This window comes from Agromyces seonyuensis (assembly GCF_009789225.1).
Lineage (GTDB): Bacteria > Actinomycetota > Actinomycetes > Actinomycetales > Microbacteriaceae > Agromyces > Agromyces seonyuensis.
This window is the reverse complement of record NZ_WSTA01000016.1, coordinates 1-55,882: the sequence shown is the minus strand read 5'-3', so window position 1 is coordinate 55,882 and position 55,882 is coordinate 1. Positions and strand designations below refer to the sequence as shown.

Annotated in this window: 48 protein-coding genes and 1 pseudogene; 24 read left to right on the top strand and 25 right to left on the bottom strand. The window is 72.6% G+C overall.

All coding sequences use genetic code 11. From position 1 onward, the window contains the following. The 7 genes from glgX to GB864_RS05385 form a co-directional block, all read right to left on the bottom strand. The coding region (glgX, locus tag GB864_RS05415) for a glycogen debranching protein GlgX (RefSeq protein ID WP_160423327.1) at positions 1 to 2,264 on the bottom strand (2,264 nt) is incomplete at its 3' end. A 185-nt stretch (positions 2,265 to 2,449) separates the two neighbouring features. After that, the gene (gene pgm, locus GB864_RS05410) at positions 2,450 to 4,093 is read right to left on the bottom strand and encodes a phosphoglucomutase (alpha-D-glucose-1,6-bisphosphate-dependent) (protein WP_160423326.1); all 1,644 of its coding nucleotides are present in this window, start codon (positions 4,091 to 4,093) and stop codon (positions 2,450 to 2,452) included. 117 nt (positions 4,094 to 4,210) lie between these two features. Next, positions 4,211 to 5,056, bottom strand: a complete 846-nt coding sequence (locus GB864_RS05405) for an alpha/beta hydrolase (RefSeq protein ID WP_160423325.1) — start codon at positions 5,054 to 5,056, stop codon at positions 4,211 to 4,213. Positions 5,057 to 5,098: 42 nt separating this feature from the next. Then, positions 5,099 to 5,944, bottom strand: coding sequence for a transglutaminase family protein (locus tag GB864_RS05400; protein ID WP_160423324.1), 846 nt, complete (start codon positions 5,942 to 5,944; stop codon positions 5,099 to 5,101). After that, positions 5,944 to 6,873 carry an alpha-E domain-containing protein gene (locus GB864_RS05395; protein ID WP_160423323.1) on the bottom strand — a complete coding sequence of 310 codons (930 nt, stop codon included), beginning with the start codon at positions 6,871 to 6,873 and terminating at the stop codon, positions 5,944 to 5,946. The genes GB864_RS05400 and GB864_RS05395 overlap by 1 nt, the downstream gene beginning before the upstream one ends. Next, a complete protein-coding gene (locus GB864_RS05390) occupies positions 6,867 to 8,606 on the bottom strand; it encodes a circularly permuted type 2 ATP-grasp protein (RefSeq protein WP_160423322.1) in 1,740 nt (579 codons plus the stop codon). The genes GB864_RS05395 and GB864_RS05390 overlap by 7 nt, the downstream gene beginning before the upstream one ends. 179 nt (positions 8,607 to 8,785) lie before the next feature. Further along, complete coding sequence (locus tag GB864_RS05385; RefSeq protein ID WP_160423321.1) at positions 8,786 to 9,289, bottom strand: hypothetical protein; 504 nt, start codon at positions 9,287 to 9,289, stop codon at positions 8,786 to 8,788. 206 nt (positions 9,290 to 9,495) lie between these two features. Here GB864_RS05385 and GB864_RS05380 point away from each other — a divergent pair, with 206 nt between their 5' ends. The 4 genes from GB864_RS05380 to GB864_RS05365 all read left to right on the top strand — a co-directional run bounded on the left by GB864_RS05380 (position 9,496) and on the right by GB864_RS05365 (position 13,745). Then, positions 9,496 to 9,921 (top strand): MarR family winged helix-turn-helix transcriptional regulator, encoded by a 426-nt coding sequence (locus GB864_RS05380; RefSeq protein ID WP_160423320.1) that lies wholly within the window; start codon positions 9,496 to 9,498, stop codon positions 9,919 to 9,921. Positions 9,922 to 9,926: 5 nt separating this feature from the next. Then, positions 9,927 to 11,432 carry an MFS transporter gene (locus GB864_RS05375; protein ID WP_160423319.1) on the top strand — a complete coding sequence of 502 codons (1,506 nt, stop codon included), beginning with the start codon at positions 9,927 to 9,929 and terminating at the stop codon, positions 11,430 to 11,432. Between the two features lie 106 nt (positions 11,433 to 11,538). Beyond that, positions 11,539 to 12,027, top strand: a complete 489-nt coding sequence (locus tag GB864_RS05370; protein ID WP_160423318.1) for a MarR family winged helix-turn-helix transcriptional regulator — start codon at positions 11,539 to 11,541, stop codon at positions 12,025 to 12,027. Positions 12,028 to 12,227: 200 nt separating this feature from the next. After that, positions 12,228 to 13,745, top strand: coding sequence for an MATE family efflux transporter (locus tag GB864_RS05365; protein ID WP_160423317.1), 1,518 nt, complete (start codon positions 12,228 to 12,230; stop codon positions 13,743 to 13,745). A gap of 41 nt (positions 13,746 to 13,786) precedes the next feature. Here GB864_RS05365 and GB864_RS05360 read toward each other — a convergent pair whose 3' ends face one another. Beyond that, positions 13,787 to 14,350, bottom strand: coding sequence for a hypothetical protein (locus GB864_RS05360; protein ID WP_160423316.1), 564 nt, complete (start codon positions 14,348 to 14,350; stop codon positions 13,787 to 13,789). Between the two features lie 75 nt (positions 14,351 to 14,425). Beyond that, complete coding sequence (locus GB864_RS05355) at positions 14,426 to 15,400, bottom strand: aldo/keto reductase (RefSeq protein WP_160423315.1); 975 nt, start codon at positions 15,398 to 15,400, stop codon at positions 14,426 to 14,428. Positions 15,401 to 15,559: 159 nt separating this feature from the next. On the opposite strand from GB864_RS05355, the gene GB864_RS05350 reads away from it, so the two are divergent. Further along, positions 15,560 to 16,765: an NYN domain-containing protein gene (locus GB864_RS05350; protein ID WP_160423314.1), complete on the top strand. Its 1,206-nt coding sequence runs from the start codon at positions 15,560 to 15,562 to the stop codon at positions 16,763 to 16,765. A 46-nt stretch (positions 16,766 to 16,811) separates the two neighbouring features. On the opposite strand, the gene GB864_RS05345 is transcribed toward GB864_RS05350, so the two are convergent. Next, positions 16,812 to 17,243 carry a DUF1707 SHOCT-like domain-containing protein gene (locus tag GB864_RS05345; RefSeq protein WP_160423313.1) on the bottom strand — a complete coding sequence of 144 codons (432 nt, stop codon included), beginning with the start codon at positions 17,241 to 17,243 and terminating at the stop codon, positions 16,812 to 16,814. A gap of 131 nt (positions 17,244 to 17,374) precedes the next feature. On the opposite strand from GB864_RS05345, the gene GB864_RS05340 reads away from it, so the two are divergent. Together GB864_RS05340 and GB864_RS05335 are read left to right on the top strand one after the other, a co-directional pair. Then, on the top strand, positions 17,375 to 18,130 hold the full coding sequence (locus GB864_RS05340) for a FadR/GntR family transcriptional regulator (RefSeq protein ID WP_336603883.1): 756 nt from the start codon (positions 17,375 to 17,377) through the stop codon (positions 18,128 to 18,130). 36 nt (positions 18,131 to 18,166) lie between these two features. Next, positions 18,167 to 19,381, top strand: a pseudogene (locus tag GB864_RS05335) (alpha-hydroxy acid oxidase); the annotation flags it as partial. A gap of 351 nt (positions 19,382 to 19,732) precedes the next feature. Here GB864_RS05335 and GB864_RS05330 read toward each other — a convergent pair. Next, positions 19,733 to 20,308 carry a dihydrofolate reductase family protein gene (locus GB864_RS05330; RefSeq protein ID WP_160423310.1) on the bottom strand — a complete coding sequence of 192 codons (576 nt, stop codon included), beginning with the start codon at positions 20,306 to 20,308 and terminating at the stop codon, positions 19,733 to 19,735. 105 nt (positions 20,309 to 20,413) lie between these two features. Between GB864_RS05330 and GB864_RS05325 the strand changes: the two genes are divergently transcribed. The 3 genes from GB864_RS05325 to GB864_RS05315 all read left to right on the top strand — a co-directional run bounded on the left by GB864_RS05325 (position 20,414) and on the right by GB864_RS05315 (position 23,587). Next, positions 20,414 to 20,995: a TetR/AcrR family transcriptional regulator gene (locus tag GB864_RS05325; protein ID WP_160423309.1), complete on the top strand. Its 582-nt coding sequence runs from the start codon at positions 20,414 to 20,416 to the stop codon at positions 20,993 to 20,995. A gap of 93 nt (positions 20,996 to 21,088) precedes the next feature. After that, a complete protein-coding gene (locus tag GB864_RS05320; protein WP_160423308.1) occupies positions 21,089 to 22,684 on the top strand; it encodes a carboxylesterase/lipase family protein in 1,596 nt (531 codons plus the stop codon). A 102-nt stretch (positions 22,685 to 22,786) separates the two neighbouring features. After that, complete coding sequence (locus tag GB864_RS05315) at positions 22,787 to 23,587, top strand: GDSL-type esterase/lipase family protein (RefSeq protein ID WP_160423307.1); 801 nt, start codon at positions 22,787 to 22,789, stop codon at positions 23,585 to 23,587. Here the strand turns inward: GB864_RS05315 and GB864_RS05310 are convergent. Then, on the bottom strand, positions 23,544 to 24,674 hold the full coding sequence (locus GB864_RS05310) for an acyltransferase family protein (RefSeq protein WP_160423306.1): 1,131 nt from the start codon (positions 24,672 to 24,674) through the stop codon (positions 23,544 to 23,546). The genes GB864_RS05315 and GB864_RS05310 overlap by 44 nt on opposite strands. 126 nt (positions 24,675 to 24,800) lie before the next feature. Here GB864_RS05310 and GB864_RS05305 point away from each other — a divergent pair, with 126 nt between their 5' ends. After that, on the top strand, positions 24,801 to 26,024 hold the full coding sequence (locus GB864_RS05305) for an ROK family transcriptional regulator (RefSeq protein WP_160423305.1): 1,224 nt from the start codon (positions 24,801 to 24,803) through the stop codon (positions 26,022 to 26,024). An 80-nt stretch (positions 26,025 to 26,104) separates the two neighbouring features. Here the strand turns inward: GB864_RS05305 and GB864_RS05300 are convergent, their stop codons facing one another. Then, positions 26,105 to 27,646, bottom strand: a complete 1,542-nt coding sequence (locus GB864_RS05300; protein ID WP_160423304.1) for a peptide MFS transporter — start codon at positions 27,644 to 27,646, stop codon at positions 26,105 to 26,107. Positions 27,647 to 27,715: 69 nt separating this feature from the next. On the opposite strand from GB864_RS05300, the gene GB864_RS05295 reads away from it, so the two are divergent. Next, positions 27,716 to 28,540 (top strand): alpha/beta hydrolase, encoded by an 825-nt coding sequence (locus GB864_RS05295; RefSeq protein ID WP_336603882.1) that lies wholly within the window; start codon positions 27,716 to 27,718, stop codon positions 28,538 to 28,540. A 215-nt stretch (positions 28,541 to 28,755) separates the two neighbouring features. On the opposite strand, the gene rocD is transcribed toward GB864_RS05295, so the two are convergent. Both rocD and ddaH read right to left on the bottom strand, forming a co-directional pair. Further along, complete coding sequence (gene rocD / locus GB864_RS05290) at positions 28,756 to 29,997, bottom strand: ornithine--oxo-acid transaminase (RefSeq protein WP_160423303.1); 1,242 nt, start codon at positions 29,995 to 29,997, stop codon at positions 28,756 to 28,758. Then, entirely contained in the window at positions 29,994 to 30,842 is an 849-nt protein-coding gene (ddaH, locus tag GB864_RS05285) for a dimethylargininase (RefSeq protein WP_160423302.1), read from the bottom strand. Before ddaH ends, rocD begins: the two co-directional genes overlap by 4 nt. Before the next feature lie 370 nt (positions 30,843 to 31,212). On the opposite strand from ddaH, the gene GB864_RS05280 reads away from it, so the two are divergent. Beyond that, positions 31,213 to 32,007, top strand: a complete 795-nt coding sequence (locus tag GB864_RS05280; RefSeq protein ID WP_160423301.1) for a hypothetical protein — start codon at positions 31,213 to 31,215, stop codon at positions 32,005 to 32,007. A gap of 97 nt (positions 32,008 to 32,104) precedes the next feature. Beyond that, positions 32,105 to 32,944 carry a hypothetical protein gene (locus tag GB864_RS05275; RefSeq protein ID WP_160423300.1) on the top strand — a complete coding sequence of 280 codons (840 nt, stop codon included), beginning with the start codon at positions 32,105 to 32,107 and terminating at the stop codon, positions 32,942 to 32,944. Between the two features lie 39 nt (positions 32,945 to 32,983). Here the strand turns inward: GB864_RS05275 and GB864_RS05270 are convergent, their stop codons facing one another. Continuing rightward, a complete protein-coding gene (locus tag GB864_RS05270) occupies positions 32,984 to 33,772 on the bottom strand; it encodes an LLM class F420-dependent oxidoreductase (protein WP_160423299.1) in 789 nt (262 codons plus the stop codon). Between the two features lie 189 nt (positions 33,773 to 33,961). Between GB864_RS05270 and GB864_RS05265 the strand changes: the two genes are divergently transcribed. The 4 genes from GB864_RS05265 to GB864_RS05250 all read left to right on the top strand — a co-directional run bounded on the left by GB864_RS05265 (position 33,962) and on the right by GB864_RS05250 (position 36,567). Next, positions 33,962 to 34,399 carry an Lrp/AsnC family transcriptional regulator gene (locus tag GB864_RS05265; RefSeq protein WP_160423298.1) on the top strand — a complete coding sequence of 146 codons (438 nt, stop codon included), beginning with the start codon at positions 33,962 to 33,964 and terminating at the stop codon, positions 34,397 to 34,399. A gap of 70 nt (positions 34,400 to 34,469) precedes the next feature. Further along, a complete protein-coding gene (locus GB864_RS05260) occupies positions 34,470 to 35,339 on the top strand; it encodes a hypothetical protein (protein WP_160423297.1) in 870 nt (289 codons plus the stop codon). Then, entirely contained in the window at positions 35,336 to 36,211 is an 876-nt protein-coding gene (locus GB864_RS05255; RefSeq protein ID WP_160423296.1) for a hypothetical protein, read from the top strand. Before GB864_RS05260 ends, GB864_RS05255 begins: the two co-directional genes overlap by 4 nt. Beyond that, complete coding sequence (locus GB864_RS05250; RefSeq protein ID WP_160423295.1) at positions 36,208 to 36,567, top strand: GntR family transcriptional regulator; 360 nt, start codon at positions 36,208 to 36,210, stop codon at positions 36,565 to 36,567. Before GB864_RS05255 ends, GB864_RS05250 begins: the two co-directional genes overlap by 4 nt. A 36-nt stretch (positions 36,568 to 36,603) precedes the next feature. Here GB864_RS05250 and GB864_RS05245 read toward each other — a convergent pair whose 3' ends face one another. Then, on the bottom strand, positions 36,604 to 37,947 hold the full coding sequence (locus GB864_RS05245; protein WP_160423294.1) for a hypothetical protein: 1,344 nt from the start codon (positions 37,945 to 37,947) through the stop codon (positions 36,604 to 36,606). Between the two features lie 116 nt (positions 37,948 to 38,063). After that, a complete protein-coding gene (locus GB864_RS05240; RefSeq protein WP_160423293.1) occupies positions 38,064 to 39,254 on the bottom strand; it encodes a RimK family alpha-L-glutamate ligase in 1,191 nt (396 codons plus the stop codon). Positions 39,255 to 39,280: 26 nt separating this feature from the next. Between GB864_RS05240 and GB864_RS05235 the strand changes: the two genes are divergently transcribed. Next, positions 39,281 to 39,796, top strand: a complete 516-nt coding sequence (locus tag GB864_RS05235) for an ATP-dependent zinc protease family protein (protein WP_473808262.1) — start codon at positions 39,281 to 39,283, stop codon at positions 39,794 to 39,796. A gap of 139 nt (positions 39,797 to 39,935) precedes the next feature. Continuing rightward, positions 39,936 to 40,202 carry a hypothetical protein gene (locus GB864_RS05230; protein WP_160423292.1) on the top strand — a complete coding sequence of 89 codons (267 nt, stop codon included), beginning with the start codon at positions 39,936 to 39,938 and terminating at the stop codon, positions 40,200 to 40,202. A gap of 96 nt (positions 40,203 to 40,298) precedes the next feature. Here GB864_RS05230 and GB864_RS05225 read toward each other — a convergent pair whose 3' ends face one another. The 3 genes from GB864_RS05225 to GB864_RS05215 form a co-directional block, all read right to left on the bottom strand. Further along, positions 40,299 to 41,975: a thiamine pyrophosphate-binding protein gene (locus GB864_RS05225; RefSeq protein WP_160423328.1), complete on the bottom strand. Its 1,677-nt coding sequence runs from the start codon at positions 41,973 to 41,975 to the stop codon at positions 40,299 to 40,301. A 35-nt stretch (positions 41,976 to 42,010) separates the two neighbouring features. Further along, positions 42,011 to 42,790 carry a cyclase family protein gene (locus GB864_RS05220; RefSeq protein WP_202106995.1) on the bottom strand — a complete coding sequence of 260 codons (780 nt, stop codon included), beginning with the start codon at positions 42,788 to 42,790 and terminating at the stop codon, positions 42,011 to 42,013. Between the two features lie 208 nt (positions 42,791 to 42,998). Next, positions 42,999 to 46,604 carry a proline dehydrogenase family protein gene (locus tag GB864_RS05215; protein ID WP_160423290.1) on the bottom strand — a complete coding sequence of 1,202 codons (3,606 nt, stop codon included), beginning with the start codon at positions 46,602 to 46,604 and terminating at the stop codon, positions 42,999 to 43,001. Positions 46,605 to 46,739: 135 nt separating this feature from the next. Between GB864_RS05215 and GB864_RS05210 the strand changes: the two genes are divergently transcribed. Beyond that, positions 46,740 to 47,651, top strand: coding sequence for a LysR substrate-binding domain-containing protein (locus tag GB864_RS05210; RefSeq protein WP_160423289.1), 912 nt, complete (start codon positions 46,740 to 46,742; stop codon positions 47,649 to 47,651). A gap of 17 nt (positions 47,652 to 47,668) precedes the next feature. Here GB864_RS05210 and GB864_RS05205 read toward each other — a convergent pair whose 3' ends face one another. The 3 genes from GB864_RS05205 to GB864_RS05195 form a co-directional block, all read right to left on the bottom strand. After that, the gene (locus tag GB864_RS05205; RefSeq protein ID WP_160423288.1) at positions 47,669 to 48,733 is read right to left on the bottom strand and encodes a WxL protein peptidoglycan domain-containing protein; all 1,065 of its coding nucleotides are present in this window, start codon (positions 48,731 to 48,733) and stop codon (positions 47,669 to 47,671) included. Positions 48,734 to 48,915: 182 nt separating this feature from the next. Next, positions 48,916 to 51,342 carry a purple acid phosphatase family protein gene (locus GB864_RS05200; protein WP_160423287.1) on the bottom strand — a complete coding sequence of 809 codons (2,427 nt, stop codon included), beginning with the start codon at positions 51,340 to 51,342 and terminating at the stop codon, positions 48,916 to 48,918. 173 nt (positions 51,343 to 51,515) lie between these two features. Further along, a complete protein-coding gene (locus tag GB864_RS05195; protein ID WP_160423286.1) occupies positions 51,516 to 52,772 on the bottom strand; it encodes a HupE/UreJ family protein in 1,257 nt (418 codons plus the stop codon). 216 nt (positions 52,773 to 52,988) lie between these two features. Between GB864_RS05195 and GB864_RS05190 the strand changes: the two genes are divergently transcribed. From GB864_RS05190 to GB864_RS05180, 3 genes are all read left to right on the top strand, one after another. Continuing rightward, positions 52,989 to 53,603 (top strand): type 1 periplasmic-binding domain-containing protein, encoded by a 615-nt coding sequence (locus tag GB864_RS05190; protein WP_160423285.1) that lies wholly within the window; start codon positions 52,989 to 52,991, stop codon positions 53,601 to 53,603. A gap of 160 nt (positions 53,604 to 53,763) precedes the next feature. After that, a complete protein-coding gene (locus GB864_RS05185; protein WP_160423284.1) occupies positions 53,764 to 54,402 on the top strand; it encodes a hypothetical protein in 639 nt (212 codons plus the stop codon). Positions 54,403 to 54,489: 87 nt separating this feature from the next. Next, a complete protein-coding gene (locus GB864_RS05180; protein WP_160423283.1) occupies positions 54,490 to 55,248 on the top strand; it encodes an META domain-containing protein in 759 nt (252 codons plus the stop codon). Between the two features lie 3 nt (positions 55,249 to 55,251). Here the strand turns inward: GB864_RS05180 and GB864_RS05175 are convergent, their stop codons facing one another. Beyond that, positions 55,252 to 55,698 (bottom strand): VOC family protein, encoded by a 447-nt coding sequence (locus GB864_RS05175; RefSeq protein WP_160423282.1) that lies wholly within the window; start codon positions 55,696 to 55,698, stop codon positions 55,252 to 55,254. Between the last annotated feature and the right edge of the window lie 184 nt (positions 55,699 to 55,882).

Below are 55,882 nucleotides of genomic sequence, written 5' to 3'. Positions count from 1 at the left end.
GCACCCGAGGCATCCTTCGCCCGCCGCGGTTTCGACGCGCGCGGCGCCGGAGCCGAGCCCGCCGCGGTGCCGGCCGAGGCGGACGGCGGCACGGGGGCGGTCGGCTGCGCCATCGCGGCGAGCGACGCGGCCACCGAGTGGTCCGGCTCGACCTCGGACTGCTCGAAGGCGCGCAGCACCGCGAGCGAGCGGGTCGGCAGATTCAGCACGTCGCCCGCGCGGTAGCGCGCCTGCCCCTCGGCGATGCCGGCCGTGTCGACGACGAGCTCCCACTCGCGGTCGGGCCGCGCGCCCGTCGGGATCGTGAAGTCGAGGGCGTCCCCCCCGTTGAAGAACAGCAGGAAGTCGACGTCCGAAAGCGGCTGTCCGCGCGAATCGCGCTGGCGGATGCCCTCGCCGTTCAGGAAGACCGAGAGCGCCTTGCCGAAGCCGGCGTCCCAGTCCTTCGGCCGCATGAGCGTGCCGTCGGGCTTGCCCCAGGCGATGTCGGGCAGCGGGCCGCCGTCTTCGCGATCGACCGGATGCCCGTCGAAGAACCGGCTGCGCCGGAACGTCGGATGCGCCTTCCGCAGCCGCGCGAGGGCCGCCGTGAACTCGATGAGCGGCTCGTCCGCGGCATCCCAGTGCACCCAGGTGAGCTCGCTGTCCTGCGCGTAGCCGTTGTTGTTGCCGAGCTGCGTGCGGCCGAGCTCGTCGCCGTGCGCGAGCATCGGCACGCCCTGGCTGAGCAGCAACGTCGCGAGGAAGTTGCGCTGCTGGCGGGCGCGCAGCCCGAGGATGCCCGGGTCGTCGGTCGGCCCCTCGGCGCCGGAGTTCCAGGACCGGTTGAACGATTCCCCGTCCCGGTTCTCCTCGCCGTTGGCGTCGTTGTGCTTCTCGTTGTACGAGACGAGGTCGCGCAGCGTGAAGCCGTCGTGGGCGGTGACGAAGTTGATCGAGGCGACGGGCTTGCGGCCGGAGTTCTCGTAGAGGTCGGCCGACCCCGTCAATCGGGCCGCGAACTCCCCGAGCGTCGACGGCTCGCCGCGCCAGAAGTCGCGCACGGTGTCGCGGTACTGCCCGTTCCACTCCGTCCAGAGCGGCGGGAAGTTGCCCACCTGATAGCCGCCGGGACCGACGTCCCACGGCTCGGCGATGAGCTTGACCTGGCTGACGATCGGGTCCTGCTGCACGAGGTCGAAGAACGTCGACAGCCGGTCGACGTCGTAGAACTCGCGGGCGAGCGTCGCCGCGAGGTCGAAGCGGAACCCGTCGACGTGCATCTCCGTGACCCAGTACCGGAGGCTGTCCATGATGAGCTGGAGCGAGTGCGGGTGGCGCACGTTGAACGAGTTCCCCGTGCCCGTGTAGTCGGTGTAGTACCGGGCATCCTTCGCCTCGAGCCGGTAGTAGGCGGCGTTGTCGATGCCGCGGAACCCGATCGTCGGGCCGAGGTGGTTGCCCTCCGCCGTGTGGTTGTAGACGACGTCGAGGATGACCTCGATGCCGGCCGCGTGGAGGGCCCGCACCATCGACTTGAACTCCTGCACCTGCTGGCCGAGCCCGCCGGTGGACGAGTACTCGTTGTGCGGCGCGAAGAACGCGATCGTGTTGTAGCCCCAGTAGTTGCGCAGGCCCTGCTCGAGCAGGGTCGAGTCCTGCACGAACTGGTGCACGGGCATGAGCTCGATGGCCGTGACGCCGAGCCGCTGGAGATGCTCGATGACGGCCGGGTGCGCGATGCCGGCGTACGTGCCGCGCTGCGCCTCCGGCACCTCGGGGTGCAGCTTCGTCAGGCCTTTCACGTGGGCCTCGTAGATGAGGCTCGACGAGTAGGGCGTGTTCGGGCGGCGGTCGCCCGCCCAGTCGAAGAACGGGTTGATGACGACCGAGAGCATCACATGGCCGGCCGAGTCGTCGTCGTTGCGCGAGTCCGGGTCGCCGAAGTCGTAGCCGAAGAGCGAGGGGTCCCAGTCGAACGAGCCCTCGGTCGCCTTCGCGTACGGGTCGAGGAGCACCTTGTTCGGATTCGCCCGCTCGCCCTTCGCCGGGTCGTTCGGCCCGTGGACGCGGTAGCCGTAGCGCTGCCCCGGCTGCACCTGCGGCAGGTACGCGTGCCACACGAACGCATCGACGTCCTGGAGTTCGACCTGGGTCTCGGTGCCGTCCTCGGCGAAGAGGCACAGCACGACGCGGTCGGCGGCTTCGCTGAAGAGCGCGAAGTTCGTGCCGCTGCCGTCGAAGGTCGCACCGAGCGGGTAGGGCGATCCGGGCCACGATTCCATTCGTCCCCCTCGAACGTTCGGGTTCGCATCCCGGCCGCCGTCGGCGACCCGCGGGACGCGTGGGCCCACTCTATTGCCCGACCGCCTCCGGTGCGCCCCCTTGCGCGGAAGCGCAACGCCGGTCGAGTAGCGGCGAAGCCGTGTATCGAGACCGTCGCACCGGGTCTCGATACGGCGCTGCGCGCCTACTCGACCGACGCGGGGCCGCCGAGCGCGGCGTCCACGATCGCCTTCGCCTCGGCCTGCACCTCGGCGAGGTGCTCCGGCCCGCGGAACGACTCGGCGTAGATCTTGTAGACGTTCTCGGTGCCCGAGGGACGCGCGGCGAACCAGGCATCCTCGGACTCGACCTTCACGCCGCCGATGGCCGCGCCGTTGCCGGGGGCCTTCGAGAGCTTCGCCGTGATGGGCTGCCCGGCGAGCTCGGTCGCGGCGATCGCGTCGCCGTCGAGTTTGGACAGGGCCGCCTTCTGCTCGGGGGTCGCCGGGGCGTCGACGCGCGCGTAGGCCGGCTCGCCGTGCTCAGCGACGAGCTCCGCGTAGAGCTCGGACGGGGACTTGCCGGTGACCGCGCGGATCTCGGCGGCGAGCAGGGCGAGCAGGATGCCGTCCTTGTCGGTCGTCCACACGGTGCCGTCCTTCCGAAGGAACGAGGCGCCGGCGCTCTCCTCCCCGCCGAAGGCGACGGACCCGTCGACGAGTCCGGGCACGAACCACTTGAAGCCGACCGGCACCTCCCAGAGGCGACGGCCGAGGGCGGCGGCGACGCGGTCGATCATGCGGCTCGAGACGAGCGTCTTGCCGATCGCCGCGTCGTCGCGCCACTCGGGACGGTGGCTGTAGAGGTACTGGATCGCCACCGCGAGGTAGTGGTTCGGGTTCATCAGGCCGCCGTCGGGCGTGATGATGCCGTGGCGGTCGGCGTCGGCGTCGTTGCCGGTGAGGATGTCGTAGTCGCCCTGGTTCGCGAGCGCGCCGGCCATGGCCGACGGGCTCGACGGGTCCATGCGGATCTTGCCGTCCCAGTCGAGCGTCATGAACGACCACTGCGGGTCGACGAGTTCGTTCACGACGCTCAGGTCGAGCTCGTAGTGGTCGCGGATGAGCGCCCAGTACGACACCGACGCGCCGCCGAGCGGGTCGGCGCCGATGCGGATGCCCGAGTCCTTGATGGCCTGGATGTCGATGATGTGCTCGAGGTCGCGCACGTACATGCCGCGGAAGTCATACGTCTCGACGGCCGAGGGCTCGGCCTGGTTCACGTCGACGAGGCCGCCCGCGATGAGCTCGTTCGCGCGGTTCGCGATCCACGAGGTGGCGTCGGAGTCCGCCGGGCCGCCGTGCGGCGGGTTGTACTTGAAGCCGCCGTCGGCCGGCGGGTTGTGGCTCGGGGTGACGACGATGCCGTCGGCCTCGCCTTCGGCGCGGAGCGCCGGGTCGTTGTTCCAGCGCAGGATCGCGTGGGAGACGGCCGGCGTCGGCACGTAGTCGTCGTACTCGTCCACGAGCACCCGCACGCCGCCCGCGACGAGCACGTCGACCGCGGTCGTCAGCGCGGGGGCGGACAGGGCGTGGGTGTCGGCGCCGATGAAGAGCGGCCCCGTCGTGCCCTGGGCCGCCCGGTACTCGACGATCGCCTGCGTGATCGCGAGGATGTGGTCCTCGTTGAAGGCCGTGTCGAACGCCGACCCGCGGTGGCCGGACGTGCCGAAGGCGACCCGCTGCGTCGACACCGACGGGTCGGGCTTGAGGTCGTAGTACGCGCGCACTAGGGCGTCGACGTCGATGAGATCGGATGACTGTGCCGGAGTTCCCGCTCGCTCGTGCATTGTCCCAGTCTCGCACCGGGCGCTTCGGTTGGTCGAGTGGCGACGGAGGAGCGCAACGAGACCGCGCCGGCGACCTGCCGGGTCTCGAGACGCTTCGCTCCTCGACCGACGGAGGGTCTAGTCCGTCGCGAAGCGCTCGTCGAGCCAGCGGACCGTGTCGGCGAGGACCTCGTCGCGGTTGGTCTCGTTCAGGACCTCGTGCCGGGCGCCGTCGTAGACGATGAGCGAGGCGTCGAGGATGCCCGCACGGGAGTACGCCGCGAGCAGCCGTTTCGCGGATTCCTCGCCGCCGAGCGTGTCGTCGGAGCCGACCTGGATGAGGATCGGCAGTTCGGGCGGCAGCCCGGGCTTCGGGCGGCCGAGGAGGCGCAACGAGTCGAAGAACCCGAAGAGCTTCGGCAGCGGGGTCGCGGTCGTGTACGGATCGGCGACGAAGGCGGCAGCGACGGCCGGGTCGCGGCTGAGCCATTCCATGCCGGTCGTGCCGAGGCGGCGATGCTTGCGGTTGAGGTCGTAGCCGGGATCCATCCAGCGGAGCGTCCGGTACGCGGTGCCCGTCAGCACGACGCCGTCCCACGTCGCCGGGGCGCGGTTCACGATGATCTGCGCCATGAGCGAGCCCCACGAGTGGGCGATCGTCACGAGCGGCAGGTCGGGCTCGGCCTCGCGGATGACGCCGGCGAAGCGCTCGACCGCGGCGATCGCGGCGCGCATCCCGCCGGGGCCGGGGTTCCCGAGGCGGTCGAGGTCGCCGCCGTGCTGCTCGAACCCCGTCCGCCCGTGCCCGCGGTGGTCATCGGCGTAGACGGTGTAGCCGGCGGCGTTGAGCTCGCCGATGACCCACGCGTAGCGGCCGGTGTGCTCGCCGATGCCGTGGGTGAGCTGCACGATCGCGACGGGGTCGGCGGCGCGCCAGACGTCGTAGTGGATCCGAACCCCGTGAGCATCCGTGAAGTGCGCCATGCGCACACTCTGCCAGGCCCACGGGCGGGTTCGTGCCCGGGCTCACGCCTCCCGGGTGATCTCGACCTCCACGAAGAGGCGGCTCGCAGCGGTGCCCGCATAGACACCGCGCAAGGGGGTGACGTCGGTGTAGTCGCGGCCGCGCGCGACGAGCACGTGCATCTCCCCGATCGGGGAACGGTTCGTCGGGTCGTAGCCCTGCCACGTGCCGTCGTAGAACTCGACCCACGCGTGCGATTCGCCGACGACGGCCTCGCCGATCGCCGCGTCCGGCTTCGGGTGCAGGTACCCCGACACGTAGCGGGCCGGGATGCCGACCGAGCGCAGCGCGCCGAGGGTGAGGTGCGTGATGTCCTGGCAGACGCCGCGGCGCAGCTTCCAGGCATCCTTCGCGGTCGTCGAGACGCCCGTGGAACCGGGGACGTACTCGATGGCCGCGCCGACCGCCTCGGCGATGGCGAAGGCCGATGCCGCGACCGAGTCGCCCTCGGCGACGATCGAGGCCGCGAGCTGCCGGAGCTCCTTCGGGGGCGCCGTCGCCTCGGTCTGGCCCGCTTGCTCGACGAGCCCCACCGTCGCCGTGCGGGCGATCGCGAGTTCGTCCCAGGAGAGGCCGCCCGTCGGCTCGGGAGCGGGACGCACCTCGACGACGCTCGTGGCCGTGACCGAGAGCTCGTGGTGCGGGGTGAGCACCTCGAAGGTCGACACGCGAGTGCCCCAGTAGTCGAGGTAGGTGTGCTGCGACGCCGCCGGGCGGATGTCGAGCCCGGCCTGCAGCACGAACTGCCCGGCACTCGAATGCGGCAGCATCCGAGCCTCGTTGTAGGAGGCGGTCGCGGGCGCCGCGTAGGCGAAGCCGGTGCGGTGCACGATCCGGAGTCGGCTCATCAGGACACCTCCCCCGTCCACACGGGCATCGCGTCGGTCGGGAAGTACCTCGCGCGGATCGCCTCGCTCACTTGCGAGGTCAGCGCTTGCACGGACTCCATCTCCCCGGGCAGGTCGTCGAGGAGCTCCCCGATCGGACGGTACTCGAGGTTCGAACGGATCTGGCCGAGGAGGCGCCGGGCCGGGGCCGGCACGCCGACGCGGCCCTGGTTCGGGTCGAGCTCGCGCAGGCACTCCTCGGCGCGGGTGATCGACGCGATCACCGTGCGGGGGAAGAGCCGGTCGAGCAGCAGGAACTCCGCCGCGCTGCGCGAGGACGGCACGCCGCGGTAGCTGCGCAGGTACGCCTCGTACCCGCCGCACGAGCGCAGGATCGTCGTCCACGACGGGCTCGCGCCTTCGGGCACGGAGCGGGTGGCGAGGAGCCGGGCGGTCATGTCGGTGCGCTCGATCGCGCGGCCGAGAGAGAAGAACTGCCACACGTCGTCGCGGCTGAGGGAGGACTCGACGACGCCGATCGCGAGGGCGGCGCGGTCGCGCACCCAGCGGAAGAACTCGTGGTCGCGGTCGTGCGCGATGCGGCGCGGCATCCGCGCATACGTCTCGTTGAGCACCTCCCAGAGCTCGGTCGAGACGATCTCGCGCGCGCGGCGGGCGTTCTCGCGAGCGGCGCCGATCGAGAAGGCGATGGATGCCGGATGCTCGCGGTCGACGGCGAGCAGGTCGATGACCTGGTCTCGGCCGAGCACCGCGTCCGGCGGCGGCTCGGTGCCCATGACGCCGAGGATGTTGCGGCAGGCCGCGTCCTCGTCGACCCATGGGTCCTCGAGCAGCAACTGGAGGTGCACGTCGAGGATGCGGGCCGTGCCGTCGCTGCGCTCGACGTAGCGGCCGATCCAGAACAGCGCCTCGGCGATGCGGCTCAGCATCCCGCCACCTCCGTCCGGTTCGACTGCTGCTGTTGCTGCTGTTGCTGCTGGTGGCGGGCGGGGGCGTCCTCGTCCTGCGGGGACGCGTCGAGCCCGAGGGAGGCGGCGCGCGGCGCCTCGTGGCGCACCTCGCCGCCGGGGGCCATGACGTTGCCGTTGCCGGGGCTCTGCGGGCCGCCGTGCGGGCCGGCCCCGGGCCCGGTCGCCTGGTCGGCGACGAGCTCTCCGACACCGCGGGTCGGCACGGGTCCGGTCGGCGCGGCCGAGGTCTCGCCGAGCACCCAGGTGTCCTTCGAGCCGCCGCCCTGCGACGAGTTGACGACGAGCTGCCCCTCGGCGAGCGCAACGCGCGTCAGGCCGCCGGGCAGCACGAACACCTCCTCGCCGTCGTTGACCGCGAAGGGCCGGAGGTCGGCGTGGCGCGGGCGCATCCCGTCGTCGACGAGGGTCGGGATCGTCGAGAGCTGCACGACCGGCTGGGCGATCCAGCCCCGGGGGTCGCGGATGAGGCGCTTGCGCAGCTTGTTCAGCTCGGCGCGCGAGGCATCCGGACCGATCACGATGCCCTTGCCGCCCGAACCGTCGACCGGCTTGACGACGAGTTCGTCGAGCCGGTCGACGACCTCGGCGAGCGCCTCGGGCTCCTCGAGCCGCCACGTGTCGACGTTGGGGATGATCGGGTCCTGGCCGAGGTAGTAGCGGGTGAGGTCGGGCAGGTAGGTGTAGATCAGCTTGTCGTCGACGACGCCGTTGCCGACGGCGTTCGCGATGGTGACGTTGCCGAGGCGGGCCGCGAGCATGAGTCCCGGGGCGCCGAGCACGGAGTCGGGCCGGAACTGCTGGGGGTCGAGGAACTCGTCGTCGACCCGCTTGTAGATGACGTCGACGCGGGTGGGCCCGGCGGTCGTGTGCATCCACACGCGCCCGCCGGAGCAGAAGAGGTCGCGCCCTTCGACGAGTTCGACGCCCATGAGGCGCGCGAGGAGGGTGTGCTCGAAGTAGGCCGAGTTGTAGACGCCGGGCGTGAGCACGACGACCGTCGGGTCGTCGACGCCGTCGGGCGCCGCGGCGCGCAGGGCGCTGAGCAGCCGGTTCGGGTAGTCGCCGACCGGCCGCACGGGCATCGAGCTGAAGAGCTCGGGCAGCGTCTGCGCCATGACGCGGCGGTTCGAGATGACGTAGGAGACGCCCGAGGGCACCCGCACGTTGTCTTCGAGCACCCGCCAGGCGCCGTGCTCGTCGCGCACGAGGTCGATGCCGGCGACCATGATGCGCACGCCGTTGCCCGACCGGATGCCCGCCGCCTGCCGGTGGAAGTGGGCCGAAGAGGTCACGAGCTTCGCCGGGATGACGCCGTCGGCGACGGCGTTCTGGGGGCCGTAGACGTCGTCGAGGAACGCCTCGAGCGCCCGGACCCGCTGCGCGATGCCCGCCTCGAGCGTCGACCACTCGGACGCCTCGATGACGCGCGGCACGGCGTCGAGCGGGAAGGGCCGCTCCTCCCCGGCGAAGTCGAAGGTGACGCCCTGCGCGAGATAGGAGCTCGCGAGGGCGTCGGCTCGGCCGCGAAGCTCGGACTGCGTCATCCGGGCGAGCACTCGATGGATCTCGCGGTAGGACTCGCGCGCGTCGGCGCCGTCCTCGCCCGCGAACATCTCGTCCCAGGGCGAGGCCGACTTGCGGCGCCGCCTGGTCGGCTTCACGGCGGTGTAGCCGTCGAAGAGCGTTCCCATGACGTGAGCCAACCAGCGGTTCGTTTCCCGCCGGTTTCCGACACGCGACATGCGGGGGTCGGTGCCTCCGGTCGTCGCCGCCGCACCGGTCGGGAACGGGGCTCCCGCCCCGAGACCGGAACGGAACGGCCTCGGGAGCGGACGCCGGCGCTACTCGGCCGGCCGGCCGGCCCGTCGGGTCAGGCGCAGAGGGCGTCGAGCGCGTCGAGCACGACCGGCGAGACCGCGTCCGCGCTGAGGTCGGGCAGGCTCGCGTCGTCGCCCTTGCTCGTGTTGAAGGACGAGACGAAGGACGGCGTGAACCCGGTCTCGAACGCGGCGGGGTCGCTGCAGCCCGCTTCGAGCCCGGTGACGACCGTGTCGACGATCGACGTGACGACCTCCTCGAACGCGGGGTCCGAGTACCCCCAGGCGGTGAAACCGTCGATGAGGATCTGCCGAGCCGCGGCCTCGCCGCCCGACGCCGTCTCCCCGCCGGTCTCCTCGACCGGGGCGGCGTCCTCCTCGACCGGCGCGGCGCTCGCGACATCGTCGTTCGCGCTCTGGGCGGCCTCGACGACCTCGTCGACGACGGCGGAGCAGCCGGTCAGCGCGAACGCGAGCACGCCCGCTGCGGCGACCGCCGCGAGACGGCGCACGCTCGAGCGGGCGGGTGCGGAACGGAGAGTGGAGATGCCGAGCATGGGACGTCGCCTTTCGGGGTCGCACGACGACGTGCGATCGCACGCGGCCTGCGGGTGGGGTCGGTGGCCGGGGCGGCCACCGGAGCCGGTTCGGGTCCGGCACAGACGAAGCATAGCCAGCGCCGAGGCGTTGCCCGACGCCGGTCCCGGGCAGCCGGGAGGCGCACGGAAATAGTTAGCGAGGCTAATGAGCTACGCTAAGGATCATGTCGAAATCCATCGCCGAGCAGGGTGCCGAGACGCGCATCGCGGTCTTCCGCCTCGCGCGGCGCCTGCGCGCCCAGAAGTCCGTCGACGACATGAGCGACGGGCAGTTCGCGGTGCTCGCGGTGCTGAACCTGCACGGCACGCAGACCCTCACGAGCCTCGCCGAGCACGAGAAGGTGTCGGCGCCCTCGATGAATCGCACGGTCGACTGCCTCGAGGAGTCCGGCTGGCTGGCCCGCACGGCCGACGAGCGCGACCGGCGGAAGATGAACATCGACCTGACCGACGCCGGCCGCGCCGTCGTGAAGGCGACCGTGTCGCGGCGCGACGCCTGGCTCACGGAGCGGCTCCGCGCACTGCCGAAGGAGGATCGCGAGATCCTCGCCCGCGCCACCGAGATCATGCGGGGGATCACCGCCGAATGAGTTCCATGTTCCGCTCCCTCGCGGTCCGCGACTACCGCATCTGGTTCGTCGGGGCGCTCGTCTCGAACATCGGCGCATGGATGCAGTCGACCGCGCAGAACTGGGTCGTGCTGACCGAGCTCAGCGACACGGATGCCCTCGCCGTCGGCATCACGATGGCCCTCCAGTTCGCCCCGCCGCTGCTGCTCGTGCCGATCACCGGGCTCATCGCCGACCGCTTCGACCGCCGCAAGATCCTCATCGCCACGCAGTCGGCGCTCGCGCTGCTCGGCCTCGGCCTCGGTCTCCTGCTGCTGCTCGGCCACGCCGAGCTCTGGCACCTCTACCTGTTCGCGCTCGCGCTCGGCATCGTGAACGCCGTCGACACCCCGGCCCGGCAGACGTTCGTCGCCGACCTCGTCTCCTCCACCGACATGTCGAACGCCGTCGCCCTGAACTCGGCGTCCTTCAACGCCGCCCGCATGATCGGACCGGCGCTCGCGGGCTTCCTCATCGTGCTCGTGGGCTCGGGGTGGGTGTTCGTCGTCAACGCGTTCACGTTCCTCGCGGTGCTCGGCGCGCTCTGGGCGCTGCGCCACCTCACCGTCCCGCGCGTCGCCGAACGCAAGGCCCCCGGCGGCCAGTTCATCGCCGGCTTCACCTACGCCATGCGACGGCCCGACCTCGTCGTCGTCTTCGTGATCGTGTTCCTCGTCGGCGCGTTCGGCATGAACTTCCCGATCTTCTCCTCGACGATGGCGGTCGCCTTCGGCCGAGGCGCGGGCGAGTACGGCGTGCTCAACTCGATCCTCGCGATCGGCTCCCTCACCGGCGCCCTGCTCGCCGCCCGCCGCGAGCGCGCCCGCCTTCGGGTCGTCATCATCGCCGCCGGCGGCTTCGGCCTCGCGGCCGCGTTCAGCGCGCTCATGCCGACCTACTGGACGTTCGCCGCCTCCCTCGTGCTCATCGGCCTCTCCGCGGTGACGATGCTCACAACGGCGAACGGCTACGTGCAGACGACGACCGAGCCGGCGCTCCGCGGCCGCGTCATGGCGATCTACATGGCGATCCTCATGGGCGGCACGCCGCTCGGCGCACCGCTCGTCGGCGCCGTGGCCGACGCCTGGGGCCCGCGCTGGGCGCTCGGGGTCGGCGCCGCATCGGGCATCCTCGCCGGCATCGTCGGCCTCGTCTGGCTCGTCGCCGCCCGCGGGATGCGTTTGGAGCGCGAGCGCGTCGAGGGCCGCCGGCTTTCCCGCGTGCGCCTCGCCTTCGACGACGCCCCCACCGCATCGCTCGCGGCGATCACCGCCGAGCAGCCCGTCGTCGTGGCCGCGCCGAAGCGGGAGCGGATGCCGGCGGCGGCGCCCGACCGCGTCGAGCCCGCCCACGAGCGCGTCCCGGAGGGCGAGGCGCCCGCCCGGCGCAGCCTGCCGGTGCCGGCCGACGAGCTCGTGCCCGAGGATTTCTCCGAGGAGCTCGCCCTCACGACGCCGATCTCCCTCCCGAAGCGGGCCGAGCGCACCGACTGACGACGCGCGGCGGGCGGCGCCGATCCAGGGCTCGGTGCCCGGACCCCCGGCGCCCCGGAACCGAACGTGCTTGACAGTTAGAATTCTAACTATTAGAGTTCTAACTATGAGTTCGAACACGGAGCGCCTCGTCTCCTTGATCCGGCTCATCTCGTTCTCGCAGCGGGATGCGGCGGACCAGTGGGTCAAAGGCACGGGCCTGACGCCCCAGCAGTCGTTCGCGCTCAACTTCATCCAGATGAACCAGGAGCACGGCGTGATCGCCCGCGAGATCGCCGACATCACCGGCACGACGCCGGCGAGCGTGACGAGCCTGCTCAAGGGGCTCGAGGAGCGCGGGCTCATCGAGCGCACGCCCTCCCCCACGGACTCCCGCGCGAAGGTCATCCGGGCGAGCGCGAAGGGCCTCGGCCTCACCGACGGCTTCGCCGAAGCGCTCATCGAATCGCAACGACGGCTCTTCGCCGTGCTCGACGACGATGAGCAGGCCCAGCTCGTGGCGCTGCTCGAACGGGTCGCCGTCCAGATCGACGTCCCCGAGGACGAACGACGACGAGGCGGCGCTCCTGAACGCGAAGGCCACCGCCCGAGCTGATACCCGGCTCACCGAGCCTCGCATCGCCCCCAGCCTCCGACCGCCGAAGCGGTCGGCCACGCCCTTCCCGATACCGCACGACGTCAGCACGTCCGCGGCGCCCGCACGACGCTCCCGCGCGCTCCAGCACGGGGACCGCGTTGCGATCACACCTGCCTTCGGACGCCTCAGCGCGCCCCCGCACCACCCCGGAGGTCACCATGACCGACACCGCACCCGCACCCGCACCCGCTCCTGAAGCGGGCGGCGCCACCGCACCAGATCCCACGAGCGCGGCGGCCGCCAAGGACCGCGCCTACCTCGCGACGACGCCGATCTGGCGTTCGCTCGTCCACCTCTGCATCCCGATGATCGCCGGGCTCTCCGTCGGGAGCGTCTACAACATCATCAACGGGGCGTTCATCGGCTCGCTCGGCTCGACGCCGATGCTCGCCGCGATCACCCTGTCGCTGCCCGTCTTCGCGCTCGTCATGGCGATCGGCAACATGTTCGGCGTGGGCGGCGGGACCTACGCGACCCGGCTGCTCGGCTCCCTCGAGGAGCCGGACGCCGACCACGCCGCCGTGCACGCCCGCATCCGCCAGGTCTCGGCCTTCACCCTCTGGGGCGGCGTCGCGGCGGGCATCCTCGTCGCCGTGCTCGGTCTCGTCTTCGCGACGCCGCTCGCCCTCGCGGTCGGCGCGAGCGGCGCGGCGCTCGCCCCGACGTCCGCCTACATCGGCGCACTCGCGGTCTTCGCGCCCGCCGTCATCGCCGCGCTCGCCCTCGAGCAGCTCGTCCGGGCCCAGGGGGCGGCCCTCTCGTCGATGACGGGCATCATCATCTCGACCGTCGCGAACCTGGTCTTCGACGTGGTCTTCATCCTGCTGCTCGGCCTGGGCGTGCTCGGCGCCGGCATCGCGGTCGGCCTCGCGAACCTCGTGATGGTCGGGTACTACGCCTGGTGGCTCGGCCGTCGGAGCACGACCGTCTCGCTCGCGCCCGCCGACGTCTCGCTCGACCGCGACCTCGTGAGGACCGTCTTCGGCGTCGGAGTCTCGGAGCTGCTCATGGCCGCGTTCCTCGTCGTGACGACGCTCGTCATGAACTGGGTCGCCGTGGCCTACGGCGACGCGCTCCTCGCGGCGATGGGGGTCGCGCTCCGCGTCTCGCAGCTCTCCGAGATGATCTGCATGGGCGTGTTCATGGGGGTCATCCCGTTGCTGGCCTTCGCCTTCGGCGCCCGCGATCGCGCCCGGCTCGGCGCCGCGATCCGCGGGGCGGCACTGGCCATCGCCGGGGCGGTCGCGATCTTCTCCACGATCGTGTTCCTCTTTCGCGACGAGGTCTTCGCGCTGTTCTCCTCCGACCCGGCGGTGGTCGAGGACGGCACCCGCATCCTCACGGCGATGCTCGTGGCGACGCTCTTCAACGGGTTCACCGGACTCGTCATCGCGGTCTTCCAGGCCACCGAACAGATGCGCAACGCCACGATCATGTCGATCGCGCAGGGCGTGCTGTTCATCCCGATCGTGCTCGGCGGCAGCGCCCTGTTCGGCCTCACGGGGGTGATCTGGGCGATGACCGCGACCGAGCTGCTCGTCTTCCTGCTCGCTCTCGCGCTCGTCATCGCCTCCCGTCGCGCGCTCGAGGCGGCACCGCCGACGACGGCCGACGAACCCGCCGAGGGGATCGGCACCCTCGATGCCGGCGACGACGTGCCGGCTCGGGCGTCCTGATCCCGTCGACGCCCGGGGGCGCTTCGGCTCCCGGCGCCGGCTCAGTGCCCGTGCGCGAGCTGCTGGAGCGCGATGACGGCGAAGCCGATGGCGACCAGGATGCCCATCGCGAGCAGCTGCTTCCACCACGCGAGCCGCGTGCGGCGCACGGCGAACCACGCGATGACCGCGAGGGTCGCGACGTAGACGATCGCGGCGATGCGCAGTGCCGGCTCGAGCCCCAGCACCCCGACCCAGGCGAGCAGCAGCAGGATGAGCGGGATCGACGCCGACGCGAGGGCCGAGCCCGAGACCCGGAGCATCCCGACGAACTCGGCGCCGTCCGGGAAGCCCGCGTGCACCGCGAGGTGGGCGATGACGTCGGCGGCGAAGCCGGCGAGGGTGATCGCGAGGATGCCGACGGCGAGCGTCCCGAACGCGCCCTCCGGGCTCAGATGCTCGACGCTCGCGCGCAGCACGAGCACGATCGCGAGTCCGGTGAACGTCGCGTAGACGCGCTCCTTGAGGGCGTCGACGACGTGGGTCGGGTCGTCCTCGTGCCGATCGCGACGGCGGGTCGCACGTCCCCGGAGGCGTCCCGCCTCCTGCTCGCTCGAGGCATCCATGCCCGCAACGCTACGCCCGGGTCCCCGGGCGACGGGCGGGCGACGTCGAGCACGACGGCGCCCGCCCGTGCCGGATCAGGCCGTGCGAGACGCCGCGTCGAGGGCCGCGAGCTCGCCGGCGGTGAGGTCGACGCGCAGCGACGCGAGGAGTGCGGGAAGCTGCTCGATCGTGCGGGCGCTCGCGATGGGCGCGGCGATCGTCGGCTGGCGGCGCAGCCAGGCGAGCGAGACGGCCGCGACCGGCACGCGCTGGGCGGCCGCGATCTCGTCGAGGGCCGCGAGCACGCGGTCGCCGCCGCGCTCCAGGTAGCCGACCGCGGCGGCGGCCCGGGGGCTCGCGCCCTCGACCGCGGCGTCCTCGGCCGAGCGGTACTTGCCGGCGAGGAAGCCCTTCGCGAGCCCGAAGTACGGGAACACGGCGAGGCCGTGGCGCTCGGCGCGCTCGCGCAGCGGACCTTCGAAGCCGCGCTCGAGCAGGTTGTAGTGCGGCTGCAGCGCCACCGGGCGGTGCAGGCCGAGCGCGTCCACGACCGAGAACCAGTCGTCGATGCGCTCGGGCGAGTAGTTCGAGATGCCGATCTCGGCGATCTTGCCCGCGTCGACGAGTTCGGAGAACGCGCCGGCCGTGTCGGCGAGCGGCACGGACTCGTCGTCGAAGTGGGCGTAGTAGAGATCGATGCGCTCGACGCCGAGGCGCGCGAGCGACTCGTCGACGGCGGCGCGGATGTTCTCGGGCGAGAGCCCGGCGCGGTCGGGCTTGGTGCTCACCTTCGTCGCGACGACGACGTCCTCGCGGTTGCCGCGGGCCGCGATCCACTCGCCGATGATCGCCTCCGACTCGCCACCGGTGTGGCCCGGCACCCAGTGCGAGTAGCCGTCGGCGGTGTCGATGAAGTTCCCGCCGCCCGCGGTGAAGGCGTCGAGCACGGCGAACGAGGCGTCGCGGTCGGCGGTCCAGCCGAAGACGTTGCCGCCGAGGGCGAGCGGGGCGATCTCGAGGGCGGATGCGCCGAAGCGGACGCGATCGGTCGATGCGGCGAGGTCGGTCATGCGGACTCCTTCGTGCGGGGGACGCCGCCGGGTACGGGCGACGCTCTCTATCAAACCGCCTCCCGCTGCGAGCATTCCCGGAGCCCGGCTCGCTGCGGCCATGATCCGCGGCGAACCGGCGGTCGGCGCCCGCACGCCGTAGGCTCGGAGCATTCATCGATGGGAGGCTCAGTGCCCCAGCCCGCCGAACCGCGCGTCGCGCTCTACTTCGACTTCGACAACATCGTCATCTCGCGATACGACCAGCTCCATGGCGACCTGGCGTACCGGAAGGACACCGGTCGACGCGCGACGCCGACCCCCCGCACCGCCGAGCGGCTCGCGGAGGCGACCGTCGACCTCGACGCCGTGCTCGACTTCGCGACCACCTTCGGCACGATCGCGACGGCCCGCGCCTACGCGGACTGGTCGACGCCCGTGAACGCGAGCTACCGCGGCCAGCTCATCTCCCGCGCGGTCGACCTCGTGCAGCTCTTCCCGTTGTCGGCGACGAAGAACGGCGCCGACATCCGACTCGCCGTCGACGCCGTCGAAGACCTGTTCCGACTGCCCGACCTCACCCACGTCGTCATCGTCGCGGGCGACTCGGACTACGTCGCCCTCGCGCAGAAGTGCAAGCGCCTCGGCCGGTACGTCGTCGGGATCGGCGTCGCCGGCGGCACGAGCCGCGCCCTCGCCGCCGCGTGCGACGAGTTCGCCGACTACGACGCGCTGCTCACGAGCGACGCCGACGACGAACTCGGCGAGGGCGAGCAGAGCGCTCCCGCCACGCCCCCGCCCGCGCCGCGCGGGCGACGTCGACGGGGCGCCGCACCGGCCGAGGATGCCGCCGCCGAGCAGCCTTCCGCCGACGCGCCCACTGCGGAGTCGTCCGCCGCGGAGTCGTCCGCCGAACCGGCTGCGCCGTCGGTCGCGTCCACGGCGACGAAGGATGCACCGGCCCGGGCCAAGTCCACGCCGAGGCGGGCCAGGGGCGGCGGGAAGTCCGAACCGGCCTCGACCCCCGAGACGCCCGCGGCCGAGCCCGAGGCAGCCGCCGCGGCGCCGAGCGTCCCCGCGGGCACGCTGTTCCTCGCGCCGGTCGCGCCGGGCGCCGCCAAGTCCGCCGCCGCGGAACCCCCGACCGCGACCCGCAACCCGGGCCGCCTGCTCCGACGGGCCCTCGAGCTGCTGCGGGCGAAGAACGACCAGGAGTGGCAGTCCTCCGGCGCGGTCAAGGCGCAGATGCAGCGCATGGACCCAGGCTTCCAGGAGCGTGCGCTCGGCTTCGCGAGCTTCACCGACTTCCTGGAGTCGCGCGGCGCCGTCGTCGAACTGGACGGCACCGAGCAGAACCGCGTGCGCATCCGGCCGCCGAAGCACTGACCCGACCCCCGCTCGTGCCCGGGGCGGCCGGCTCCGGCCGCACCGGTCAGCTGCGACCGCGCTCGTCGGCTCCCGGGCCGTAGATGATGATGCCCGCGATCGGCACGAGCAGGAAGAAGACCCAGGACCAGCCCCAGCCGCCGGCCCAGCCGACGAGGAAGAACAGCGCGAGCGCGACGAACGGGACGAGCGCCATGATCGTCGCGCCGACGGCGCCGCCGAGGGCACGGGAGTTCCGCGCCGGTGGCTTCCACGGCTCGTGGCGCGACGACTCGGACGGCTCCGACGGCAGATCGGTGAAGAGGGGTGCGAGGTCGCCGCGGACGACGGCGTTGCGGGCCTGCGCGGCGCGCTTGGCGTACTCGGCCCCGTCGAGCCGCCCGGCCAACCGCGCGTCGTCGAGGCGCTTGACGGCCTGCGCGCGCTCGGCGTCGCTGAGCCGGAGGCTGCTCGTGGCGGGATCGGCGTAGTCGCTCATCCCCCCAGAGTGCCCGAGCACCGACGGTGTGGGAACCCCTTCCCGCCGCGCGGTGTGGTCTGACCACATCTGGTACGGTGTGGTCCGACCACATGCCGGGCGACCGGCCGACGACGACGACGGGAGCGCGCGTGAGCGAGCGGGCCTGGGAGCTCGTGCTCCAGCACGTCGAGTCCGCGATGCTCGCGGGCGACCTCGCCGTCGGCGACCGCCTCCCCGGCGAGCGCGCCCTCTCCGCCGACCTCGGCGTCGGGCGCTCGAGTGTGCGCGAGGCGCTCCGCGCCCTCGAAGTGCTCGGGCTGGTGCGCACCGCGACCGGGTCCGGGCCGAGCGCGGGCGCCTTCATCACCGCCACGCCGCAGGGCGGGATGAGCGCGCTCATGCGGCTCCAGGTCGCCGCGCGCGGCTTCCCCGTCGCCGACGTCGTCGCGACTCGGCTCCTGCTCGAGCGCACCGTCGCCGAACGCCTCGCCGAACGGAACGCCGCGGCGTCGCCCGAGGCATCCGGGCCGGTCGGGACCGGCGACGACCCCCTCGCCGACGCCCGTCGGCTCCTCGACGCGATGGACGCCCCCGGGCTCCCCGCGGCCGATTTCATCGGGCTCGACGCCGCGTTCCACCTCGCCCTCGCGGTCGCCGCAGGCAACGAGGTGGTCGCCGCGACGATGGCCGGGCTGCGCAGCGGCATCGAGCGCTACACGATCGCCGGCGCCGAGGCCGTCGCGGACTGGCCGCGCATGGCCGCGCGCCTGCGCGCCGAGCACCGAGCGGTTCTCGACGCGATCGACGCGGGCGACCCCGCTCTCGCCGGCGCGCGCATCCACGAGCACATCTCCCGCTACCACGCCGACACCGCCGTCCCCGCGACGCGCGGCACCCGGCCCTGAACGATCGACCGACCGACCGACACGAAAGGCCCCCGAATGGTCCAGCGACAGTTCCCGAACCCGAAAGAGCTCGCCCAGCTCATGCGGTTCAAGGCGCCCACCATGAACCCGACCGACCGCCGCCTCGAGCACGCGCTGACGATCGCGGACCTGCGCAGGATCGCCCACCGCCGCACCCCGAAGGCCGCGTTCGAGTACACCGAGGGCGCCGCCGAGGGCGAGATCTCGCTCGCCCGCGCCCGCCAGGCGTTCCAGGACATCGAGTTCCACCCCGGCATCCTGCGCAATGTCGCCGACGTCGACACGTCGCGCGAGGCGCTCGGCGGACCGAGCGCGTTCCCGTTCGCGATCGCCCCGACCGGCTTCACCCGCCTGATGCAGACCGAGGGCGAGATCGCCGGCGCCGGCGCGGCCGGCGCCGCAGGCATCCCCTTCACGCTCTCGACGCTCGGCACGACGTCGATCGAGAACGTGCGGGCCGCGAACCCCGACGGCCGGCTGTGGTTCCAGCTCTACGTCATGCGCGAGCGCGAGCGCTCGTACGAGCTCGTGCGCCGCGCCGCCGCCGCGGGCTTCGACACCCTGCACTTCACCGTCGACACCCCCGTCGCCGGTGCGCGCTTGCGCGACAAGCGCAACGGCTTCTCGATCCCGCCGCAGCTCACGCCGAAGACGGTCCTCAACGCCATCCCGCGGCCCGCCTGGTGGATCAACTTCCTCACCACCGAGCCGTTGACGTTCGCCTCGCTCTCCTCCACCGGCGGCACCGTCGGCGAGCTGCTCGATTCGGCGATGGACCCGACGATCTCCTTCGACGACCTCGAGATCATCCGCGGGATGTGGCCCGGCAAGCTCGTCGTGAAGGGCGTGCAGACCCTCGCCGACGCGAAGATCCTCGCCGGCCTCGGCGTCGACGGCATCGTGCTCTCCAACCACGGCGGACGCCAGCTCGATCGCGCGCCCGTCCCGTTCGAGCTGCTGCCCGAGGTCGCCCGCGAGGTCGGCGGCGACACCGAGGTGCTCGTCGACACCGGCATCATGTCGGGCGCCGACATCGTCGCCGCCGTCGCGCTCGGCGCGAAGTCGACCATGGTGGGCCGCGCCTACCTCTACGGCCTCATGGCCGGCGGCCGCCGCGGCGTCGACAAGACGATCGAGATCCTCTCGAACGAGATCGTCCGCACGATGAAGCTGCTCGAGGTGCGCACCCTCGACGAACTCGGCCCGCAGCACGTCACGCAACTCTCGCGCTTCACGCGCGTCCGGCCCGCCGTCGCCGCGCAGGCCGAGGCGATCGCCGAGGCGAAACCGCGCACGGTCCGCGCGCCGCGCACGACGGCTGCGGCGAAGCCGACGACGGCGCGGGCGGCCAAGACGGCCGCGGCGACCGCCGCTCCGGCCAAGACGGTCGCGGCGAAGTCCGCCACTGCGAAGACCGCAGCCAGGACCACAGCCTCCTCGGCGCCCGGGCGCACCGCGACGAAGTCGACGAAGCCGGCCGTCGCGAAGGCGACCGCGCCGGATGCCGCCGCCCCCGACGCCGACTGATCCCGCGCACTCGACGGGCCGGCCGGGCTTCCGCCCGACCGGCCCGTCGGCGTCTCAGTCCCGGATTCGCTCGAACTCCGACACGACGACCCCGCTGCGGTACGCCGTCGTCCCGACCTCGTCGAATCGCTCGGGCGCATACGGCCGCGATCCGAAGAGCGGGATGCCCGACCCGAACAGCAGGGGTTGGCGTTTCAGCACGAGCCGGTCGATCTCGCCGGCGAGGGTCGCGGCGAGCGCGCCGCCGCCGCACAGCCAGATCGCGGCGCCTTCTTCGGCTTTCAGCCGGCGGACCACCTCCACCGGGTTCTCGGCGCTCGCTTCGACCTCGTCGGATTCCACGGCGTGCGACCCCGTGAAGACGAGTTGCCGCAGGTGCCGGTACGGACTCACGACCCCGTGCGGCAGGCCGACCGCATACGTGTTCCAGCCCATGAGCACGGTGTCGACGACCGAGCGGTTCTGAGCGATCCCGAGGTGCTCGGCGACGGCCGTCGGGATCGTGTCGGCCCAGTCGGCATTGATGCCGTCCATATGGTCGCCTTCGACGAGGAAGGCGTCGAACTCGCCGTGCGGTCCGGCGATGAAGCCGTCGAGGCTGACGGCGACGTAGTACACGAGTTCTCGCATCGGTTCCTCCTGAATCACAACATCTGTAGTGATTGCGAAACTACCGCAGCTGTAGTGGTTCGCGCTACCCTCGAGTCCACGACCGGCGACGACCGAGGAGGCAGAATGGCGAAGAACGAGGTCCGACGGCGCGCGATCGCGGATGCGGGGCTCCTCGTACTGGCCCGGGACGGTTCCCGCGGGCTCACCCACCGTGCGGTCGACCAGGCCGCGGGCGTGCCCGTCGGCACCACCGCGAACTACTTCCGCAGCCGCGACGCCCTGGTCGCCGGACTCGTCGAGCGCATCGGCGAACGACTCATGCCGACCGCCGCCGACCTCGAACGCCGGGCGAACGCCGAACCCGGCCCCGCGCTCTTCGCCGACTACCTCCGCGACATCGTGCGCCGCCTCAGCGACGAACGCGAGGTGACGCTCGCCCTCTTCGAACTCCGCCTCGAGTCATCCCGACGTCCCGACCTCGAGGCGGTGCTCGGCGCCTGGCAACGCGCCGGCTTCGACGCCGACGTCGAGTTCAACGTCGCCGCGGGTCTGCCCGGCGGCCGGCGGGAGGTCGCGCTCTTCCACTACGCGATCGACGGTCTGCTGCTGGACCGCCTGACGAGCCCCATCGACCCCGGCACGACGACCGACGAGATCGTCGACGACCTCGTCGCGGGTCTGCTCCCCCGCACTGCCGCACGCTGACGCGCGGTCCGAGTCATCCGTCCGCACTCGTTCCCCCGGCGCCGCCGACCCGCTACGGTCGAGGCATCCATCGTCAGTCGGGGGAGGTCGAGGATGACGCTGCAGCACGATCCCGGCGCGAGCAGCGCCGACGCCCCTGACGCACCGGCACGTGCCGCCGAGCCGCTCCCGCCGGCACCCGGCCGGGCGGCTGCGGTGCCCGACGGGTTCCCGGTCGACGCGTTCCAGGAGGACCCGGAGAACGTCGTGGTGACCGCACCGGCGGGTTCGCTCCGCGGGCGGCGCCGGGCCGACGGCACGATCACGTTCTTCGGCATCCCGTTCGCCGAGGCGCCCGTCGGCATGCTGCGCTTCCAACCCCCGATGCCGAGGGCCCGCTGGTCCGGCATCCGCGAGGCCCGCTTCCACGGCGCCACGCCGCTCCGCGCCGAGCTGCCCGGCACCTTCATCCCCGAACCGGCGATCCCCGGCGACGACGTCCTCAACGTCGACGTCTTCACGCCCTCGACCGATCCCGCGGCCGCGTTGCCGGTGCTCGTGTTCTTCCACGGCGGCGGCTTCACCGCGGGCTCCCCGGCGAGCCCCTGGTACGACGGCGGCGCGTTCAACCGCGACGGCGTCGTCACGGTCAACGTCTCGTACCGGCTCGGGCTCGACGGCTTCGGCTGGATCGAGGACGCCCCGGCGAACCGCGCCGTGCTGGACTGGCTGCTCGCGCTGGAGTGGGTGCAGGGCAACATCCGCGCGTTCGGCGGCGACCCCTCGCGCGTGACGATCGCCGGGCAGTCGGCCGGCGCGGCCGCCGTGCTGACGTTGCTCGGGATGCCGCGCGCCCGCGGGCTGTTCCGCGCCGCCTGGTCGATGTCGGGGCTCGACGCGGGCGTCGCGCCGGAACGCGCCGAACGCATCGGACGGGCGCTCGCCGCCCTCGGCGGAGTCGAGCCGACCGTCGCCGGATTCTCGTCGCTCAGCCCCGAGCGCATCGCCAAGCTCGAGACGGAAGCCGCGGCCGGCGGCCTCAAGCCCACGGCCGCAACCCGGGAGCTGCTCGACGACGGCCCCGGGTTCGCGCCGACGATCGACGGCGACCTCATCCCCCACGGCATCCTCGAAGCGGCGCGGCGCGGTCTCGGCGCCGGAATCCCGCTCGTGCTCACCGCCACCGACGACGAGTTCGCCAAGCTCTTCGACGCGCACCGCGGCGCGCTCCGATTCCTCCCGAAATCGTGGATGCTCCGCCGGCTCGGCATCCCGCGGCGTCGGCGGCGCGACTGGGTGGCCGACAACGCCGGCCTGCGCGGCGGCACGGCGGGGTGGGCGGGGCGCTACGTGAGCGACCGGGTGTTCCGCGCCTTCGCGCTCGAACTCGCCGAGGTGCGCGGACCCGCCAAGACGTGGCTCGCCCGCTTCGCGTGGCGCTCCCGCGCGCAGCGCAAGCGGGCGGTGCACTGCTCCGACCTGCCGTTCTTCTTCGACCGTCTCGCTGCGGACGGGGTCGCCGCGGCGCTCGGCCCGAACCCGCCCACGATGCTCGCCGGTGCGCTGCACGCCGATGCGGTCGCATTCGTGCACCAGCTCGATCCGGGTTGGCCGAAGTACTCCCCCCGCAACGCCGAGGTCGAGGTGTTCGACGCCCCGCTGCCGGAGACGGTGCACGACGGGTTCGGCTCGGTCCGCGCGCTCACCTGAGCCGTTCCGCTGAGGGCGGCCGCAGGCTCCGCGACTCGGTCGGAGGCCGCTCTCGACAGCACGGTGACGGGGCCTCATTGCTTCCGCCCGTATCCTGCATCGGTGGGTACCCGACGTTCGCACCTCCACCTCGCCGTGCTTGCAGCCGCACTCCTCTTCGGAGCGACCGGCTGCGCGGCGTCGACCGCGAGCGCGGAGATGATGCTGACTCCGGCCCCGTCGACCGCCGGACCGACGACGGCCGCGCCCACGTCCCGGGCCGAAGCGGACTCGTATGCCGCTGAGCAGCAGGACGTGCTCGTCGTCGGCGACTCGTACTCCGCCGGCTACGGGCTCGGCGCCGACGACCGTCCCTGGCAGGACATCGTCGCCGAACGGTTGGGTTGGGACCTGGACGTCGACGCCGTCGGCGGAACCGGGTTCGTCAAGGACACGGGCACCGACGGCAGCACCGCGGCGAGCTATCGCGAGCGGCTCCGCCACCTCTCCCTCGACCAGGCGCCCGACGTCGTCGTGCTGCAGGGCGGCCTCAATGACTATCCGTACGACGCCGACCTCGTCGCGATGGCCGTCGAGGCCACGGTCGAGACCGCGAAAGCCCAGTGGCCCGACGCTCGCGTCGTGGTGTTCGGCCCGGTCGCCCCGAGCGTCCAGGAAGGCCCCCGGATGTCCCGGCTCCGTGATCCGATCCGCACGGCCGCGCTCGCGGCGGGTGCCGACTACGTCGGCCCGACCGACGCCGACCGCTGGATCGACGCCGACCTCGACGCCGCGGTGGCCTTCGACGCCCTGCACCTGAACGAGGAGGGGCACCGCCTGCTCGCTCGGCGCTTCATCGCCGAGTGGCAGCGCGAGGGGCTCAGCTCGTCCGCTGCAGCTCCGAGCGCTTCGACGGACGGGTGAGCGGCTCGCCGTTCTTGATCCGTCGCGCGAAGCCGTGCACCGGCCGCTCGACGAGGTGGAAGAACCCCCACGCGACCAGCAGGGCGAGCGGGACGCCGATGAGCAGCGGGGCGTAGGAGTTCTCGGTGAAGAAGGCCATGGCGATGACGATCGGCTCGTGCACGAGGTAGAGGCTGAACGAGATCAGCCCGAGCCACGCCAGTGGGCGCCACGCCAAGAAGCGCGACAGCGGCGGCCACCAGGCGGCCAGCACGACGAGCGTGGTGACGCCGAGCAGCGCCAGCGGGTGGGCGATCGGGATCAGCCACTCGTCCGGCACGCGACCGAGCAGGAGCCAGTGCGAGACCGTCGCCAGCAACGCGGCGACGAGTAGCGCGAGCGGGAGCACGATCCCACGGAAGGCTCCGACGGCCTTCGACTGCTCCGGTCGGAGCTGCGCGAGGGCGACGCCGATCGCGAACATCGGCAGGTACTGCAGCGCAGGATGCGGCGCCACGGCGCCGACCGTCGACAGCGTGATGCTCACGACGACGACGATCCAGGGACGCAGCTTCACGGCGACCGCGACGAACGCCGCCAGCAGCAGGGAGAAGATGATCTCCCATTGCAACGACCAGAACGGGCTCACGACCCGCGAGACGCCGCTGACGAGGAAGAGATCGGAGATGACGGAGGTCGGGCCGTACGCGTCGGGGCGGGCTTCGAGCCAGGGGCTGGCCTGCGGTTCGGTGCGAGGCACGAGCGCGATGGTCACCGCGGCGAACACGACCGCGGCGGCGACCGGCAGGTAGAGCCGCACGAGACGAGACGGGACGTAGCGGAACCAGTCGAAGCGCGGCGACTGAGCGGACTTCGCGAGCACGAACCCCGAGAGCACGAAGAAGAGGTAGACGGCTTCGGTGCCGGCCCACAGCAGGTGCACGGGGGTGAGGGTGATGAGTTCCACGAGTCGGCCCTCGACAGGGCGGCCGTAGTACGGCGCCGCGAACGCCGGCACGGTCAGGAGCGCGTGGTGGACGGCCACGACGAGCGCCGCGACCCCGCGGAGCCCGTCGAGCCCGGCGAAGCGCGAAGAAGCGGCGGGCATAGCGGGTCCTTCGTCCGAAACCTGGGGGGATGCATAGCCTAACCCGGGGCCGGCGCACAGGCCGACACGGCAGCCGGCCGCGGAACCCGACTGCCGTGCGACCCCGCGCTGTGCCACACTGAGCCAATGAGCTCGGGGGACTCGATCAGCGACGTTTCCGCACCCATCGCGACACTCGACGATGTGCGTCGGGCCGAGGCGCGCCGGCTGCTGACGCACCTGGCGATCGCCGGGCCGGCGACGCGCACCGGACTCGCCGAGGCGAGCGGGCTGTCCCGGCAGCGCGTGTCGGCGCTCGTGCCGATCCTCGAGGCGACCGGCCTCGTCGAGACGGTCTCGGGCAGCCGCGACGTGTCCCTCGTCGGACGCCACGGCCGGCTCGTGACGATCGTGCTCGGGTCGATGACGGCCGTGGCGACGGTCGCGGGCCTCGACGGCGATGAACATTCCCGCTTCGTAGAGCCGTACGGCGATCCCGGCGACTACGACCACGTCCTCGACGTCGTGGCGACCGTGCTCCGCCGCGCGCTCGGTCAGGTCGACCGCGAGGACGGCACCATCGCCGACGTCGTCCTGGTGGTGCCGGCGACCGTCGCGGGCGAGCCGCAGCTCGTGGTGTCGGACACGGCGTTCGGCTGGGGCACCGTCGACGTGCTCGCCGGGCTCCGCGAGCGGCTCGACTTCCTCGGCTCCCTCGTCGCCATGCTGCCCGGCGAGATCCGGCTCGAGACGGCGGGGCGCGCCGCGGGCCTCGCGGAGCGCGAGAATCTTCCGCAGGTCGAGGACCTGCTCTACATCGGCGACCACGGCGGCATCTCCAGCGCGATCATCGCGCGCGGCCGGCTCGTCGACGGCGGGCACGGCCTCGCGGGCGATCTCGCCCACCTCCCCATCGACTACGACGGCATCCGCTGCGGCTGCGGTCAGCGCGGCTGCCTCACGACCGTCGCCGGACCCGACGCGATCCTGGAGCGCGCCGGTCTCGCGGACGTCGCCCTCGAGTTCGGCCGGGAGGCCGCGCTCGACGAGTTCGTCGCCCTCGTGCACGCGGGCGACGACCGGGCGAAGTGGGCGTGGCTCGACGCCTCGATGTGGATCGGGCGCGCGCTGCAGTTGCTCGCCATGACCCTCGACCCGTCGGCGATCGTGCTCGGCGGCGCCTGGGGGCGGCTGCGCGAGGACATCGTGCGCGGCTTCAACGCGAACCGGCCGGTGCTGGCCGGGGCGTCGCTCGAAGACATCCCGCCGATCCTCGTCGCCGAGTCCGGCCCCGAGGGCGTGTTCGTCGGCGCACGGGCGGATGCGCGCGGTCGCGTGCTCGAAGAGCGCCTCACCGGCGTCTTCGGCTGACGCCCCGCGCGGCATCCCGGGCCGGCTCGGGCATCCTCGAGCGGATGCCGCGAGGCATCCTCGTCAGTTCCCCCGACGGCTCAGCGAACGCCCTGCATGAGCTTCAGCACGGGCTTCGTCACGAGCAGCAGGAGCACGCCGAGCACCACGGCGATGCCGCCGATGATCGAGAAGTACGCCACCTCGTCCTCAGCGTTGTAGAACTGGGCGAGCCAGCCGGAGATCGAGGTCCCGAGCGCGACCGAGAGGAAGAACAGCGCCACCATCTGCGTGTGGAAGCGCTCGGGTGCGAGCTTCGTCGTGACCGAGAGACCGACGGGCGAGACGAGCAGTTCGGCGATCGTGAAGACGAGCAGGATGCCCACCATCGCGATGAGCGGCGTCGAGTTCGGTCCGCCGCCCGCGAACGGGAGGAACAGGAAGAACGCCAGGCCCATGATGACGGTGCCGATGCCGAACTTCACGGGCGTCGACGGCTGTCGTGAGCCGAGCTTCGTCCAGAGCGCCGCGAACACGCCCGACAGGATGATGATGAACACCGGGTTGATGGACTGCACCCAGTCCGGCGGCATCTCCCAGCCGAAGATCTCGCGGTCCAGGCGGCTCTCCGCGTAGACGGGCACGACGGTGAACTGCTGCTGGTAGAGCGACCAGAACGCCACGCTCGTGATGAACAGCGGGATGAAACCGAAGACGCGCGAACGCTCGATCTTCGTGATCGCCTTCGACGTGAGGATGACCGCGAAGTAGGCGATCGCGGCGACGACGGTGACGAGGGCGACGACGGCGGAGAGGTTGCCCGCCGTGATGACGCCGGTGAAGACGAGCACGAGGATGACGGCGATGCCGGCGAGGGCGATGCCGATGAACAGCCCGTAGCGCGAGCGCGGCAACGGGTTCGGAATGACGGATGCCTCGGGCGGCAGTGCCTTGCGACCGAAGGAGTACTGCAGCAGACCGAGCGCCATGCCGATGGCGGCGGCGCCGAACGCCCAGTGGAAGCCGACGTTGACGCGGAGGAAGCCCGTGATGATCGGGCCGAAGAACGCGCCGAGGTTGATGCCGAGGTAGAACAGCGAGAAGCCGGCGTCGCGTCGCGTGTCGTCGGGCGCGTAGAGCGTGCCGACCACCGAGGTGGCATTGGCCTTGAGCCCGCCGCTGCCGACGGCGACGAGGATGAGGCCCGAGATCACGCCGCCGAAGCCGGGGATGATCGCGAGGGCGATGTGTCCGAGCATGATCACGATCGCGCTGTAGAACAGGGTGCGTTCCGAGCCGAGCACGCGGTCGGCGATCCACGCGCCGAGGATGGTCGAGAGGTAGACCGATCCGCCGTAGGCGCCGATGATGCCGACCGCGGTCGCCTGCGGAAGTCCCAGCCCGCCCTCGGCGATCGAGAAGTAGAGGTAGTAGGTCATCACGACCTGCATGCCGTAGAAGCTGAACCGCTCCCACGCCTCCACCCCGAAGATGTGCACGAGCGACCACGGCTGGCCGAAGAACGTGCGATGGTGCTCGCCGCTCACCGCCGTGCCCTGACCGGTCTGCCCCGACTGCCCCGCTGCCGACCCGCTCGACTCCGGCGCTTCGCCCGGCGTCGACGGTCCCCCCGAACCGCTCATGGGGTGGAGCCTAGCGGGCACCGTGGCGGGCGTCACGGGCCGCCGCTCGCCCGCCGCTAGGTTGGGCGGGTGAACGCGCACCGGAGCATCCTCGATCTCGTCTATCTCGAGCGCGAGGGGTTCCGTCCGCTCAGCCTCGACCTGCACCTGCCGGCCGCGCCTCCGGCCGAGACGGGCGGGCGGCACCCGCTCGTCGTGTTCATGCACGGCGGCGGGTGGCAGTGGGGCGACCGCCGCGGGTTCGGCGCACCGCCCGAAGACGGGTTCGCCCGCATCGCCGCCGCCGGGTTCGCGGTCGCGTCGGTCGATTACCGGCTGAGCGGCGAGGCGCGCTTCCCGGCCCAGCTCGATGACGTCTCGGCGGCGATCGACCGGCTGCGGGCGGACGCCGACGTGCACAGCCTCGACCCCGACCGAATCGTGCTCTGGGGCGAGTCGGCGGGCGGCACGATCTCCGCCCTGCTCGGCCTCGGGGCGGGCATCCGGGAGCGCGGCGTCGTCGGCGTCGTCGACTGGTACGGCCCGCACGACCTCGAGGCGCTCACGCGCGCCCGCGGGATCTTCGACGACCCCGAATCGGCCGAGGCGCGCTGGATCGGCGGCGCCGTGTCGGCGATGCCCGAGGCCGCTCGTGCGGCGAGCCCGGTGGACCACGTCCACCCGGACGCGCCGCCGTTCCACCTGGCCGCCGGCGACCGCGACGTGCCGGTGCCGCTCGCACAGTCCGAGTCGTTCGCCGAAGCGCTCCGTCGCGCCGGGGTGGACGTCGAGTTCGACGTCCACCCCGGCGCCGGCCACCGGTGGCGCGAGGCCGGGCCCGAGGTCGCCGAGCTGGCCCTGGCGCGCGCGCTCGCCTTCGCGAGCCGGGTGACGGCTCGAACGCCGGTCCCGTAGCGACGAGCCGCCCGCCGGTCTCGATACTGCCCTCGCCGGTCGAGTAGCGACGAAGGAGCGTATCGAGACCTCGTGAGCCGGTCTCGATTCGCTCGCTGCGCTCCCTACTCGACCGACGGGGAACGTCGCCCTCGATGCTGCCCCCGCCGGTCGAGTAGCGACGAAGGAGCGTATCGAGACCTCGTGAGCCGGTCTCGATACGCCCGCTGCGCTCCCTACTCGACCGACGGGGCGAGCGCCGCCTCGAGCCGGTCGATCGCCCAGTCGAGGTCGGCCGCCTCGATGACGATGGGCGGCGCGAGCCGCACCGTCTGCCCGTGGGTGTCCTTCGCGAGGATGCCGTCGGCGAGCAGCCGCTCGCAGACCTCGCGGGCCGTCGCGACGGCGGGGTCGATGTCGATGCCCGCCCAGAGCCCCGCGGTGCGGACCGCGGTCACGCCGTGGCCGACGAGCGCGTCGAGCCGGGTGCGCAACCGCTCGCCGAGCATGCGGGCGCGCTCCTGCATCTCCCCCTCGGCGAGGAGCTCGACGACCTCGTGGCCGACGGCCGCCGCGAGCGGGTTGCCGCCGAACGTCGAACCGTGCTCGCCGGGGCGCAGCACGCCGAGCACGTCGGCATTCCCCACGACCGCGGAGACCGGCACGATGCCGCCGCCGAGCGCCTTGCCGAGCAGGTAGAGGTCGGGCACGACGCCGACCCGGTCGCACGCGAAGGTCGCGCCGGTCCGGCCGAGGCCCGACTGGATCTCGTCGGCGACGAGCAGCACGCGGTGCTCGTCGCAGAGTTCGCGCAGCCGCGGCAGGAATTCGGCGGGCGGAACGACGACGCCGGCCTCGCCCTGGATCGGCTCGACGAGCACCGCGACCGTGTCGGCGTCGATCGCGGCCTCGACCGCGGCCGCGTCGCCGTAGGGCACCGTGCGGAAGCCCGGCGTGTAGGGGCCGAAGCCGTCGCGGGCGTCGGGGTCGTCGCTGAAGGAGACGATCGTGGTCGTGCGGCCGTGGAAGTTGCCCGCCATCACGATGATGTTCGCGCGGCCCTCGGGCACGCCCTTGACGCGGTAGCCCCACGCACGGGCGACCTTGATGCCGGACTCGACGGCCTCGGCGCCCGTGTTCATCGGCAGGACCATGTCCTTGCCGGCGAGCTCGGCGAGCGCCGACGCGAACGGCCCGAGGCGGTCGTTGCGGAACGCGCGGCTCGTGAGGGTGAGGCGGTCGAGCTGCGCCCGCGCCACGGCGAGCAGGCGCTCGTTGCCGTGGCCGAAGTTCACCGCGCTGTACGCGGCGAGGCAGTCGAGGTAGCGGCGGCCGTCGACGTCGAACACCCAGGCGCCCTCGCCCCGGTCGATGACGACCGGCAGCGGGTGGTAGTTGTGCGCGAGCGAGGCATCCTCGACCGCGATCGCCGCTCGCGTGGCGTCGGTCTCGGCGGGCAGGGCGGTGTCGAGGTTCATCGGAGCTCCAGGGTGCAGCACTTGACGCCGCCGCCGCCGAGCAGGAGCTCGGACAGGTCGACGCCGATCGGACGGTAGCCGGCGGCCTCCAGCTGGGCCGCGAAGCCGGTCGCCTGCGCGGCGATCACGATGTCGCGGCCGTTGCCGAACGCGTTGAGGCCGAACACCGCGGCATCCTCCTCGGCGACGATGATCGCGTCGGGGTAGCGCTCGGCGAGCACGGTCCGGGATGCCTCGTCGAAAGCGCTCGGGAGGTAGGCGATGTGCTCGCGGCCCGGCGTCGGGTCGAGCACGGCGAGCGCGGTGTCGAGGTGGTAGAAGCTCGGGTCGACGAGCCGGAGCGGCACGACCTCACGACCGAAGAGCTCCGCGATCTCGTCGTGGGAGCTCGCGTCGCTGCGGAAGCCGTGACCGGCGAGGATCGCGTCGCCGACGAGGAGGAAGTCGCCCTCGCCCTCGTTCGTCTCGACGGCGGCGTGCATCCGGTAGCCGAGCTCGCCGAGGCGCTCGAGGTAGGCGGGGCCTTCGTCGGCGCGCTCGGGGTGGGCGAACTTCGCGCCGTAGGCGATGCCGTCGAGCACGAAGCCGCCGTTGGCCGCGTAGACCATGTCGGGCGTGTGCTCGAGGGGCTCGATGTACTCGATCTCGAACCCGAGCTGCTCGTAGGCCTCGACGAGGGTCCGCCACTGGGCGAGTGCGCGCTCGGTGTCGGTCGGCCGGTCGGGATGCATCCACGGGTTGATCGAGTAGCGCACGGTGAAGCGCTCGGGGCGGCACATCAGGATGCGGCGGGGGCTCGGCGTACGGCCTTCGGCGGGGCGGGCGGTCGGCTGGGTCAGCGTCATGTCGACTCCTGGCTGGTCGGCTGCGATGCAGCGGCTGGGGCGGACCAGGTCGCTCGGATTCGAGCCTCACCACGTGAGACGCCGCTTCCAGTGTGCGCGCAACAGCCGCGCTTTCGTTTCGCATCACGCGCAGCATCCGTGCGTTCTCGCTCTTTGACTGCAATGTTCGGCGCGTCGATCGCTCGCCGGGCGCACCGCCCGGTGGGTTGCAGGGCTGCCTCCCGCGCTGCTGGCGCACCATCCGCGCAGCGGGGCCGCCGATGGGGCAGGATGACGATCACCTGCCGCGAGGACGCAGAACGTCGGTGCACCCTGCCGCGAACGGCCGTTCCCCGTCCTCGTACGATTGCGCCGAACCGAACGGAGCCGCATGTCCGACCGCCCGAACCCGGACCCCGACGCCGACGCCGTTCCCGCGGAGCCCGCGGAGCCGGATCCGGCTCATCGTCGCGAGCTCGAGCGGGTCGCGTGGGGCAGCGACGCCGACGACGCCGAGCGCGACGCGGCCCGTGCCGAACTCGCGGCGCTGGCCGCCCCGCGCCGCGACCTCGTGACGACGCGTGGCGTCCCGTTCCCCCACGAGTTCGACGAACCGGGTGCCGGTCGGACGTACTCCGCCGCGGAGCCCGACGACGTGCCTGCTGAGGAACCGCCGAACCGGGGACGAGCCGTCGGCTTCGCGCTGCTCTCGGTCGTCGCGGCGCTCGCCGTCGTCGCGGTCTCGGTCTCCCTGCTCGTCCGCGACGACGAGACCACCGTCGCGGTGACCGATGCACCGAGCCCCGCGGCTTCACCACCCGCGAGCGAGCCGGAGCCGATCGCCCTGGACGTCTTCGTCCGCCAGCAGATCCCCGCCGATCTCCCCGACGCGTCGCGCGACCTCGCCGCGGTCGGCGAGATGGATGCCGCCACCCTCCGCCTGCTCTCGGCGGACGGCGAGCTCGCGGCGTATGCGGGCAGATCCGCGACGATCGATGCGGCGAGCGCCGACTCGATCTGCCTCATCGTGGTGAGCGACACCGCGGCCGGGACGAACTGCTGGCCCGACACGCCCACGTTCCTCGACGCCGGCCGCATCGACGTCTACTGGGACGACGGCAGCGGCGTCACCGGCGCCACGTGGAAGGTCGACGGCTCGGTCGAATTCTCCCACCGCGACGGCTGAGCGAGCAGCCCGTCCACCCCGCTCTGGCGGCCGCGCGCCTCCAGGGCCACGCTGATGCGTGCGGCGCCCGAGCCGGAGGGGATGCAGGATGGCGAGGATGCCCGACGACGAATCGGACGAACCGGAGCCGGAGCTCGGGTCGACGGATCGACGCGACCTCGAACGGCTCGCGTGGGGGTCGGGCACGGAGGACGCGCTCCGCGCCGCCGCCCGTGCCGAACTCCGGCGACGCGACGACACGACCCCCGAGGCGACGGACGACGTCGCGACGACCCGCGTCTCGGCCGAGTCGGAGGGCGAGGAGCCGTTCGGCGAACGCCCCGCCGCGGTCCGCACCCCCGACGTCTTCGGCGACCCGCTGCTGCTGCAGACCGGCGATGCTCGGGCGGAGGAGCCCGCAGGAGGAGTCCGCCGACGGCGCATCCTGATCGGCGCGGTCGCCGTCGCGGCCGGCTTCGCCGTGGTCGCCGGGGCGTCGTTCTTCAGCCGGGCCGAGGACGGCGCCGGGGGCGAGGACGCCGGCGTCGCCGTCGAACTCGGGCCGGATGACCTCGCCGGCGCCGCAGCGGAGACCGACGAGACGGTGGATCCGAGGTCGAGCGAGCGACCGGCGCAGACGACCCGCGCCCTCAACGTCTTCGCTCGCGAGCAGACCGACGATGACGTGCCCGCGGATCCGCCGCCGGCCCTGGAGCCGGCGAGCTTCCGCCTGCTCTACACCGACCCGAGCGGGTGGACGGGCTACGTCGCCATGCGTCGCACCGAACTCTGCCTCATGGTGCGCACGCCCGAGGGCTCCGACTTCTTCACGTGCGCGCAGAGCATCGGCGAGTTCCTCGACGACGGTGCGCTGCGGCTCTCGTTCTCGATCGACGGGCGCCAGACGGATGTCCGCTGGCGACGCGACGGCGCGTTCCACCTCTACGTGCGGAACTGAGCCGCCCGCCGGATCGGCAACGGTTCGCGTCGGTACGCGTCAGTGCGCGTCGCGCCAGCGCAGCCAGAAGCGGACGGGCTCGAGGTCGTAGTCGGGCCCGGAGACGGCGACCGTGAAGAGGCGTGCTCCCAGCTGGTAGAGCTCGTCGGCGCGTTCCGCGTCGCCCTTGCGGCCGAGCTCGCTCGAGATCGTGACCTCGCCAGTGTCGCGGCCGACCTTCTCGCCCCATTGCTTCAGCACGTCGAGCTTGTGCGGCATGTCGTCGGGGCCGACGTAGCTGTGCCAGATGTCGGCGTGCTTCGCGACGAGCTTCAGGGTCTTCTGCTCGCCCTTGCCGCCGATGAGCACCGGGATCCTGCGGGTCGGCGCCGGGTTGAGCTCCGCCCAGCGCGCCTCGATGCGCGGCAGCGACTCGGCGAGCAGGTCGAGTCGAGTGCCGACCGAGCCGAACTCGTAGCCGTACTCGTCGTAGTCCCGCTCGAACCAGCCGGAGCCGGTACCGAAGATGAAGCGGCCCGTGCCGGTGCCCTTCGCCGAGATGTGGTCGAGGGTGCGCGCCATGTCGGCCTGGAGATCGGCGTTGCGGTACCCGTTGCAGTTGACGAGCGTGCCGAACTCGACGCGCTCCGTCTGCTCCGCCCAGGCGCCGAGCATGGTCCACGCCTCGAAGTGCTTGCCGTCCGGATCGCCGGAGAGCGGGAAGAAGTGGTCCCAGTTGAAGACGAGATCGACGCCGAGGTCCTCGGCGCGGAGCACCGCGTCGCGGATCGCGCCGTACTCGGCGTGCTGGGGCTGGAGCTGGACGGCGATGCGGGGCGTGCTGGCCATCCCCCCACCCTAGAACCGGGCCCCGGCGGGTATGCAACCCGCCACGGCAGACGAGGCGCGTCGGGGGCGGATGCGGCGGCGCACGAAGCGTGCGCCCCGGTTTCGCGTTTCCATCACAGGCTGATTGCGAAACGCAGCGTTCACGCGCGAGGTCGGTGTTCGACACAACATCTTCCCTATGCTTCCCGCATGGACAAGCTCGATCGCGCGATCCTCGACCGCCTGCGGCAGAACGCGCGCGCGTCCTACGGCGCCATCGGCACGCAGGTAGGCCTCTCCGCCTCGGCCGTGAAGCGCCGCGTCGACCGCCTCGTCGCCGACGGCGTCATCCGCTCCTTCACGATCCAGGTCGACCCGGCGGTCGACGGCATGGGCACCGAGGCGTGGGTCGAGCTGTTCTGCCGCGGCACGGTCGCGCCCGACGAGCTCCGACGCATCCTGCAGGACGTGCCCGAGGTCGTCTACGCGGGCACGATCACGGGCGACGCCGATGCGGTGCTGCAGATGCGCGCCCGCGACATCTCGACCCTGGAGGACGCGCTCGAACGCGTGCGCATCGCCCCGAACGTCGACCACACGCGCTCCGCGATCGTGCTCTCCCGACTGGTGAACCGCCCCCGCGACTGAACCGCTTTCCTTGACGCGCCGGATGCCTCGTGCGACAATTGCTGCTACAGAACTCGTCCGGGAGGTGCCGATGGATGCCCCGCAACTGGCTTCGCTCGTCGTCGCGCTCGTGCTCGGCCCCATGGGCGGAATCGGCGTGATCCGCGGCGCAATCGGGTTCCGCCCGCTCGGGCAACAGCGGGCGATCGAACGGCTCGCCGTCCGGCTCGGGCTCGACACGTCCCGCGATATCAGGGTTCGCCTCTTCGAGCGCGCGGCGCGGCTCCGGCGCGCTGCCATCATCGGCACCGCGGTCGGCTGGGTCGCGGGCATCCCCGTCGCGGTGCAGGCAGGGGAGTCGTACCTGTTCTTCCTGCCCCTCTTCTACTTCACGATGGCGGGTGCCCTCGCCGGGCTCGCCGTCGGCAGCGCCGCCGCCGGCTTCGAGCTCGACCCGTCGTCGCCCCGCGTCGCACGGCTCGAGGCCCGGCAGGCCGCCGACTACCTCGAACCGCTCGTCGTCGTCGGCGCACGCGTCGGGGTCGCCGTCGTCGCGATCGCCGCGCTCCTGCTCTGGTCCCCGGAACCGGCCGCGACCCTGCGGGCGGCCCTCGCCCTCGCCGCCATCGGGCTGCTCGTCGGCACGGAACTCCTCGCCGCAGCGCTCGCACGGCGCCCCCAGCACGCGCGCACCGAGGAGGAGCTCCGCTGGGACGACGGTCTCCGTGCGGTCGCGCTCAACGGACTCTTCGGGGTGCCCGCGCTCGTCGGCGCCACCGGGCTCGTGGTCGGCGGGCTGCCGATGATCGGGACGGCCGGGGCCTCCGTCTTCGACTCGATCGTCTATCTCGTGCTCGCCGTGGTCGCGCTGGTCGGCCTGGTCGTCTTCACGGCCCGGCCGCCGGGGCGCGCGGCGCTGCGTCGACTGCACCCGGAGGCCTTCGAGGGGGCCGGGTCATGAGCGCGACGACCAACTACCTGACGTTCGTGGGGCTCATGGCCCCGCTCATGGCGTTCCAGCTCGTCCGGCAGTCCGTCGGATTCACGGCCGCGCAGCGAGCCCGTGCGATCGAGCGCCTGTGGCGGCGGCTGCAGCTGCCCATCGACGAGGAGCAGTTCGGCCGGCTCGACGACCGGCTCGAGCGGATGCGTCGCGGGCCGATCCTGGGCGCCGCGATCGGCATCGCCCTCGTCCTCCCGCCGCTGCTCATCGCCGCCCTCGCCGGCCACCCCGCACCGACCGAGTTCGTGCACTGGTGCGCGTACGTCCCCGGCGCGTGCACGTTCGTCGGGCTCGCGATCTCGACCACGGTCCACGGGTTCCACCTCGACCCGGCGCTGCCCCGGGTCGCACGCGTCGAGCCGCTCAGCCGGTCCGACTACACGGACCCGCGCTCCGTGCTGCTGTTCCGATTGCTGGTGCTCGGCGCCGCCCTGCTCGCCGCCGCCGGCCTGTTCGCCGGACTCGACCAGGTGCTCCCGGCCGTGTTCGCCCTCGCCGCCATCGGATCGCTCGTCGCGGTCGAACTGCTCGCCGAGCGCCTCGCGCATCTTCCTCGCCGCGCCCGCAACGAGCTCGAACTCCGCTGGGACGACGGCCTCCGGGCCATCGCGCTCGACAACCTCTTCGTGGTGCCGGGTCTCTTCGCCATGCCGGTGCTCGCCTTCTGGGCACCGGACATCATCCGGACGCTCTTCGGCGACGCGGCGGTCACGGGGTACGTCGTGGCGTCCGTCGCGCTCGGCATCGCCGCCGTCGTCGCCTTCACGATCCGCCCGACGGGCCGCAGTTCCGTGGAGCGACTGCACCCGCGCAAGGGGACCGCCGCATGATCACCATCACCGTCAACCCCGAGGGCGTGCTGCCGCCGTTCGAGCAGATCCGCGTGCAGATCGTCGACGCCGTGCGCGGCGAGCGGCTCGCCGCAGGCGCGAAGCTGCCGACCGTGCGGGCCCTCGCGGCCGACCTCGACCTCGCCGTCAACACCGTCGCGAAGGCGTACAAGGCGCTCGAGGCCGACGGGGTCATCGAGACGCGCGGCCGCGCGGGCACCTTCGTCGCCGCGCTGGGCGACCCCGCCGAGCGTCGGGCGAAAACCGCCGCCGCCGACTACGCGACGCTCGTCGATCGTCTCGGGCTCAGCGCCGACGAGGCGCTCGCCTACATCCGGGCCGCGCTCGGCCGCTGAGGCGGCCGCCGGGCGACGCGAGACCCGGAAGGCGGTTCAGACCGTCGGGAGAGGCGCTGCAGCCGCGACGGGGGCGCTCCCCGGCGGCTCCTCGACGAGGGCCGGCGGGTCGAGCCGCAGCGCGAGCAGGCGCACGAGCTCCGTCGCCGCCTCGGCCGATCCGACGCCCTTCAGCCACAGCCCGACCCCGCCCGCGGTCGCCGCCGCGGCGGCGAGCACGAGCACGCCGATCCCGGCGAATGCGAAGAGGGGCTCGATGGCGATGAGGGCGATGCCCGCGATGACCAGGAGGGTCGCGAGCACGATGCCGCTGTAGGAGAGCCAGAACTTCGCTCGCCAGGAGCGCGATTCGAAGGCGCCGATGAACGGGGTCGCGAGACCGCGCGCCCGACGGGCGTCGTCGCCGGCCGCGAGCCACTCCCGGCCCGTCGCCCGCACGCCGTCGTCGAGCCGGTCGTGCGCGACGGTCGAGGAGAACCAGAGCACGGGCCACAGGGGCAGCAGGAGGAACGCCCACGGGATGCCCTCGGTCGCGGTCTGCACGATGCCGATCACGAGACCGGAGCTGGAAAGGACGAACGAGATCCAGTTCAGGACGCGGATCGTGCGCACGGTGCGGATCTGCCCGGCGAAGCGTGCGAGCAGGAGGCGCGCGGCATCCTCGTCATCGGCCGCCCAGCGCTCGGCGAGCCCCTGCGCCTGCGGCATCGAGACGAGGCGGGCGCCGGTGAGCTCGGGCAGGCCATCGACGACGACCGGCCGCATGAACTCGGGGGCGGGACGGCCGCTCGCGGAGACGGCCGCGGCGACGCCCTCGGGAACGGCCTCGCCCGTTCCCTCGAGGATCGCGCCGAGCTCGGCGAGGAGCGCCGCCGGCGAGACCGCGCCCGCTCCGACGTTGGTCTGCAGGTCGCTCGCGAGCAGGTCCTGCCGGGCGCTCAGCCCAGTGTCGGGCACGGGCAGCGCGGCGACGAACTTCGCGAGCTCCTGGAGCTGCTCCGGCGCGAGTCCGCGCAGCGGACGACCGGCGACGAGCACCCGCGCGGACGGCCCCTCGCTCGAGTGGAACCGGTAGGTCAGGTAGGACGCGGCCGCGTTCGACACGCTGCGCGTGGCCCGGGTCACGCTCGCGAGCGGAACCGTGCGGCCGCCGAGGCGCACGAGCCCCTGCTCCGGGTCCCACTCGAGCACTGGGTACATGAGCTTCAGGACCGTCCACAGGACCGCGAACATGAACGCGAAGCCCGCGGCGATGTAGACCCAGCCGGGGACGTCGTCGTACTCGTCGTCGAAACGCAGCGAGACGAGTCCGACCGCCAGCGAGCCGCCGGCGACGAGCCCGATCGAGCGGGCGAAGGGCGACGTGGAGATGCGGATCACCGGGCAAGCCTGCCACGGCGGACACGATCGGCCGTTCCGCCTGTGGATGCCGGAGCACGAGGCATCCTCATGCGGGTCTCGAGGCGCTTCGCGCCTGGACCGACGATTGCAGCGGCTCAGTCCTCGGGGAGCGGCTGCTTCGGGAGCTTGCGCACCTTCGGTCGGCGACGACGGCGCTCGGGGATCATCGAGCGCATCTCCTCGAGCTTGCCGAAGCAGAGCAGGCGGTCGCCCGACTCGAGCAGCACCCCCTTGCGCGGGTTCGGGATGACCGAGCTGCCGCGGTGCAGCGTGAGCACCGTGATGTCGCGGTCCCAGAGGCCCGATTCGCCGATCGTCTTGCCGACGAGGTCGGCGTTCGTGTGCACGAGCAGTTCGGCGACGCCGTACCCCGTCGAGACGGTGAGGCGCTGGCGCACGTCGATCTCGGGGAACGCGACCTGGTTGCCGATGTAGTCGATGATCGCGCCCGCCACGTCGAGCTTCGTCGCCTCTTCGATGCCCTGCAGGCCGGGCGACGAGTTGACCTCCATGACGAGCGGTCCGTCGTTGCCCTCGAGCATGTCGACGCCCGCGACGCGCAGGCCCATGATCTGGGCCGACCGCACGGCGGCAGCCTCGTAGGCGGGGTCGAGCTCGACGGGCTCGACGGTGCCGCCGCGGTGCACGTTCGAGCGGAACTCGTCGCCGTTCGCGACGCGGCGCATGGCCGCGACGACGCGGTCGCCGACGACGAGCGCGCGGATGTCGCGGCCCTTGCTCTCGGAGACGAACGACTGGATGAGGACGTTCTGCTTCGTCGAGTGCAGTGTCTCGATGATCGCCTCGGCGACCTTCACGGTCGGGGCGAGGATGACGCCGATGCCCTGCGTGCCTTCGAGGAGCTTGATGACGACGGGAGCGCCGCCGACCTGCTCGATCGCCGGCCGCACGTCGGCGCGGTTGCGCACGAACGCCGTCGCGGGCATCGCGATGCCGTGGCGGGAGAGGATCTGGTTCGCGCGGAGCTTGTCGCGCGAGTTCACGATGCCGTTCGCGGTGTTCGGCGTGTAGACGTCCATCTGCTCGAACTGGCGCACGACGGCCGTGCCGAAGTACGTGATCGAGTTGCCGATGCGGGGCAGGATCGCGTCGTAGTCGCTGAGCCGGCGACCCCGGAACTGCAGGTCGGGTTCGTCGGCCGTCAGGTCGATCGCGAACCGCAGGGTGTTGAGCACCTTCACCGTGTGACCCCGCTGCTCCGCCGCGGCGCGGAGACGCTTCGTCGAGTACGCCTGGGGCGCGCGCGACAGGATCGCAAGTTTCATGGTTCAGCCCCTGGGATGATGGAGGTGTGAGCGAGCCCCCCTATTCAAGCACCGGCCAGGATGCCTCGGAGTCCGTCGTCCCGACGCCCGTGGTCGCGGGCTGGCGCGAATGGGTGAGCCTGCCCGACCTCGACGTGCCCTGGCTGAAGGCGAAGCTCGACACGGGGGCGCGCTCCTCTGCGATCCACGCGTTCGACCTGGAAGAGATCGACCGGGACGGCGACCCGCACGTGCGCTTCCGCATCCTGCCGTGGCAGGGCTCCGAGGAGGATGCCGTCTCGGTCGAGTGCCCCGTGCACGACCGGCGCCTCGTGCGCTCGTCGTCGGGCCACAGCGAGGAGCGCATCGTCGTGCTCATGGACGTCGTGCTGCTCGGCCGGCACCTGACCGCCGAGGTCTCGCTGTCCAACCGCGACCAGATGGGCTTCCGGATGCTCATCGGCCGGGAGGCCCTCCGGCAGGGCTTCCTCGTCGACCCGGGGCGCTCGTTCCTCGGGGGCCGCGCGCCGAAGACGGTGCGCCGCACGAACCGCGGGGCCTGACGATCCGGGATCCGCGCGCCGTGGCGCTCCCGCGAACGACGACGCGAACGTGGGAGATTGTGCGCGAGGACCGGGGTCGGGCGCGACGCGCGCCTCATCCGCCTCACGCATCGTCCATCGCAGTGAATCGGAGGATTGAATGAACCGTCTCAAGAAGTCGCTCGTCGGCAGCGCCCTCGGCCTCGCCCTCGTCGGCGGATCCCTGGTCGCGGCCGCACCGGCGGTCGCGGCGACGTCGGTGACCGAATGGATCCAGCAGTCGACGAAGAGCAGTTGCCTCGGCGCCATGGAGGGGATCGTCCGGAAGGCGTCGTACTCCGGGTACAAGAACATCAAGACGAGCTCGTGCATCTACCTCTCGACGCGGAAGGTCTGGGAGGGCTGGGTCTCCTACACCAAGCCGTGACCTCGTCCCGAGGCACCGCGATCCGACTTCGGCGGCCGTGGGGTCCGGGAGACGGGGTGGCGATCCGCCACCCCGTCGACGACCTCCGCCCGGGGCTCAGTGGCCGCGGAACGCCTCCTGCAACCACCACGAGCCGCCGTCGGCCGCGATCTTCGCGTCGATGACGAGCGGCGCGGCCGGCCCGCTCGCGAGCCAGTCGGCCACGGCGTCCAGGTCGGCGACCGAGCGCACCGTCAGTCCCGTCGCGCCGTAGCCGCGGGCGATCGCGGCGAGGTCGACGTCGGGGAAGACGACCGCGCCGAGATCGGCCGTGGGGTCGGCCGGGCCGAAGTGGTGCACCTCGGCACCGTAGGCGGCGTCGTCGTAGACGACCACGACGAGCGGGACGCGCAGCCGCACGGCCGTCTCGAGCTCGGAGATCGCCATGAGGAACCCGCCGTCGCCGGTGCCGAGCACCGGGAGGCGGTCGGGCCGGGCGAGCGCGGCGCCGATGGCCGTGCCGAGCCCGAGGCCGATCGACTGGAACGCCTGGGTGAAGCAGAAGCCGTGCTCGTCGGGCACGCGCAGGTAGGCGCTCGGGTACCCCATGAAGTTGCCCGAGTCGATGGAGACGATGCGCTCGGCGGGCAGCAGCTCGTCGAGGCGGGCGCTCAGCACGCGCGGGTCGATGCGGGTCTCCCCCGCGGCATCCGGGCCCGAGAGGTCGGGCGTCGGGGTGTCGTTCCAGCGGATCGAGGCGTGCAGGCGCTCGGCGAGTTCCGGCGACCGGTAGCCGGGGCGAGGGGACTCCCCCGAACGCCGCTCGAGCTCGGCGAGCAGGTCGGCCGCGGTCGCGCCGACGTCGCCGAGCACGCCGAGGTCGATGGACCGGTGGGCGCCGAGCGCCGAGCCCGTGTCGTCGACCTGGACGATGCGGGCCGCCGGTCCGATGAGGGCGCCGTGGCGCATGGTCCACATGTTGAGCGCGCAGCCGAAGCCGACGACGAGATCGGCGTCCGCGATGAGCTCCGCCGCGAGCGGCGACGAGAAGCCGCCCGAGATGCCGAGGGCGAACTCCTCCCCCGCGAACAGGCCGTTCGCGACGGCCGAGGTCGCCAGCAGCGAACCCGACCGGGCGGCGAGGGCGCGCAGCTCCGGACCGGCGCCGCGCGCACCGCGGCCCGCGACGAACACGGGGCGCTCGGCCGCCTCGAGGAGGTCGGCGAGCGCCTCGACGGCGGATGCGGCGGGTCGCACCGGCGGGATGACCGGCGGCACGGGCATCCTCGTCAGCGCATCGGCCGGGAGGGTCTGCCCCTGGACGTCGAGCGGCAGGTTCAGCACGACGGTGCGGCGGCCGTCGCGGGCCGTGCGGTACGCGCGCACCACGTCGGCGAGCGCCGTCGCAGCCGAGTGCACCCGCTCGGACACCGCACCGACGCTGCGCGCCAGCGCGTCCTGATCCATCGCGAAGTTCGACGTGACCGCGCCCGCGCCCGCCTCCGCGGCGAGCACGATGAGCGGCGTGCGGCTCTTGGCCGCCTCGCCGATGCCGGTCGTCGCGTTCGTGAGCCCGCAGCCCTGGTGCACCGAGAGCAGCGCGACCTTCCCCGACATGCGGGCATGGGCATCCGCCATCGTCGCCGCGCCGCCCTCGTGCCGGGCGGCCACGAAGGGCACGCCGGCCGCGCGCAGCGCGTTCGTCACCGCGAAGTTGCCCGAGCCGACGACGCCGAAGCACGCCCCGACGCCGAGCGCGGCGAGGGCGCGTCCGGCGGCTTCGGCGACGGTCATCCGCGCCTCGACGTCGACGACGGCGGATGCCTCGCTCACGCGGGGTCCGAGACCAGGGCGAACACGCGAGCCGGGCTGCCGGAGCCGCCGACGATCGGCAGCGGCGCGACGACGAGCACGGCGCCCGTGGCGGGCAGCTCCGCGAGATTCTGCAGCGAGGTGATGCCGTACTTGTCGTGCCCGAGCAGGTGGTAGTGGGCGGGGAACGGCGGGTCGAGCTCGGCGCCCCGGCCCGCGTCGATGCCGACGGTCTCGACGCCGAAGCCGGAGATCGAGCGCTCGGTCGCGAGCCACTCGGCGGCTGCGGCGCTGATGCCGGGTGTGTGCGACCCGGTCTCGTCGGCGTTGAGGAACTCGTCCTCGTCGTCCGAGTAGACGTCCCAACCGGTGCGGAAGAGCAGCCACCCGTTCTCGGGCAGCACTCCGTGCTCGGCCTCCCACGCGAGGAGGTCCTCGATCTCGAGCAGGAAGTCCGAGTTCGCGGCGACCTCGGCGGACTTGTCGATGACGACGGCGGGGCCGACGAGCCGCGCGGGCGGGATCTCGGAGACGTCGTGGCCCGCGCGGCCGGAGATCCAGTGCACGGGGGCGTCGAGGTGCGTGCCGATGTGCTCGCCGGTGTGGATGTTCGAGTGCTTCCAGAACGGGCCGGGCTCGTCGTACTCGCTCACCTGCTCGAGGCTGAAGTCGATGAGGTTCGCGAACGGCTCGGGCAGGCGCAGGGCCGGCGTCGACGCGGAGAGCGTGTTGGTCAGGTCGATCACGCGGATCGTGCCCGCGGCGAGCGCGGCGGTGAAGTCGGAGAGCGTGGACATCGTCATCCTTCGGCAGTGGGAGTCGGGCCCGTCCAGCGTGGATGCCCGGCGCCGCCCGGCGCAAGAGCGGCGTCCCGAGACGACCACGCGCGGACGAACCGCCGGGTCGCGGACCCGTCCCGGGCGAGGACGACCTCTGCCGCCGGACGAAGCAGCGGAGCCGAGGTCGGGGTAGCGACCTCGGCTCCGCAGGGGGACCGTTCGGAGGTTAGACGAGGCCCTCGGAGAGGGTCGTCGGGTTGCCGAATCGGTGGTTGGTGATCGCGATCGCCTGCTCGTGGAGGAAGGGCAGGAGCTCGACGCGGCCGGACGGGGTGACCGGGTTCGACCAGATCGCGATGTCGGGGCGGCCGCCCATTGCGCGGGTCGCCGCCGAGGCGTCGCCGCCGACGAGGCGGATGCGCGAGGCATCCGGCCCGGTCTCGGCCAGGCGGGCGAGCCAGGCGGTGTCGGTCTCGACGACGACCGGCACGGAGCGCACCTCGAGGATCTGGCGCACGCCCTTCGGCAGGTCGATCGCGCTCGACACGGTGAGCGGCGACTTCGCGAGCAGCGCCGCCGCGATGACGCGGAGGCCCTCGCCGAGCTTCGCGCCCTCCGAGATGCGGATGGTCGCCGCGGCCGGCCGGTAGCGGAACACGTTGCGCTCCACGCCGAGGCCGGAGACGTCGACCGCGGTGCCGTAGCCCTCGAGCCACGCGAGCTCGTCGGAGAGCACCGACTGGCGCAGCGTCTCGAACGCGTCGTAGTCGAGCGAGGACTGCGACGCCTCGATGAGGCCGGTCACGCGTCGCTCGAGGCCGCGCAGGTGCAGGCTGCCGCCCGCGCCCATCGGGGCGGGGACCCAGGTGCCGAGGCCGAACAGGTAGTTCGGGCCGCCGGCCTTGGCGCCTGCGCCGACCGCCGACTTCTTCCAGCCGCCGAACGGCTGGCGCTGCACGATGGCGCCCGTGATGCCTCGGTTGACGTAGAGGTTGCCCGCCTCGACCGTCTCGAGCCAGAGCTCGAGCTCGGCCGGGTCGAGGGTGTGGATGCCGGCGGTGAGGCCGTAGTCGACGGCGTTCTGCATCGCGATGGCCTCGTCGAGGTCCTTGGCGTGCATGATGCCGAGCACCGGGCCGAAGAACTCGGTCAGGTGGAATCGGGAGCCCGCCTTGACGCCCGAGCGGATGCCCGGCGACCACAGCCGGCCCTCGGCGTCGAGCTGCTCGGGCGCGACGAGCCACTTCTCGCCGGAGTCGAGGGTCGTGAGCGCCCACTCGAGCTTGCCCTTCGCGGGCTCGATGATCGGGCCGATCTGGGTGGTGGCGTCCTCGGGCCAACCGACGCGCATCGAGCGTGCGGCATCGACGAGCTGGCGCGCGAAGCGCTCCGACTTCGCGACCGAGCCGACGAGGATGACGAGCGAGGCCGCCGAGCACTTCTGGCCGGCGTGGCCGAAGGCGCTCTTGACGACGTCGGACGCGGCGAGGTCGAGGTCCGCCGACGGCGTCACGATGATCGCGTTCTTGCCGCTCGTCTCCGCGAGCAGGGGCAGGTCGGGGCGGAACGAGCGGAAGAGCTCGGCCGTCTCGTACGCGCCGGTGAGGATGACGCGGTCGACGCGGTCGTCGGAGACGAGGTCCTTGCCGAGGCCGCTGCCGGAGACGTCCACGAGGGCGAGCAGCTCGCGCGGCACACCGGCCTCCCAGAGGGCCTCGGCGACGACTGCGCCGCAGCGCTGCGCCTGTCGCGCGGGCTTGAAGACGACGGCGGAACCGGCCGCGAGGGCCGCGAGGACGCCGCCGGCCGGGATCGCGAGCGGGAAGTTCCACGGCGGGATGACCGCGGTGACCTTCGCGGGAACGAAGGCCGCGCCGCGCACGTGGTCGAGCTCGCGGGCGCGCTCGGCGTAGTAGTTGGCGAAGTCGATGGCCTCGCTGACCTCGACGTCCGCCTCGGCGATGGTCTTGCCGGTCTCCGACGCGGCGACCTCGATGAGGCGGTCGCGGTTCGCCGCGAGGGCGAGGCCCGCGCGGTGCAGCACAGCGGCGCGCTCGGCGCCGGGCAGGGCGCCCCAGCGCGTGCCGGCCGCGGCTGCGGCCTCGAGCACTGCGTCGAGGGCGTCGGCGTCGGCGACCGCGGCGTCGGCGGTCGTCTGCACGCCGAGGTCCGAGTCCGGGATGCGGGCGAGGATGCGGCGGCCCCACTCGCGGTTCGCGGCGATGGCCGGGTCGGTGTCGGGCTCGCTCTCGAAGCCGGGGGTCTCGCCGAAGCCGACGGCGGTCGGGGCCGCGGCGGTCAGCCCGAGCGCGTCCGAGCCGCGGGTGAGGCCGAGCACGACATTCGTGAGCGACTGGTCGTCGTCGTGGAGGCCGGGAGCCTCCGCCGCGGGCACGCGGATGGCGCGCTCGATCGCGGCGTCGTCCCACTCGGTGCGACGGTTCTGCACGCGGTTCGGGGCGGGCGTCGACCGGTCGCGCTCGAGGGCTTCGAGCGAGGCGATGTAGCGGTCGCGCTCGCGGTCGAAGAGCGCGGCGGACTTGTCGAGCTCGAAGACGGCCGACATGAAGTTGTCGCTCGAGGCGTTCTCCTCCAGGCGGCGGATCAGGTAGGCGATCGCGACGTCGAACTCGGCGGGGTTCACGACGGGCGTGTAGAGCAGGAGCTGCCCGACGTCGCCGCGCACGGCCTCGGCCTGGCCGGTCGCCATGCCGAGGAGCATCTCGAACTCGACGCCCGAGGTGACGCCGCGCGCCTCGGCGGTGAGCCAGGCGTGAGCGATGTCGAAGAGGTTGTGGCCCGCGATGCCGAGGCGGAGGTTCGCGAGGCGCTCGGGGGTCATCGCCCAGTCGAGCACGCGCTTGTAGTTGGTGTCGGCATCCTGCTTGCGGTCGTACGTCGCGAGGGGCCAGTCGTGGATGGCCGCGTCGACGTGCTCCATGGCGAGGTTCGCGCCCTTGACGACGCGCACCTTGATCGGCGCGCCGCCGCCGGCGACGCGGGCCGCGGACCACTCCTGGAGGTGCTGCATGGCGCCGAGGGCGTCGGGCAGGTAGGTCTGGAGGACGATGCCCGCCTCGAGCCCCTGCAGCTGCGGCTGGTCGAGGAGCTTCGTGAAGACCGCGATCGTGAGGTCGAGGTCGCGGTACTCCTCCATGTCGAGGTTGATGAACTTCGGCGTCTTCGCCCCGGCCGCGAGCTCGTAGAGCGGCGTGAGCTTGGCGACGACCTTCTCGACGGCCTCGTCGAAGGACCACATCGAGAGCTGGCTGACGACGCTCGAGACCTTGATCGAGACGTAGTCGACGTCGTCGCGGGCGAGGAACGTGCGGGTGCCGGCGAGGCGGTGATCGGCCTCGCGCTCGCCCAGCACGGCTTCGCCGAGGAGGTTGAGGTTCAGCCGGTTGCCGCCCTCGCGGAGCTTCGTGATCGCGGGGCCGAGCTTCTTCGGGGTCGCGTCGAGCACGAGGTGGCCGACCATCGCGCGGAGCACCCGGCGGGCGATCGGGACGACGATCCACGGGAAGACGGGCGCGAGGGCGCCGCCGAGGCGGATGGCGGCGCGGAGCGGGCCGGGGAGGAACTTCGGGGCGAGGGGGGCGACGCGTGCGAGATTGCGGCCGGCGACGCCGAGGTCCTCGGGGCGCATGACGCCGTCCACGAAGCCGACCGTGAAGGCGAGCCCGTTCGGGTCCTTCAGCACGCCGGCGAGGCGCTCGGCCGCAGGGTCGACGGGATGCTCGGCCGCTTCGGCGAGCCAGCGGCGCACGAGCGCCACCACTCGGTCGGTGCTCGCCGCCTGGTCGGCCCGGCGGTAATCGACGTCGGTCATCTCTGCAGTGTCCCTTTCTCGCAGGCGCAGTCTCGGGTCGGCGCGCCCGTCTCCAGCGATCTTCAGGCCGCCCGTCCGTTCGGTCCAGCAAATGATTCCGACGGGTACTGTTCGGTTTTCCTGTTGAATGGAGGCATGTGGGATGTCCGCCGCCTCCGCCTGCTCGTCGAACTGCGCGATCGGGGCACGCTCGCCGCCGTTGCCGAGGCGCTGGCCTACAGTCCGTCGTCGGTCTCGCAGCAGCTCGCCCAGCTCGAGAAGGAGGTCGGCGTCGAGCTCCTCGCCCCCGCCGGGCGGCGCGTGCAGCTCACCCCGGCGGCCGAACTGCTCGTCGTGCACGCCCGGCGCGTGCTCGACGAGCTCGAGGATGCCCAGGCCGCCCTCGCGGGCGTCGGCGGCAGCGTCGGCGGCACCGTCCGCATCGCGGCCTTCCAGTCGGCCGCCCACGCGATCGTGCCGCAGGCCCTCGCGCTCCTCGCACGGGAGCATCCGTCCCTTCGCGTCGAGATGCGTGAGCGCCCGCCCGAGGCGGGCCTGTTCGAGGTCACCACGCGCGACGCCGACCTCGTGCTCGCCGAGCAGTACCCCGGCCGCACCCGCCCGCTCCTCGAGGGCCTCGACCGGCAGCCGCTCGCCAGCGACACCATGCGGCTCGCCGTGCCGCCGCATCCCGCAGGGCGGGAGGTCTCCCCGCGCACGCTCGCGACGGCCGCCGGGCGCGCCTGGGTGCTCGAGCCCGAGGGCACCGCGAGCCGGGAGTGGGCCGAGCAGCTCTGCCGCAGCGCCGGCTTCGAGCCCGACGTGCGCTTCGAGACCGCCGACCTCATGGCCCACATCCGCTTGATCCGGTCGGGCGCGGCCGTGGGGCTGCTGCCCGATCTCGTGTGGGCGGGCGAGGCGCCGTCGGTGCTGCTCCACGATCTGCCCGGCGCCCCGCAGCGCGAGGTGTTCTCTGCCACGCGCGGCCCCGCGGCCGCCCGTCCCGCGGTGCTCGCCGTGCGCGACGCCCTGCGCCGGGCCGCCGAGCGCACCGCGACGCCCGTCTGACGGCGCCGGGGCCTCGCTCAGGCGTCGACGGTCTCGAGCGCCTCGGCGACGGCCGCCTCGATGCGGGCGGCCTCGCGGCGCTTCGCGCGTCGGCGGCCGAGCACGAGCGCGACGACGGCCCCGACGAGCACGAGCAGTGCGGCGACGAGCATCCAGGGCACGGCCCACAGGGTCGCCTCGGCGTGCACAGCGGGCAGGTCGCCGGAACCGGAGGTCGTGCCCTCGGCCGGCACGCTCGGCACGAGCTCGACCTCGGCCGTCAGGAGGCCCGACGGGAAGACGCCCGCGACGTCCGCCGAGGCGGTCCAGGACTCGCCCGGCAGCAGCGCGGGGATCGGCTCGAGGTCCGCGGCGTCGGCGCGGAGCATCCCGAACGGGCCGGCCACGGCCACCGTCTGCGCCGCGGTGAGGCGCGCGTTGCCGGTGTTGCGCACGGTGTAGGTCACGGTCGCCGGCGCGGTCGCGAAGGGGTCGAGCGGGGTCGCGTACTCGAGGTGCACGTCCTCGACGACGAGCGCGGGTGCGAGTTCGCCCCCGACGCGCACCTGCACGCGGATGCCGAGGCGGCGGTCGACGCTGACCCCGCCGTCCTGCTCCGAGGCGAGGGTCGTCACGATGCCGCCGGCGTAGTCGCCGGGCATCGCGTCCTCGGGGATCGCGACGTGGAAGGGGACCTCGACCGAGGCCGCAGGCTCGAGGTGCACGCTCGTCGCGTCGGCGGTGATCCACGCGCCGACGGCGGTCGAGGTCTCCCCCTCGGCGAGCAGGTCGAGCGCGCCGGACTCGCCGGTGAACCCGTCGGCGGCGTACACGGCGAGCTCGAGCGGCTCGTCGCCGTGGTTCGTGACGACGATCGCGTCGTCGAGCGAGTCGCCCGCCTCGAGCAGGTAGTCGTAGTTCTCGCGCTCGGAGCCGAGGTCGCCGTCGGCGGTGCGGACGCCCCACTGGACGGTGCCCGCCGGGGCGTCCGCCTCGTCGGCGATCGCGGGGGCGCCGGCGAACAGCGCCGCGCCGAGGGCGACGAGGATGCCGGTCGCGGCGGCCGCGCGCGGGATGCGGCGGGAAAGGTGGAGTGCGGGCACGAGGCATCCTCTGCTTGCTGGGTGGAGCGGGTGGTGAGACGGGGGCGGGCGGACGGGCCGCCCGCCCCCGGGTGGATCGGCTCAGCGCCGTGAGCGCGAGCCCGGGACGGCGCTGACCGCCCCGATGGATCAGCTCAGCGCGGTGAGCGTGAGCTTGGGACGGCGCTGGCCGCCCCGATGGATCAGCTCAGCGCGGTGAGCGTGAGCTTGGTCGAGTAGACGCCCTCGGGCGCCAGGTCGACCGGGACCTTCAGGAAGAGGTCTGCGCTGAGCTTCGCCGCACCCTTGGCGTGACCCGCGAGGGCCGAGCCGAGCACCGACGAGGTCGCAAGACCCGTGCCGCCGTCGAACTTCGACGAGACCGCGGCGCCGGCGAGGGCGCCGCCGCCCGCCTCGGTCACCTGCGGCGTCCAGCCGAGGTACTCGCCGCCGAACTCGTCGGCGCCGGCCGCGAAGTCGCCCGACTGCGCCGAGATCGACCAGACGGGCGAGCCCTTGCGGGTGTCGGAGACGCGGATCGGGTTGATCGCGCCGGAGGCGGTGAAGGCGTCGGCGGCCTGCTCGGCGGTGCCGAGGTCGACGATGCCGTTGGTGCCGTCGATGCTCCACGAGAACTCGCCCGCGGCCTGCTCGGGCACGGCGACCTGGAGGTCCTGCGAGACGCCGTCCTCGCCCTCGGCGCGCGTGAGGGTGACCGCGTCGACGACCGAGTTGATCGGGTTCGCGTCGCCGTTGGCCTGCGAGCGCAGGGTCTTCACGGTGATGGCACCGTCGGTGACCTCGACGGCCGTGTAGTTGCGCACCTTCTCCTGGTTCTTGACCGAGAGCCACGAGAAGTTCGCGACCTGCGAGTTGATGTCGTAGTACTTCGAACCGGAGGCCGAGTTCGCGGTGACGTAGAGCACGCCGCCGGGGCCCGCGACGACCTGGTCGGCACCGGCGACCTCGGCCGGGTCGGCCTTCTCGCCGTTGTGCATCAGGTAGCTGCGCGCGTACGAGTGGTCGTGGCCCTGGAGCACCAGGTCGATGCCGAGGTCGGAGATCGTCGTCGGCAGGTTGTTGCGGCGGTCCACGACGTCCGAGTCGGTGCCGTGCGGGCCCGACGAGTAGATCGAGTGGTGGAAGGCGAGCACCTTCCACTTCGCCTCGTCGCCGTGCTCGGCCACGACCTGCTCCATCCACGGGATGTGGGTGGAGTAGTCGCGGCTGTTCGAGTTCAGGTTCATGAACAGGACGTCCTTGTAGATGAACCAGTAGTCGCCGCCCGAGGACGTGCTCGTGCCGGCTCCCGCGGACGCGGTCAGGTTCGGCGTGTTGAAGTGCTGCGAGTACGCCTTGGAACCGACGTCGTGGTTGCCGTTGGTGGCCACGAACGGGATCTCCGTGAGCTGGTCCGCGGCGAGGAAGGCCGCGTACTGCGCCTCGTTCGAGGCCGACTCGACCTGATCGCCCGCCGAGAACAGCAGTTCGGCGTCGGGGTAGGTCTGCGTCGCCACGTTCACGGTGTCGACCCAGCCGGCCTGGTCGTTCGCGACGTTGCCGGAGGAGCCGATCTGCGGGTCGCCGAAGAACAGGAAGTCGAAGTCGCCCGCGAAGTCCTGCGTGCGGAACGACTGCACGGCCGACCAGGCGCCTTCGGCGCCGACGCGGTACACGTAGGCCGTGTTCGCCGCGAGGCCGTCGATCGTCGCGAAGCGGTTGTACTCGCCGCTCGTGGTGAGCCCGCCGGTCGCGGCCGCCGACACGGCCGAGGCCGGGAAGGTCGTGCCGTCGTAGGCGGTCGCCGGGGCGAACTGCACGGTCTGCGCCGTGTCGGCCGACGAGTACCAGGCGAGGTTGCGCTGGGTTTCGTCCGCGCCGACCCCGAGCACGAGATCGGAGATCGAGGCGCTGCCCGCGCCCTCGGTGATCGGCGCGAGCGACTTCAGGTCGAGGTAGACGTCGCTGGAGTTGGCGCGGCCCTGGTAGAGGGCGACGGCCACCTCGTTGCTGCCGGCGTGGAGCACTGCCTCGGGCACCGTGAAGGTGCCGCTGACTGGGTCGCTCAGGTTGTTGCCCGCGTAGACGAGGTTCTTGCTGCCCTCGGCCGCCGCGTTCACGGCGTCATCGGCGAAACCGGCGACCTTGACCCCGTTGACGAAGACCTGCACGCCGTCGTCGAAGACGACCGAACCGGCGAGGCCGTCGATCTGCCCGAGCTGGTCGGCCGTGATGTCGAAGCTCGTGCGGAGGTGGAAGGTCTCGATGTCGGTCGTGGTGCCCGGGTAGTACTGGTTCAGCACCGTGGTCACCGGGAAGCCCGATCCGAGGTTCGGGGTGGCGGAGCCGCTCTTGGCCCCGAAGGCGCCGGCGCCGGTCTTCCAGGCGCTGTCGTCGAAGCCCGCACGGGTCCAGGCGAGGCGGTCGGCGTCGCCCGGCGAGGGGTTGGTGCCGTTGTCGGAGTACGACCACGTCGAGGACGTGGAGAGGAAGCTCGCGGGCAGGTCGGCCGCGGCCGCCGGGAGGGCGGTCGCGACGATCGACCCCGCCACGAGCGGGAGCAGACCGCAGGCGGCCGCGAGGCGGACGCCGTGGCGCGGGCGTGAGCCCGCTGCGCGTGTCGTGTTCATATCGGGATGCAGTCCCTTTCGGATGCGTTTCGGTCGGCGCGGAAAGCACGCCGCACCGACCGTTTCGGCGACAGGTGAATCGGAGTTGAACGAGCGCCCACCTGGCGGTGGACCTGCGCGGAAACCGAATGGATGACATCCGGCAACGAACTCCGCGCGCGAACTGCGGAGGCTCAGCCGAGCCCGAGACCGAAGACCCGATCGACGAACCAGAACAGTCCCATGGCGGCGACGCCCGCCGAGACGACCGCCGCCGTCCAGGTGCCCGCCCGCGGCGAGCGGCGCCGCAGCGCGGCGAGCAGCGGGAAGACGATCGCGATGATCCCGAGCTGCACCGCCTCGATGCCGATGTTGAAGACCAGCAGCGACCACAGCAGCGTCCACGACCACGGTTCGTCGATGCCGAGCGCGCCGGCGAAGCCGAGCCCGTGCACGAGCCCGAAGCAGAACACCACCGCGAGCCGCGCGAGGTCGCCGCGGTCCTGACCCCACGGCCCCGTCGGCGCCGTCGGCACCGCGAGCGCCCGGCCCCGGCCGCGCCACGTTCGCCACAGGAACGCACCGGCGACGACGGCGATCGAGGCGGCGATGATCGGCTCGACGACGGCCGACGGGACGGCGACCAGGCCCGTCGCCGCGAGCAGGAACGTCACCGAGTGCGCGATCGTGAAGGCCGTCGCGGCGAGCACGACGTCGCGCAGGCGACGCGAACCGACGATGAGGGCGAGCAGGAACAGCAGGTGGTCGGCACCCGTGAGCAGGTGCTCGGCGCCGAGCACGAAGAAGTCGCGGAAGCGCTCGGTCCACGGCTGCCCCGTCGAGTAGGTGTCGTGCTTCGCGTCGAGCGCGGCGCTGCCGGCCTGGTCGTCGAGCTCGTAGTCGAGGATCGTCTCCGTCCCGGTGACGTACTCCTCCTCGTCGGGGAAGAGCTTCGAGCGTACGGCGTGCTCGTCGGCGGCCGGGCAGTCGTAGGCGAGTGTCAGCAGCCCGTACGGCACCCCGTCGCGCTCGGCGACGGTCATGGCCCCGACCGGCGTCGGCGTGCAGTCGGCGCCGCCCGCGGCGACCTCGAACCGGTCGGTCGCGTAGGCGACGACGGTGTCGAGGTGGTCGGCGAGCGCTTCGGCCTCGCGGCCCGTCTCGAAGAGCGCCATGCCCTGCTCGAAGAAGTCGTCGTCGCCGGCGGCCTCGGCCGCCGAGACGACGAGGAGGTCGTATTCGAGATCGAGCGCAGCCTCGATGCGCGTGTCCGAGACCTGCGTCGCGCTCGCGTAGACGGTCGAGGTGAAGCCGTGCGCACCGGCGACCGAGGCGGGCCCCAGCAGGGCGACAGTCGCGGCGAGTGCGGCGAGCGTCGCCGCGGCGAGGCGACGTGCGCCTCCCGTCGACGCCCGTCGGGCAGGGCGGTTCGGGGCGTCGGGGTGGCGCATGGGACTCCTTCGGGTTCGGCGGGAGGCACCCTCCCCCACGCGGGTGAACGGGTCGCGTCGGGCAGGAGAACGAACGCTCCGTTCCCGCGCCGTTCACCTCCCGGGCACGCGTCCGCAGCATCCGGGTCCGACAGGGCGGGCATCCTCGACGGGGCCCGGACCCGACCGGGCGGTCTGGAGGCACCTGTGCGGCAACGGCATCGCGTCGTCCACACGATGGGACCGGTCGGCCTCGCCGCGATCGCCCTGCTGCTCGCGGGCTGCGCGACGACGCCGTCGGCCGGGTCGGCGGAGGCGCTCCTCGGGGGCGGGCCGTCGCCGTCGCCCGAGGCGACCGTCGAGCCGCCCGCGGGCTCGTGGAACGGCGTCACGCCGCCCGAGGGCTACCGCGCCGTGCTCGTCGTGGCGGGCGACGACCCCGCGACGACGACGATCGCGGCCGCCGTCGAGGGCTGGGCGGTCGACCACGAGGTGGAGATCGACCGGCTCGACGCCGACGACGACACCCAGGTGCTCGCGCGCCTCGAGGAGGCCGACGGGCTCGACGCCGACCTCGTCATCGGAGCCGGCGCCGGCGTCGTCGACGAGTTCTCGTATGCGACGGCGCAGCGCCTCGATCAGCAGTTCCTCGTCGTCGGCGCGCAACTCGGCGAGCCGACGCGCAATGTGACCGCCGTGGTCTGGCCGGGTGCGACGTTCCGCGGCACGGGCATCACCGACGATGAGCAGGATGCCGCCGCCGTCACACCCGAGGCGGCGGGCGACGCCGTGGACGCGGGGGTCGCGAGCGTGCTCGCCGGGCTCACGGGCATCGTGCTCGCGCTGCCGTGAGCCCCTGCTCGCAGCGGACTGCGCCGCCCCGCGTTTCCGCAGCGCCGCGCCGATTCGTTCCACGGGCGTTCACGCAGGGTCCACGATCGGTCCGCCGGGACGCCACCCGGAGGAGGTGGGGTTCGACGAGCGCCCGAGCCGGGGCGCGGGCAGGAGCATCGTGACCTCGCAGTCGAATCGTCGGAGCCTCGGACGGCGACCGGTTGTCGCCGCCGGGACGGCCGTCGCAGCGGCCGTCGCCCTCGCGGTCGTCAGCTGCTCGGCATCCGGACCGCTCGCCGACGCCGTCGGTACGGCCCCGCAGCGGACGATCGCCCCCGTGCCCGGCTCTTGGGACGACGTCGAGCCCGACGCGGGCTACTCGGCCGTGCTCATCGCAGCCGAGTCGGACCCGACCGCCGAGGTCCTCATCGGGGCGGCGGCGGAGTGGGCGGCATCGCGCGGTCTCCGACTCGAGGTGCTCGGCATCCCGGACGACGGCGGACTGGACGCGGCGCTCGCCGAAGCCGCCGAGGTCCGGCCCGACGTCGTGATCGGCGCCGGCATCGACGTCGTCGAGGAGTTCGCGCAGGCGACGGCGGAGCATCCCGACCAGCAGTACCTCGTGCTCGGGGCCCAACTGCCCGACCCGACCGGGAACCTCACAGCAGTGGTGTGGGACGGCGCGGACTCCGACGGCCGCGACGGCGGCGAGCCGAGCACCGCAGCCGTGACGCCGATCCGCGCCGAGGACGCCGCGGCCGCCGGCATCGCGGCGGTCATCGATGGGAACACCGGCGTCGTCGTCTCGATCGACTGATCCTCGACGGGCGGCCGAGTGGCCGCTAGCGTGCGAAGGGCACGGGACGAATGTCGCGGCCCGTCGCACCGGGGGAGGTCGATACGGATGCCCGTCTCACGACTGCTCGTCGTCGCACTCGCTGCGGCGACCGCGCTGATGCTGTCCGGGTGCGCCGGCGGAGCGGGCGACGCCCCCGCGGTCGATCCGGTCGGCACGTGGGGCGATCCGGCGGCACCGGGTACGCCGTCGCTCGAGCTCTTCGACGACGGCACGGCCACCGGCACCGACGGCTGCAACCGGCTCGTCGGCGGCTGGGAGCTCGAGGACGACGGCGAGGTCGACTTCCACGGCTTCGCATCGACGCTGATGGCCTGCCCCGGCGTCGACGTGTGGTTCGTCGGCGCGGAGTCCGCCCGCATCAGCGGCGACAGGATGACCGTGATCGCCGACGGCGGCGTCATCCTCGGCACGCTCGAACGCGGCGGCGGCGCCACGCCCGCACCGGGCGCAGGAACCGGAGGCACGAACTCGAGCGCCTCGCCGGACCCCTCGGCGAGCGCGGGCGCGATCGCGGGCACGGGGTACGTCGGCACCTGGGGCGAGGAGGCGGACCGCTCGCCGTACCTCGTGATCTCGACGGACGGCACCTACACCGGCAGCGACGGCTGCAACCGGATGACCGGCAGATGGGAGATCGACGACGACGGCTCCCTGGAGTTCGACGACCCGGCCCTCACCCGCATGGCGTGCGAGGGCGTCGACCAGTCGCTCAGCCGGCTCGACTCGGCGACGATCGAGGGCGACGCCCTGGTCGTGCGCGACGACCACGACGCTGTGCTCGCGACGCTGCCGCGCACGGCCTGAGCGTCAGGTCGCGTCGGCCTCGCCCTCGGCCTGGGCGCCGTCGCCCTCGTGCATCCACGGAGTGAAGCTGACGCCCACGAGCAGACCCTCGGGGCTCTGCAGCCGGCTCGTGGTCTGCCCCCACGGCTCGTCGTGGGCGCCGACGAGGATGTCGCAGCCCTGCCCGGCGAGCTCTTCCACGGCGTCGGCGACGGCCGCCGGCGAGGCGACGTCGAACTCGATCCACGCCTGCGGCACGGGACGGTCGGCGGGCCACTCCGGGCTGCCGAAGGTCGCCTCCGCGGCCTGCTCGAGCGGCCAGATCGCGAAGGCCTTCACGCCGGGCACGTCCTCGCTGTGGAAGTACCCGGGCGCGTTCTCGTGGAACGGGATGCCGAAGCGCCCGGCCCAGAAGTCGTGCGAGTCCGGTCGGCCGATGGGCCCGAAGCCCGCGACGAAGCTGATGTCCATGCCGCCGAGTCAACCCCGCATCGCGGACATCCGCTCGTCCGCGGGCTCGCCCGTCTCGGCGGCGTCGCGATCGCGGAGCGCCGCGTCGACGGCCGCCTGCACGCGGGCGTCCTCGTCGGCGCGGCGGCGCACGCGCGCCCGGCGAGGACGGGAGGGCGCGGGGCCGAACGCCGGCCGCCTAGGC

What these genes read in the sequence shown, in the direction of transcription:
- pgm (WP_160423326.1), bottom strand. Translation starts at nt 4,093, where the DNA reads ATGCACGAGCGAGCGGGAACTCCGGCACAGTCATCCGATCTCATCGAC.
- GB864_RS05405 (WP_160423325.1), bottom strand. Translation starts at nt 5,056, where the DNA reads ATGGCGCACTTCACGGATGCTCACGGGGTTCGGATCCACTACGACGTC.
- GB864_RS05400 (WP_160423324.1), bottom strand. Translation starts at nt 5,944, where the DNA reads ATGAGCCGACTCCGGATCGTGCACCGCACCGGCTTCGCCTACGCGGCG.
- GB864_RS05395 (WP_160423323.1), bottom strand. Translation starts at nt 6,873, where the DNA reads ATGCTGAGCCGCATCGCCGAGGCGCTGTTCTGGATCGGCCGCTACGTC.
- GB864_RS05390 (WP_160423322.1), bottom strand. Translation starts at nt 8,606, where the DNA reads ATGGGAACGCTCTTCGACGGCTACACCGCCGTGAAGCCGACCAGGCGG.
- GB864_RS05385 (WP_160423321.1), bottom strand. Translation starts at nt 9,289, where the DNA reads ATGCTCGGCATCTCCACTCTCCGTTCCGCACCCGCCCGCTCGAGCGTG.
- GB864_RS05380 (WP_160423320.1), top strand. Translation starts at nt 9,496, where the DNA reads ATGTCGAAATCCATCGCCGAGCAGGGTGCCGAGACGCGCATCGCGGTC.
- GB864_RS05375 (WP_160423319.1), top strand. Translation starts at nt 9,927, where the DNA reads ATGTTCCGCTCCCTCGCGGTCCGCGACTACCGCATCTGGTTCGTCGGG.
- GB864_RS05370 (WP_160423318.1), top strand. Translation starts at nt 11,539, where the DNA reads ATGAGTTCGAACACGGAGCGCCTCGTCTCCTTGATCCGGCTCATCTCG.
- GB864_RS05365 (WP_160423317.1), top strand. Translation starts at nt 12,228, where the DNA reads ATGACCGACACCGCACCCGCACCCGCACCCGCTCCTGAAGCGGGCGGC.
- GB864_RS05360 (WP_160423316.1), bottom strand. Translation starts at nt 14,350, where the DNA reads ATGGATGCCTCGAGCGAGCAGGAGGCGGGACGCCTCCGGGGACGTGCG.
- GB864_RS05355 (WP_160423315.1), bottom strand. Translation starts at nt 15,400, where the DNA reads ATGACCGACCTCGCCGCATCGACCGATCGCGTCCGCTTCGGCGCATCC.
- GB864_RS05350 (WP_160423314.1), top strand. Translation starts at nt 15,560, where the DNA reads ATGGGAGGCTCAGTGCCCCAGCCCGCCGAACCGCGCGTCGCGCTCTAC.
- GB864_RS05345 (WP_160423313.1), bottom strand. Translation starts at nt 17,243, where the DNA reads ATGAGCGACTACGCCGATCCCGCCACGAGCAGCCTCCGGCTCAGCGAC.
- GB864_RS05330 (WP_160423310.1), bottom strand. Translation starts at nt 20,308, where the DNA reads ATGCGAGAACTCGTGTACTACGTCGCCGTCAGCCTCGACGGCTTCATC.
- GB864_RS05325 (WP_160423309.1), top strand. Translation starts at nt 20,414, where the DNA reads ATGGCGAAGAACGAGGTCCGACGGCGCGCGATCGCGGATGCGGGGCTC.
- GB864_RS05320 (WP_160423308.1), top strand. Translation starts at nt 21,089, where the DNA reads ATGACGCTGCAGCACGATCCCGGCGCGAGCAGCGCCGACGCCCCTGAC.
- GB864_RS05310 (WP_160423306.1), bottom strand. Translation starts at nt 24,674, where the DNA reads ATGCCCGCCGCTTCTTCGCGCTTCGCCGGGCTCGACGGGCTCCGCGGG.
- GB864_RS05305 (WP_160423305.1), top strand. Translation starts at nt 24,801, where the DNA reads ATGAGCTCGGGGGACTCGATCAGCGACGTTTCCGCACCCATCGCGACA.
- GB864_RS05300 (WP_160423304.1), bottom strand. Translation starts at nt 27,646, where the DNA reads ATGAGCGGTTCGGGGGGACCGTCGACGCCGGGCGAAGCGCCGGAGTCG.
- rocD (WP_160423303.1), bottom strand. Translation starts at nt 29,997, where the DNA reads ATGAACCTCGACACCGCCCTGCCCGCCGAGACCGACGCCACGCGAGCG.
- ddaH (WP_160423302.1), bottom strand. Translation starts at nt 30,842, where the DNA reads ATGACGCTGACCCAGCCGACCGCCCGCCCCGCCGAAGGCCGTACGCCG.
- GB864_RS05280 (WP_160423301.1), top strand. Translation starts at nt 31,213, where the DNA reads ATGTCCGACCGCCCGAACCCGGACCCCGACGCCGACGCCGTTCCCGCG.
- GB864_RS05275 (WP_160423300.1), top strand. Translation starts at nt 32,105, where the DNA reads ATGCCCGACGACGAATCGGACGAACCGGAGCCGGAGCTCGGGTCGACG.
- GB864_RS05270 (WP_160423299.1), bottom strand. Translation starts at nt 33,772, where the DNA reads ATGGCCAGCACGCCCCGCATCGCCGTCCAGCTCCAGCCCCAGCACGCC.
- GB864_RS05265 (WP_160423298.1), top strand. Translation starts at nt 33,962, where the DNA reads ATGGACAAGCTCGATCGCGCGATCCTCGACCGCCTGCGGCAGAACGCG.
- GB864_RS05260 (WP_160423297.1), top strand. Translation starts at nt 34,470, where the DNA reads ATGGATGCCCCGCAACTGGCTTCGCTCGTCGTCGCGCTCGTGCTCGGC.
- GB864_RS05255 (WP_160423296.1), top strand. Translation starts at nt 35,336, where the DNA reads ATGAGCGCGACGACCAACTACCTGACGTTCGTGGGGCTCATGGCCCCG.
- GB864_RS05250 (WP_160423295.1), top strand. Translation starts at nt 36,208, where the DNA reads ATGATCACCATCACCGTCAACCCCGAGGGCGTGCTGCCGCCGTTCGAG.
- GB864_RS05240 (WP_160423293.1), bottom strand. Translation starts at nt 39,254, where the DNA reads ATGAAACTTGCGATCCTGTCGCGCGCGCCCCAGGCGTACTCGACGAAG.
- GB864_RS05230 (WP_160423292.1), top strand. Translation starts at nt 39,936, where the DNA reads ATGAACCGTCTCAAGAAGTCGCTCGTCGGCAGCGCCCTCGGCCTCGCC.
- GB864_RS05225 (WP_160423328.1), bottom strand. Translation starts at nt 41,975, where the DNA reads ATGACCGTCGCCGAAGCCGCCGGACGCGCCCTCGCCGCGCTCGGCGTC.
- GB864_RS05220 (WP_202106995.1), bottom strand. Translation starts at nt 42,790, where the DNA reads ATGTCCACGCTCTCCGACTTCACCGCCGCGCTCGCCGCGGGCACGATC.
- GB864_RS05215 (WP_160423290.1), bottom strand. Translation starts at nt 46,604, where the DNA reads ATGACCGACGTCGATTACCGCCGGGCCGACCAGGCGGCGAGCACCGAC.
- GB864_RS05210 (WP_160423289.1), top strand. Translation starts at nt 46,740, where the DNA reads ATGTGGGATGTCCGCCGCCTCCGCCTGCTCGTCGAACTGCGCGATCGG.
- GB864_RS05200 (WP_160423287.1), bottom strand. Translation starts at nt 51,342, where the DNA reads ATGAACACGACACGCGCAGCGGGCTCACGCCCGCGCCACGGCGTCCGC.
- GB864_RS05195 (WP_160423286.1), bottom strand. Translation starts at nt 52,772, where the DNA reads ATGCGCCACCCCGACGCCCCGAACCGCCCTGCCCGACGGGCGTCGACG.
- GB864_RS05190 (WP_160423285.1), top strand. Translation starts at nt 52,989, where the DNA reads ATGGGACCGGTCGGCCTCGCCGCGATCGCCCTGCTGCTCGCGGGCTGC.
- GB864_RS05180 (WP_160423283.1), top strand. Translation starts at nt 54,490, where the DNA reads ATGCCCGTCTCACGACTGCTCGTCGTCGCACTCGCTGCGGCGACCGCG.
- GB864_RS05175 (WP_160423282.1), bottom strand. Translation starts at nt 55,698, where the DNA reads ATGGACATCAGCTTCGTCGCGGGCTTCGGGCCCATCGGCCGACCGGAC.